The sequence below is a fragment of the Paenibacillus sp. JT31N17 genome, from assembly GCF_056269255.1.
This window is the reverse complement of record NZ_JBWDNP010000001.1, coordinates 1,499,459-1,557,129: the sequence shown is the minus strand read 5'-3', so window position 1 is coordinate 1,557,129 and position 57,671 is coordinate 1,499,459. Positions and strand designations below refer to the sequence as shown.

46 protein-coding genes and 1 pseudogene (2 of these 47 running past the window's edge) are annotated in these 57,671 nt (G+C 46.5%); 44 read left to right on the top strand and 3 right to left on the bottom strand.

Annotated elements, in window-relative coordinates; genetic code table 11:
* The 7 genes from AC0YOB_RS06510 to AC0YOB_RS06480 all read left to right on the top strand — a co-directional run.
* Positions 1 to 64: the 3' end of a Type 1 glutamine amidotransferase-like domain-containing protein gene (locus AC0YOB_RS06510; protein WP_475792072.1), read on the top strand. Its footprint begins 599 nt before the window's first position; the window shows 64 of its 663 coding nt (coding positions 600–663); the start codon falls outside the window, past its left edge; it ends in the stop codon at positions 62 to 64.
* 300 nt (positions 65 to 364) lie between these two features.
* Positions 365 to 727: an S-layer homology domain-containing protein gene (locus AC0YOB_RS06505; RefSeq protein WP_475792071.1), complete on the top strand. Its 363-nt coding sequence runs from the start codon at positions 365 to 367 to the stop codon at positions 725 to 727.
* A 272-nt stretch (positions 728 to 999) separates the two neighbouring features.
* Positions 1,000 to 1,950 carry an ABC transporter permease gene (locus tag AC0YOB_RS06500; RefSeq protein ID WP_475792070.1) on the top strand — a complete coding sequence of 317 codons (951 nt, stop codon included), beginning with the start codon at positions 1,000 to 1,002 and terminating at the stop codon, positions 1,948 to 1,950.
* Positions 1,944 to 2,840 (top strand): carbohydrate ABC transporter permease, encoded by an 897-nt coding sequence (locus tag AC0YOB_RS06495; RefSeq protein ID WP_475792069.1) that lies wholly within the window; start codon positions 1,944 to 1,946, stop codon positions 2,838 to 2,840. Before AC0YOB_RS06500 ends, AC0YOB_RS06495 begins: the two co-directional genes overlap by 7 nt.
* Before the next feature lie 131 nt (positions 2,841 to 2,971).
* Complete coding sequence (locus AC0YOB_RS06490; protein ID WP_475792068.1) at positions 2,972 to 4,552, top strand: extracellular solute-binding protein; 1,581 nt, start codon at positions 2,972 to 2,974, stop codon at positions 4,550 to 4,552.
* 119 nt (positions 4,553 to 4,671) lie between these two features.
* Positions 4,672 to 6,114, top strand: coding sequence for a response regulator (locus tag AC0YOB_RS06485; RefSeq protein ID WP_475792067.1), 1,443 nt, complete (start codon positions 4,672 to 4,674; stop codon positions 6,112 to 6,114).
* Positions 6,115 to 6,134: 20 nt separating this feature from the next.
* Complete coding sequence (locus AC0YOB_RS06480) at positions 6,135 to 7,928, top strand: sensor histidine kinase (protein WP_475792066.1); 1,794 nt, start codon at positions 6,135 to 6,137, stop codon at positions 7,926 to 7,928.
* A gap of 12 nt (positions 7,929 to 7,940) precedes the next feature.
* On the opposite strand, the gene AC0YOB_RS06475 is transcribed toward AC0YOB_RS06480, so the two are convergent.
* Entirely contained in the window at positions 7,941 to 8,138 is a 198-nt protein-coding gene (locus tag AC0YOB_RS06475) for a hypothetical protein (RefSeq protein ID WP_475792065.1), read from the bottom strand.
* A 571-nt stretch (positions 8,139 to 8,709) separates the two neighbouring features.
* Between AC0YOB_RS06475 and AC0YOB_RS06470 the strand changes: the two genes are divergently transcribed.
* The 37 genes from AC0YOB_RS06470 (at position 8,710) to AC0YOB_RS06290 (ending at position 55,768) form a co-directional block, all read left to right on the top strand.
* Positions 8,710 to 9,531: a response regulator transcription factor gene (locus AC0YOB_RS06470; RefSeq protein WP_475792064.1), complete on the top strand. Its 822-nt coding sequence runs from the start codon at positions 8,710 to 8,712 to the stop codon at positions 9,529 to 9,531.
* Positions 9,528 to 11,321, top strand: a complete 1,794-nt coding sequence (locus AC0YOB_RS06465; RefSeq protein WP_475792063.1) for a sensor histidine kinase — start codon at positions 9,528 to 9,530, stop codon at positions 11,319 to 11,321. The genes AC0YOB_RS06470 and AC0YOB_RS06465 overlap by 4 nt, the downstream gene beginning before the upstream one ends.
* 77 nt (positions 11,322 to 11,398) lie before the next feature.
* On the top strand, positions 11,399 to 12,712 hold the full coding sequence (locus AC0YOB_RS06460) for an ABC transporter substrate-binding protein (RefSeq protein ID WP_475792062.1): 1,314 nt from the start codon (positions 11,399 to 11,401) through the stop codon (positions 12,710 to 12,712).
* A gap of 73 nt (positions 12,713 to 12,785) precedes the next feature.
* Positions 12,786 to 13,757 carry an ABC transporter permease gene (locus AC0YOB_RS06455; RefSeq protein ID WP_475792061.1) on the top strand — a complete coding sequence of 324 codons (972 nt, stop codon included), beginning with the start codon at positions 12,786 to 12,788 and terminating at the stop codon, positions 13,755 to 13,757.
* 12 nt (positions 13,758 to 13,769) lie between these two features.
* Positions 13,770 to 14,666, top strand: a complete 897-nt coding sequence (locus AC0YOB_RS06450; protein ID WP_475792060.1) for a carbohydrate ABC transporter permease — start codon at positions 13,770 to 13,772, stop codon at positions 14,664 to 14,666.
* Between the two features lie 100 nt (positions 14,667 to 14,766).
* On the top strand, positions 14,767 to 16,422 hold the full coding sequence (locus tag AC0YOB_RS06445; RefSeq protein ID WP_475792059.1) for an extracellular solute-binding protein: 1,656 nt from the start codon (positions 14,767 to 14,769) through the stop codon (positions 16,420 to 16,422).
* 91 nt (positions 16,423 to 16,513) lie between these two features.
* Positions 16,514 to 17,470: a sugar phosphate isomerase/epimerase family protein gene (locus AC0YOB_RS06440; RefSeq protein WP_475792058.1), complete on the top strand. Its 957-nt coding sequence runs from the start codon at positions 16,514 to 16,516 to the stop codon at positions 17,468 to 17,470.
* The gene (locus AC0YOB_RS06435; RefSeq protein WP_475792057.1) at positions 17,463 to 18,338 is read left to right on the top strand and encodes a sugar phosphate isomerase/epimerase family protein; all 876 of its coding nucleotides are present in this window, start codon (positions 17,463 to 17,465) and stop codon (positions 18,336 to 18,338) included. The genes AC0YOB_RS06440 and AC0YOB_RS06435 overlap by 8 nt, the downstream gene beginning before the upstream one ends.
* Before the next feature lie 29 nt (positions 18,339 to 18,367).
* A complete protein-coding gene (locus tag AC0YOB_RS06430) occupies positions 18,368 to 19,300 on the top strand; it encodes an NAD-dependent epimerase/dehydratase family protein (RefSeq protein ID WP_475792056.1) in 933 nt (310 codons plus the stop codon).
* Positions 19,301 to 19,896: 596 nt separating this feature from the next.
* Positions 19,897 to 22,155, top strand: a complete 2,259-nt coding sequence (locus tag AC0YOB_RS06425; protein WP_475792055.1) for a helix-turn-helix domain-containing protein — start codon at positions 19,897 to 19,899, stop codon at positions 22,153 to 22,155.
* Between the two features lie 228 nt (positions 22,156 to 22,383).
* On the top strand, positions 22,384 to 23,316 hold the full coding sequence (locus tag AC0YOB_RS06420) for an ABC transporter permease (protein ID WP_475792054.1): 933 nt from the start codon (positions 22,384 to 22,386) through the stop codon (positions 23,314 to 23,316).
* A gap of 22 nt (positions 23,317 to 23,338) precedes the next feature.
* Entirely contained in the window at positions 23,339 to 24,214 is an 876-nt protein-coding gene (locus tag AC0YOB_RS06415) for a carbohydrate ABC transporter permease (RefSeq protein ID WP_475770676.1), read from the top strand.
* Between the two features lie 105 nt (positions 24,215 to 24,319).
* Positions 24,320 to 25,963, top strand: a complete 1,644-nt coding sequence (locus tag AC0YOB_RS06410; protein ID WP_475792053.1) for an extracellular solute-binding protein — start codon at positions 24,320 to 24,322, stop codon at positions 25,961 to 25,963.
* A 27-nt stretch (positions 25,964 to 25,990) separates the two neighbouring features.
* Positions 25,991 to 27,280 carry a hypothetical protein gene (locus tag AC0YOB_RS06405; protein WP_475792052.1) on the top strand — a complete coding sequence of 430 codons (1,290 nt, stop codon included), beginning with the start codon at positions 25,991 to 25,993 and terminating at the stop codon, positions 27,278 to 27,280.
* Positions 27,281 to 27,291: 11 nt separating this feature from the next.
* The gene (locus AC0YOB_RS06400) at positions 27,292 to 28,311 is read left to right on the top strand and encodes an Ldh family oxidoreductase (RefSeq protein ID WP_475792051.1); all 1,020 of its coding nucleotides are present in this window, start codon (positions 27,292 to 27,294) and stop codon (positions 28,309 to 28,311) included.
* Positions 28,312 to 28,745: 434 nt separating this feature from the next.
* On the top strand, positions 28,746 to 29,957 hold the full coding sequence (locus AC0YOB_RS06395; RefSeq protein WP_475792050.1) for an ROK family transcriptional regulator: 1,212 nt from the start codon (positions 28,746 to 28,748) through the stop codon (positions 29,955 to 29,957).
* The gene (locus AC0YOB_RS06390) at positions 29,944 to 31,074 is read left to right on the top strand and encodes an extracellular solute-binding protein (protein ID WP_475792049.1); all 1,131 of its coding nucleotides are present in this window, start codon (positions 29,944 to 29,946) and stop codon (positions 31,072 to 31,074) included. Before AC0YOB_RS06395 ends, AC0YOB_RS06390 begins: the two co-directional genes overlap by 14 nt.
* A 61-nt stretch (positions 31,075 to 31,135) precedes the next feature.
* Complete coding sequence (locus AC0YOB_RS06385) at positions 31,136 to 32,218, top strand: ABC transporter ATP-binding protein (protein WP_475792048.1); 1,083 nt, start codon at positions 31,136 to 31,138, stop codon at positions 32,216 to 32,218.
* Positions 32,219 to 32,233: 15 nt separating this feature from the next.
* Positions 32,234 to 33,964, top strand: a complete 1,731-nt coding sequence (locus AC0YOB_RS06380; protein WP_475792047.1) for an ABC transporter permease — start codon at positions 32,234 to 32,236, stop codon at positions 33,962 to 33,964.
* 113 nt (positions 33,965 to 34,077) lie between these two features.
* Positions 34,078 to 36,603 (top strand): NEW3 domain-containing protein, encoded by a 2,526-nt coding sequence (locus tag AC0YOB_RS06375; protein WP_475792046.1) that lies wholly within the window; start codon positions 34,078 to 34,080, stop codon positions 36,601 to 36,603.
* A 62-nt stretch (positions 36,604 to 36,665) separates the two neighbouring features.
* Positions 36,666 to 37,427: a creatininase family protein gene (locus AC0YOB_RS06370; protein WP_475792045.1), complete on the top strand. Its 762-nt coding sequence runs from the start codon at positions 36,666 to 36,668 to the stop codon at positions 37,425 to 37,427.
* 4 nt (positions 37,428 to 37,431) lie between these two features.
* Positions 37,432 to 38,940: an argininosuccinate lyase gene (gene argH / locus AC0YOB_RS06365; protein WP_475792044.1), complete on the top strand. Its 1,509-nt coding sequence runs from the start codon at positions 37,432 to 37,434 to the stop codon at positions 38,938 to 38,940.
* A complete protein-coding gene (locus AC0YOB_RS06360) occupies positions 38,940 to 39,926 on the top strand; it encodes an N-acetylglucosamine kinase (RefSeq protein WP_475792043.1) in 987 nt (328 codons plus the stop codon). The genes argH and AC0YOB_RS06360 overlap by 1 nt, the downstream gene beginning before the upstream one ends.
* Positions 39,927 to 39,954: 28 nt before the next feature.
* Positions 39,955 to 40,701, top strand: coding sequence for a PIG-L deacetylase family protein (locus AC0YOB_RS06355; RefSeq protein ID WP_475792042.1), 747 nt, complete (start codon positions 39,955 to 39,957; stop codon positions 40,699 to 40,701).
* A 303-nt stretch (positions 40,702 to 41,004) separates the two neighbouring features.
* Positions 41,005 to 42,867 (top strand): sensor histidine kinase, encoded by a 1,863-nt coding sequence (locus tag AC0YOB_RS06350; protein WP_475792041.1) that lies wholly within the window; start codon positions 41,005 to 41,007, stop codon positions 42,865 to 42,867.
* Complete coding sequence (locus AC0YOB_RS06345; RefSeq protein ID WP_475792040.1) at positions 42,842 to 44,470, top strand: response regulator transcription factor; 1,629 nt, start codon at positions 42,842 to 42,844, stop codon at positions 44,468 to 44,470. Before AC0YOB_RS06350 ends, AC0YOB_RS06345 begins: the two co-directional genes overlap by 26 nt.
* A 144-nt stretch (positions 44,471 to 44,614) precedes the next feature.
* A complete protein-coding gene (locus tag AC0YOB_RS06340) occupies positions 44,615 to 45,931 on the top strand; it encodes an ABC transporter substrate-binding protein (protein ID WP_475792039.1) in 1,317 nt (438 codons plus the stop codon).
* Between the two features lie 89 nt (positions 45,932 to 46,020).
* Complete coding sequence (locus tag AC0YOB_RS06335; protein WP_475770883.1) at positions 46,021 to 46,956, top strand: carbohydrate ABC transporter permease; 936 nt, start codon at positions 46,021 to 46,023, stop codon at positions 46,954 to 46,956.
* Between the two features lie 29 nt (positions 46,957 to 46,985).
* Positions 46,986 to 47,804 carry a carbohydrate ABC transporter permease gene (locus tag AC0YOB_RS06330; RefSeq protein ID WP_475770662.1) on the top strand — a complete coding sequence of 273 codons (819 nt, stop codon included), beginning with the start codon at positions 46,986 to 46,988 and terminating at the stop codon, positions 47,802 to 47,804.
* A gap of 54 nt (positions 47,805 to 47,858) precedes the next feature.
* A complete protein-coding gene (locus tag AC0YOB_RS06325; RefSeq protein WP_475792325.1) occupies positions 47,859 to 49,388 on the top strand; it encodes an alpha-N-arabinofuranosidase in 1,530 nt (509 codons plus the stop codon).
* Between the two features lie 14 nt (positions 49,389 to 49,402).
* Positions 49,403 to 49,666, top strand: coding sequence for a DUF6171 family protein (locus AC0YOB_RS06320; protein ID WP_475792038.1), 264 nt, complete (start codon positions 49,403 to 49,405; stop codon positions 49,664 to 49,666).
* A 651-nt stretch (positions 49,667 to 50,317) separates the two neighbouring features.
* Positions 50,318 to 50,569, top strand: coding sequence for an S-layer homology domain-containing protein (locus AC0YOB_RS06315; protein ID WP_475792037.1), 252 nt, complete (start codon positions 50,318 to 50,320; stop codon positions 50,567 to 50,569).
* A gap of 413 nt (positions 50,570 to 50,982) precedes the next feature.
* On the top strand, positions 50,983 to 51,633 hold the full coding sequence (locus tag AC0YOB_RS06310; RefSeq protein ID WP_475792036.1) for a peroxiredoxin-like family protein: 651 nt from the start codon (positions 50,983 to 50,985) through the stop codon (positions 51,631 to 51,633).
* A gap of 248 nt (positions 51,634 to 51,881) precedes the next feature.
* Complete coding sequence (locus tag AC0YOB_RS06305) at positions 51,882 to 52,049, top strand: hypothetical protein (protein ID WP_475792035.1); 168 nt, start codon at positions 51,882 to 51,884, stop codon at positions 52,047 to 52,049.
* 232 nt (positions 52,050 to 52,281) lie between these two features.
* A complete protein-coding gene (locus AC0YOB_RS06300; protein ID WP_475792034.1) occupies positions 52,282 to 53,508 on the top strand; it encodes an MFS transporter in 1,227 nt (408 codons plus the stop codon).
* Positions 53,509 to 53,941: 433 nt separating this feature from the next.
* Entirely contained in the window at positions 53,942 to 54,631 is a 690-nt protein-coding gene (locus AC0YOB_RS06295; RefSeq protein ID WP_475792033.1) for a Crp/Fnr family transcriptional regulator, read from the top strand.
* A 393-nt stretch (positions 54,632 to 55,024) separates the two neighbouring features.
* Entirely contained in the window at positions 55,025 to 55,768 is a 744-nt protein-coding gene (locus tag AC0YOB_RS06290; protein ID WP_475792032.1) for an SDR family NAD(P)-dependent oxidoreductase, read from the top strand.
* A gap of 92 nt (positions 55,769 to 55,860) precedes the next feature.
* On the opposite strand, the pseudogene AC0YOB_RS06285 reads toward AC0YOB_RS06290, so the two are convergent.
* Together AC0YOB_RS06285 and pdxR are read right to left on the bottom strand one after the other, a co-directional pair.
* Positions 55,861 to 56,079, bottom strand: a pseudogene (locus AC0YOB_RS06285) (transposase domain-containing protein); the annotation flags it as partial.
* A 498-nt stretch (positions 56,080 to 56,577) separates the two neighbouring features.
* Positions 56,578 to 57,671 carry the 3' portion of a MocR-like pyridoxine biosynthesis transcription factor PdxR gene (pdxR, locus tag AC0YOB_RS06280; RefSeq protein ID WP_475792031.1) on the bottom strand. It continues 325 nt past the right edge of the window, so only the last 1,094 of its 1,419 coding nucleotides appear in the window; the start codon falls outside the window, past its right edge; its stop codon occupies positions 56,578 to 56,580.

Below are 57,671 nucleotides of genomic sequence, written 5' to 3'. Positions count from 1 at the left end.
CAAAGTGATCGACGGATCGGTCGAAGTTGTCTCCGAAGGGCATTGGAAACTGTTTTCGCCCTGATATTACTCCGCTGTTAACATATAATTGGTGGAACCCTAGTGGTGCTTATTACGGTCGGTTTAGAGGTGCGTTTAGTCGAAAGTGAATGTTGATTACTTTATTAAGCTAAAGGGTACGATAGCGTAGAGTAGCGTTCAGCTGCTCCTTTTTCTTTTGAAGCAACGGGCAGGATAATTTGGAAAAACCTAGTATAGCTTTGGTAATCGCTCAACTAGACGATTTGCTGTTGTACTATGAGGATTCGGGTGTTGGCATGCCTCTGATTCTGTTGCACGCGGCACGGTAGTTCTTGATTCAGAAATGGGAGGCTGGCCGCACGTCGCTCCATTATTAGCGCACCATTATCGTGTGCTCTCGCTTGAACACCGCGGATACGGCCGAACCAATAATCCTTCGCCGAGTCTCTTTACGACAGCTGCCATTACCCGGGAGCAGTTGATCACTCTCCTGCACCGGTACGCCGGGCAACCTGCTGCGAATGGCAACAGCAGGAGCTTTGCGGACAGCAGTGAAATTTCCGATTGGGCAAGGGAAGCCATGGGTTGGGCTGTGGAGACAGGTATCCTGAACGGCAAGCCAGGGAACCTTCTGGAGCCAACCAGTGCTGTATCCCGGGTTGAAGTGTCCGCCATACTTTCGTGCTTTATAGCTTGGCGCAGCTAAGTCGAAATAGAGGAGTCTAAAGCCCGCAAATAGCCTTGATAAATCAAGGTTCTTTGCGGGTTTTTCGTTTTGTTCAAACGCCGCAAGCTTTCCCGGCGATGAATTGATTGTCTTATATTTCGGCAAGGCGGGTTGTCATGCAGAATATGGAAAATTTCTCCCGCCATTTTAAGTTATTACAAAATTCATTTAAATGAGTACATTTTTTAAATCTCTCCGATAGATATAATGAAACATGAGAGCGCCTTAATACAACCGGAGGGATGAGAGAAATGAAAGCGGTTTTAGACAAATCTCGAGAGTACGCTTCGATAAAGAGGAAAAACAATTTTCTGCACAACATCAAAAGAGACGCACTGTTATACGCTCTCTTGCTGCTGCCCTTTGCGTATATCCTAATCTTCAAGTATGCCCCCATCTATGGCGTGATTATGGCATTCCAGGATTACAACATTTTTGCAGGAATTAAGGGGAGTGAATGGGTAGGACTGGATGTGTTCCAATTTATTTTCCAGCAGGACAGCTTCTACCGTGCGCTCAAGAATACGCTGGCCCTGAATGTTCTGGACTTGATCGCGGGATTCCCTGCGCCCATTGTGCTGGCGATATTGCTCAATGAAGTGAGACTGGCAAAATTCAAGAAACTAACACAGACCGTGTTGTATCTGCCTCACTTTTTGTCCTGGGTTATTATAGGCGGTATGGTCTATCTGATGTTCTCTAACAGCGGCATGGTCAACACTTTCCTGTCGAGCCTCGGATTTGAGAAGCTTCAGTTTCTGTCGCAGAAAACACCTTGGTTGATCACTTATATCTCCGTTGGCGTATGGCACAATATCGGATGGGGAACTATCATCTATCTGGCGGCAATGACTGGAATCAATAAGGAATTATATGAAGCCTCCGATATTGATGGCTGTTCAAGGCTTCGCAAAATATGGCATATTACACTGCCCGGCATTAAGGCAACTATCAATATTTTGCTGATTCTCCAAATTGGTAGAATGGTGACTATCGGGTTCGATCGTCCCTTTGTTATGGGGAATTCACTGGTTAGCGAATACTCCGATGTTATCAGTACTTTCGTATACAGAGTTGGGATTAGTTCGGGGGATTTCTCCCAGGCAACAGCGGTAGGATTGTTCCAATCCGTAGTTGGCTTGATCCTGCTGGTTGCTGCTAACTATATCGCGAAAAAATTGGGTGAGGATGGGATATGGTGAGTATGGCACGCAGTATGGGCAAAAAGAAAAAAATGAGTGCAGCAGATATCGTGATTATCGCATTTATTGTGGCATTGTCCTTCACATGTATTGTTCCGTTCCTGTATATGATTGCGCTTTCTTTAAGCTCCAACGAAGCGATCATTTCCCAAAAAGTAGGGCTATGGCCGGTTGGTTTCACCGTAGAAACATACAAAACCATCTTAAGCGATGTGGAGATGCTCTATACGCTTGGATACAGTATTGTGCTTACGATTTTCTACACCGTGGTGTGTATGTTCCTTACCGTTTGCGCAGCGTATCCGTTAACGAAGAAGCGGCTGATGGGAAGAAGCTTTATTTTGTCAGCGTTGGTCTTCACCATGTATTTCAGCGGCGGTTTGATTCCCTCCTACATGCTGGTTAAAAACCTAGGTATGATGAATACGGTGTGGAGTTTGGTTTTACCGGGCGCCATGAGCGTGTTTAACCTGATTATCCTGAAGACCTTCTTCACTAATCTTCCGGAGAGTCTGGAGGAATCGGCTGCTATTGACGGGTGTTCGGATCTAGGCATTCTCATCAAGATTGTGCTTCCCCTCTCGTTGCCTTCGATCGCCACATTAAGCCTCTTCTATGCGGTGGACAGATGGAACGGATTCCAGGATGCGTTGTTCTACATCACGGATAAAAATCTGTATCCTATGCAGATGAAGCTTTACCAGATCATTTCGGCCAATCAGCAGCTGGATAGCCAACAAGGAGGAGAAGGAAGTGCCGGCGCCTACATTGTACCTGAGTCTCTGAAAGCGGCTAGCGTTATGTTTACAACCATCCCGATTTTGTTGATCTATCCCAAACTGCAGAAGTATTTCGTAGATGGCGTGATGACGGGAGCTATCAAGGGCTGATGGGGAAATAGATCACGATGAGGGGGGTGATTCCCAGGGTGGTGGATTGTGGATGTCAAGATGCAAGGGATTTAAAGCAGTGATGATTTCATTACATACAACTGAAAGGGTGGTTTAAAGTGTATACGGGCATGAAGAAGAAAGCAGCAATTCTGTTTAGTACAGCGCTTCTGGCCAGTGTTGTGGCAGGCTGTGGAAATGACGACAACAATTCACCGGCAGCGTCAACCGCTGAATCAGGAGCAACTTCCGGTCCTGCTGTAACCTTGACTGTGGAAGTGTTTGACAGAGGTATTCAGGGACAGCCGGACTTGAACAACAACACGTGGACCAAATATGTCAATGAAAAATTCGGCAAGCCCAATAACGCTATTGTAAAATTTGTTTCTGTACCCCGTTCCCAGGAAGTCGACAAGCTAAATGTGTTGATGGCTGCCAACGAAGCTCCTGATATTTCCTTCACCTACGATGGGACCACTGTAACCCGCTTTGCCAAAAACAAAGGTCTCTATACACTGGACGAATTGTTGGAGAAGGATGGCCAGCAATTGAAGTCTTATCTAGGCGACACCGTCCTTTCCTACGGGAAATATGAGGGCAAACAAGTCTCCATCCCGGCCAAACGGACTCTGCTTGCCTGGAACGGCATGTTTATCCGCAAGGATTGGCTGGATAAGCTGGGAATGCCTGTTCCGACGAACAAGGATGAATTGTATGCAACGCTGGTTGCCTTCCGCGACAAGAACCCCGGTGATGTGAACGGTGTCATTCCCTGGGCAACAGCTTCTGCCGGCATGAACTACACCTTCGGCAACCTGGTTCAATCCTTCTGGGGGCCGATGTCGGAGGAGGAATTCGTTACTGCTCCCAACTGGCTGAAGCCCGGCCATAAGGATGCATTCAAATGGCTGAACAAGCTGTATGCTGAAAAGCTGATCAGTCCCGACTTTGCTCTGGACAAAACAGCCAAGCAAGCGGATGCCGATTTAACTAACGGCAAGGTCGGCTTCTATGCTGCCAACTGGGATTATCCACTGGTGCAAAAAATTCGTGATCCGCTGAAGCAAAATGCACCGGATGCCAACTTTGTTCCTATAGATACCTTCAAGAACCAAGAGGGGAAATACCTGAAAGAGATGTACAATGAGAACGGGCTTTTCTCCTTCATCCCGAAAAGCAGCAAAAATGCGGAGCTGGCCATGAAGTATCTGAACTGGATGGCTGACCCGGATGTGCTGTTCTTCCTGCAGTTCGGCGAAGAAGGTGTCAACCACAAGATGGTTAACGATATCCCACAAGGGATTGCGCAAACCGGCGAAAATATGCAGATGAGCAATCTGAATCTGGATTATACTCTTGTTGTAAACGGCGCAGAGCTGGGCGACACCGAAAAGAATGTCAAAACGTATGCATCAGCTTTAGCAACCGGGGATCAAAGCTATGAGCAATTGGCTGTTGATTCATACAAGATCAATACGACAGACGGCTATACCGGCTTCTACTATGGCGTCACGAACGAAGCTAATATCAAGTACGGCAAAACGTTGGGTGATATGAATAAGCAAATGATTGACAGGCTGATTGTTGCTAAGCCGGCAGAGTTCGATTCCTTGTATGACAAGCTGGTGAAAGAATATATGGATGCCGGCGGTAAGGCTGTTCAGGATGAAAATGTGAAGCACTACAGAGAAATCAAAGCGAGCAGCAAGTAATTCATAGTACACGGATAAGCCATCGATTGCACTGCAGCGTGGTTTATCCGTATTTTGATTGCTATTCCCGGATAGCTTTGATATTATTCGGAGAAATTCATATGTTCAGGAGGAGACCCATGTACAAGGTCATGATTGTAGATGATGAGTCGTGGGCGGTTAAAGGAATCCGCAACGCCTTTGACTGGGATAAATATGGCTTTGAAATTACAGGACAATTTACAAGCGCTTACAAAGCGTGGGATGCCATAAAAGCGGATAAACCGGATTTGGTATTTACTGATATCCGTATGCCGGACATTTCCGGACTGGATCTAATGAAGAGGGCCAAGGCACATGGTTTGGACATTGAGTTTGTCGTCATAAGCGGATATGCAGAATTTGAATATGCTCAGGAAGCACTGCGCTACGGCGCGTTGAATTATTTCCTGAAGCCCTTGGATGTTGATATGGCCGATTCGTTCATTGCGAAGCTGGCCATGCATTTCTCCGAGAGAAGCGCAGCACGCAATCACCTCCTTCTGGATGCGCTTACCTCGTCGGATCAGGATGGGATAAAGCGTTTCCTTCCGCTTTCCGATAGCGCGGCTGTATGCTATTACCAGGTGCTTGCGATCCATTTCGAAGGCGAAAACAAGAATTTCAGAAAGCTGCTGTCTTTGGAAGGAAAGCCTGTTAATGCTGTGGAAGTTGAAGCAGGAACCAGAAAAAGGTTGGTTGTTCTGATGACGGAGCATAAAACTTGGTTGGAAGGACATTGGAACGAATTGGTTGTGAATAATACTGGCATTCATGCTGTAGGCATCAGCAGCATCTCCAGCCAGCTTGCACATATGAGCAAGCTGATTAAAGAGGCTGACCTTTCAGCCTCTCAGATTTTTCTGGACGAAGCTGCAGGCACCGTTCATTACGAGCCGAAGCTTTATCTGGTGAAACCATGTATCGATGAGATCTGTCGTATCATTCAGGGGAATCAACTTGACGACATGGATGTGTACATAAATGGGCTGCAGGAATACTTCAGGAATCATCGCCTGGGCATGTCTGAGGTTGTCTACTTATGGAATCAGGCAGTCGGGATACTTGTAAACGCATATTCAGAGGAATTGAAGGATATGGAACTGGAATTCCTGAATTATTCCGAAATCAAGGAACGATTTGAACATTTTGAGTCTCTGTGCAGTTATTTGCATGACGTCCTCGAATCCATCAGGCAAGGGAACAGCCGCCCTTTACATGAAGGGGACATCTTGTCCTGCTTTAACCGGATGGTAGCCTATATCGACGGTCACTATGAACAGAAATTGTATTTGAAGGATTTGTCCGCCCAATTCTTCATTAATCAGGTGTATTGCTGTCAATTATTCAAAAAAAATCTGGGTAAAACCTTCTCCGAATATGTGTCGGAGCTCAGGATCAAGAAAGCCCGTGAGCTCCTGAAGCACACTGATCTGTCCATTGAGGACATTGCCGTTAAGACCGGGTATGTGGAATATTATTATTTCAATAAAGTATTCAAGAAGCATTGCGGGATAACGCCTACCAAATTCAGAAAAAGTTGATAGGAACGGAGCGGCAGGCCATGAAGGCTAGCAAACTGAAATTGAAACATCAGATATGGCTGATCTTTTTTTTCGCTATCATTATTTTCACAGTCATGGAAATTTATTTTTTTTATAGTTTCTCTAATTTAACCCAGCATAGGGCAGCCAATTTCGGTAACCAGATGATTGAGCAAACACGCGGCAAGATTGATTCTGTGTTTAATGATATCAGGGTCAGCACCGGCATTGCGGTCAATAGCAAACTGATTCAGGAATTCGCCGTAGTGGATGATGATTACAAAAGGGCGTTTGATAGCGGTAATTATGCACTGGATCTCATGGAATATATGAGATCCTTTAATTCGTATGTGGACGGAATTGTGATCAATGACATTCGGGGAAAGAGTCTGACGTCAGCAAGCGGCGATATTTTTTTTCTCGATCGTTATGAAGCCTTTATCAGGACGTATAAGGATGATCCTTCGCTACGGGATAAGGGGAAGTTCACCACCATTTTAAATGACGACAGAGCAAAAACGGAACATTTTTTTTATATAGCGCCGATTGTGGAATCCCTTGGGGGAATCCATTTCTCCCAAATTACCGGTTACTGCACAGTGATGGTCAATATGGAAAAGCTGCAGGGGCTTGTGGAAAATACGGAATTAACGCCCAACTCCACCCTGTACATTCTAAATAGCCGGGATGAGATCATTGCGTCTACGAATTCCAATGCCCGAGGCACATTGTTCAGGGATGTTCTGTCTATGGATAAGGACACCCTGCTTAACGGCGTGAAAACAACCATTGACGGGGAAGATATTCTTGTCCAGGTCAAGGGTTTGGAGCAGGCGGGCGGGTGGCGGGTTGTTAGTATGATTCCGGTGAATGAACTGACTGCGGACATGAACTCCATGCGGAAGGTCAGCATTATCGTGGGGATTGGGATTATTCTAAGCATGATCATGATGGGCATTTTTTTTATGAATAATCTGATGGGTCCGGTAATGGGACTTGTTATGGATATGAAGAAGGTGGGGAGGCGGGACATGGGCTTCCGTATTAAAGTCCGGTCTACCAATGAGGTAGGCTCGCTGGCCCGTGACATCAACCGGATGATGGATGAAATGGAGGAAATGGCAAGGGATATGTTCAATACCCAGGCCAGATTATACGAATCCGAGCTGAGCCAGAAGCAGGCGGAGTTTTCTGCCCTGCAGAGCCAGATCAACCCCCATTTCCTCTATAATACGCTGAATTGTATCAGCAGCATCGGATTGGAATACGGAGTCAGAGAGATAGCGCAAATTACGTCATGCATGTCTAAAATTTTCCGTTACAGCATAAAAAAAGATGAACTTGTACAGATCAGGGAAGAACTGGACTGTATTCAGGCTTATATGAAGATTATCTCCATTCGGTACGAAAATAAATTCTCCATGAACATTGATGTCGAAGAGGGGCTGTTGGAGATGAAAACCCCCAAGATGATTCTCCAGCCCATTGTGGAGAATTCCGTCTACCACGGGCTGGAGCGGATGGACCAAGGAGGACGGCTCCAAATTACCGGGAGCATGGATGCTAATGGGGATGTGTGCTTCTGTATTATGGATACCGGGAAGGGAATGGAGCCGGAGGAGCTGGCCGCCCTCCAGGCTAAGCTGGACATGGAGTATCCAAAACGTGCGCAAGACGGCCAATCGGAGAAAAGCATCGGACTAACCAATATCCATAACAGGCTGCGGCTGCTGTTCGGAGAGGGTTATGGGATCACCATAGAAAGCCGGATCGGCCACGGGACGACAGTGACCGTGAAGATTCCGAAGCTGTAACACCACCAACGCCTACCGTATGTAGAAAAGGCATGCGGCTTTCGTATAATACGTGCCGTTGATTTTGACAGCCTCAGCAGTGATTTCCTCGATCGGACCGCCGTATTCAGTGATTTCGCCGTCCTTGTATTTGACGAGAACGGGCACCTGAGCCAGCTTGGCACGCTTGAGCTCGGATTCGGGATTTAGTTGGGTACCATTGCTAAACATAACTCACACCTCCACTTGACAACATTCGTTAATATAAAGGATTTTCCTACCTAAAAAAAGAAAAAATATTAGCGAACGTATTGGCATCAATATTAATCAGATGGCTGCTATAGCAGAACCAGTTCTCACAGATCGCTGGTTCCTATCTGGAATGTAACTCGCATTCGTATTACCGAGACGCTCGCAAACGAGCGTCTTTTTGTGAAAGGAAAGGAATATACGGGATCAAACCACGACCCTTGTCCTGATTCGGTAGAGTATTTCGGTTAAAATCATTAAGTTCGCGAAACGATACGTCACGGGCCAGTCCAGCGCCATATTATCCCTTTTGTGAGAGATGTGACCCTAGCCGGAACATATTCCGGCTAGATTTTATGCCGACTCGACACTAGATGCGGCGGTGGCAGCAATAAATAAGTTCGCTCCGGGTTGAATACATATTGAGCTCCGAAGTACTATGAGGGTACGCAGTAGAAATTTTTGTAAATAAACCTCCATGTAGTGAAAGCGCTTACTTTGGTAGACTGCCAGGTTTATTCCCGATTTTTTCTTGCGATAAGGAGGCGATGGTATGGTAAGCATTATTATTGCGGATGACGAACCGATCACTAGAAAAGGGTTAATGATTCTCCCCTGGGAGGAGGAAGGATTCGTTTTGGCGGGTGTAGCCGATAACGGGCTTAAGGCGCTCGAGTTCATTCGCGCCAAGAAATCAGATATTTTACTGACGGATATCCGAATGCCCGGAATGGACGGACTTGAATTAATTGAAAGGACAAGGCAGGATTTTCCGCAGCTGAAGGTCATTTTTATTACGGCGTATCATCAGCTCGATTACGCTTTAAAGGCAATTCAACTGGGGGCTTCCGGTTTCGTCTTGAAGCCGACCGACCCCGATGAGATTATGAACGTATGCCGGAAAGCCAAGCAACATATCGAGAGCGAACGGAAACAGAAAAAAGACAGCGAGTATATGCGAGACCGGTTGAAGGAATATCAATTTATGCTGGAAGGCAGGTTGACGGAGAATAGCGCTTCGGCGAGTGCCAACCATGTCATCAGGAACATCCTGCATGAGCTGGAAACCTGTTATATGGAAGATCTTACCCTCCAGCTATTTTCCCGGCGCTATCACTTCCACCCCGATTATTTGACTCGTTTGTTTAAAAAGGAAACAGGCGAAAACTTCGTAAACGTGCTGGCTCGAATCCGCATGCAGAAGGCGGTCGACTTGCTCGCAGATTCATCAACCCGAGTATATGAAATTGCGGAACGAGTCGGTTTCCACGACTCAAGATATTTTGGTCAAATGTTCAAGAAGCGTTATGGCGTAACGCCAAATGAATTCCGCAAACGGCTGTCGGCCGGCCAGACTGAAATGGAGGAATCATGATGCGTGGTACCGTCCTGTCGGCAAGGCTAAAGAAAATGAGCACCGATTTGAGCATCCACAACAAGCTTTTCATCGCCTTTCTGCTTCTTAATTTCATTCCTCTTGCCATCATTGGCGCGCTTACCTACCAAAAATCCAACTCGCTTATTCAGAAAAAGACAAACGAATACACGGTTGATCTGCTGAGTGAAATCAGCAAAAACATCGAGCTGAATTTGCGGGAGATCGACCGGCTGTATTACGCCATCTTTACGAATCCGGAAATACGCCAGGTGCTGGAGCAAGCAAATTCGGGTCAATTGTCAACGGTCGATTATTTGACGCTTTCCAATCAGGTGAGTCAAATTTTATATGCGACAATTATTGATCGCGAAGACATCGAGGCTGTGCATATTTTCTCCCTGAACGGAAATGTGTTTCAAACGGGGGACAAGCCTTTTTCAGTCCGTCTCACTATGAAGGATTGGGATCGGATTATGAACAACAAGGGCAATCTGATTTGGCTTAATCTGGAACAAGAACCGCTGCTAATTGAAGGCGGAAGCTCGATATACGATGTCGACAACTTGAAGAAGATTGGATATTTTCTCCTCGATTATAAGAGAATTGCCCTGTACGAGTATTACAGGCACATTAACGGCGATCTGTTCATTTTGGATGGAACCGGACGAATCATCTCTCAAGGTGATAAGCCGAATACGGGCATTCGGCCAAGCGTGTCGCATATTAACCGTATTGTCGACGGGGGGAGTCAAGGCAGCTTTAGCGAGGCGGTCGACGGCCGCAGGCAGATCGTCGTCTATCAACAGATTAAAGATATGGGCTGGAAACTGGTCAGCGTCATTCCCGCCGAAACTTACTCCATCCAGTCAATCACGTTAAAAAATTGGATGATCGTTATTTTTCTGTCCGTATTCGTACTGGCGGCCATTCTCGCCTATTGTACATCGAACAGCATGACCAAACCGATCCGGCAGCTGTCGGATACGATGAAGCACATTGAATTAGGCCGGCTCGATGTCAGCTTTCAATACAATTCCCGCAATGAAATCGGCATCTTAAGCCGAAACTTTAACCGGATGATTGCTCGAATAAACTACCTCATCAAACAGGTTTACCAGGAAGATTTGTTAAAGCAGCGTTCCCAATTAAAGGTTCTCATGCTGCAAATCAATCCTCATTTTCTGTTCAATACGCTCGAAACGATCAATTGGCTGGCGCGCATACAGGGTATTCCTGATGTCGGCAAGCTCACCAAGGCTCTGGGCGACTTGATGCGTGAGGCGATTAAGGGGAAAGATATGGTGACGCTTGATCAGGAAATCAAAAATGTAAACAAGTATGTTTATATTCAGAAATACCGTTATGCCGATAAATTCAACATTAACATCGAGATGGAACCGGGCACGCTTGGTGTTGTCGTTCCCCGTTTCATTCTGCAGCCTCTGATTGAAAATGCATTCATACACGGATTGGAGTTGAAGCTGGGCAATGGCTCGGTCAAAGTCCGCAGCTTTTTTTCGGGAGATGATCTCATGCTTACGGTAACCGATGACGGACTGGGTGTGGAATCGTCCCGATTATTGGAAATTCAGAGGGCATTGGCCAAAAACCCCGAGGATGTCCATTCGGGAATCGGACTGCTCAATGTTCATCAGCGCATTCAGTTCCATTACGGGAAGACCTATGGTCTATCCATCCAAAGCGCCTCCGGCATGGGAACTTTCGTTCAATTGAAGCTGCCGAGCAGGGCTGCCCGCGAAGAAAATCGGTCGGAATCTTCAACCTAATGGTCAGAAATGCCGCATGGTTCCCAGATTGATTTACAATTACCATACATGTAAGGAGGACAATGATGAGACTCGGAATGATTCGATTGTTAGCGCTGGTCCTGATGCTTGTACCGTTCATTTTATTATCCGCATGTATGAATCCGCTTTCTCGGTCCGCAAGCGAATCCGACGGCATTCATTCAGAAGAGGAAAAGGTAAAGATGAGCTTGTATGACTGGCTTCAGGAAGGTCAAACGACGACAAACCTGTACAGCAAAGCGGTAAGCGAATTCAATGCACGGCCGGACTTGAACGCGTCCGTGACGATTCGCCATATTCCAGGTACTCCGTACTATACGAAGCTGAAGGCAAAGCTTGCTGCGAACGATGGGCCCGATATTTTTATGAGTCACGCTGACGGCATACTGCAGATGTATGCGGCTGCCGAGCGGCTCCTTCCGCTCAACAATGCGCTTGCGGAGGACCCCGAATGGAAAGAGAGCTTTACGCCCGGCGTATTCGACCTGTTGTCCTACCGGGAACAGATTTATGCCATTCCTACTTCCTTTGCCGCTGTTGCGTTATTCTACAACACGGAAATATTCAAGCGGTACAACCTGAGCCCGCCGCGTACCTACGATGATTTATTGCATATCGTTCGCGTGCTGTCAGTACACCATGTTACGCCTTTCGCTTTTGGCGCGAAGACGCCATGGACTGCAGCTCTGTTCAGCGAGATGGTCGAGAACCGGATTGGAGGCGATGAACCGTACAACGCATTGAAGAACGGAGAGGGGAGTTGGGTCCACCCTTCGTTTATCAAGACGGGATACGTTATGCAGGAATTGCGCGATAGGGGAGCTTTTCCGAAAGAATTTCTGGAGCTGGACAACGACGCCGTGAATCTCATGTTCAGGCAAGGTCAGGCGGCCATGCTTGTTACGGGTAGTTGGGTAATCAGCCAAATGATTGCGGAAGACTCCGAGGTGAAGCATTCAATCGGTGTTGTCAAGTTCCCGACCTTTGCAAATGGAAAGGGAGATGCCGACATCTGGCTCGGGCAAACGTCTGTCAATTTTGCCATCAGTGCCGAAGCCAAGGATAAAAAATCGGCAATCGAGTTGCTCAAAACGTTTACCAGTGAAAAATATCAGCAGATGATCGCAGAAGAAGGAGATATCCCGGTCATCAAGCAAGGGCTTGATTCCGACCGGACACCATCCCTGACGAAAGAGCTGCAGAAAGAGATGAATACCATGAAAAAGATGTTCATCTTTTACGATGTCGGATTGGGACTCGTGATCGGAGGCGAGTACAACAAGACGATACAACAGATTCTGGCTGGAAAATCGCCGGAGGAAGCGTTCGCAAGCTTAGAGACGTTCACTCGTCTTAATCGGGACAATTAGCCGTTTTCGTTGAAAATGCAGAGGTCTATGCCTATGAAATGGCGGTTTTTCAATAACGCTTAGGAGGGGAAATATGCCGTCAAAGGTAGCTCCCGTAGACTTACAGTATTCCGACCGTCCGGCGGCTATCAGCCACAGGAGACGCTGGAAGCAGATTAAACTCGATTACCAGCTCTATTTGATCATCTTTCTGCCGTTTGCATGGCTGATTATTTTTCAGTACGGTCCCATGTACGGCTTGCAGCTGGGGTTCAAGGATTTTCGCATTATGGAGGGAATCTGGGGCAGCCCCTGGGTAGGTCTCAAGCATTTTACCCGGTTTTTCGAATCGTACCAGTTCGTTCGGACCGTCGGAAACACGCTGCTGCTCAGCTTGTACGAGCTGATTGCGGGCTTTCCGCTCCCGATAATATTGGCGCTCGCCCTGAATGCCACCATGCGGAAGAAATTCAAAATGACAGTCCAGTTCATTACGTATATGCCTTATTTTATATCAACAGTCGTCATGGTCGGCATTATTCTGCAGTTTCTGAACCCCCGAATTGGCATCGTCAATATTGCGTTCGGTCACTTTGGGGTTGAACCGATCAATTTCATGGGCGAGCCTTCCATGTTCAAGTCCATCTATGTATGGTCCGGCATATGGCAGAATGCTGGCTGGGGAACGATTATTTATTTGGCAGCGCTCTCCGGCATCAGCCCGGAAATCCACGAGGCGGCCACCATCGACGGAGCTAGCCGGCTGCAGCGTATCTGGCACGTGGACTTGCCCGGGATTGCGCCGACAATAGTTACGCTGCTGATCCTGCATATGGGACAGATGATGGGCATCGGATTTGAGAAAATTTATTTGATGCAAAATCCTTTAAACCTGGCTTCCTCCGAAGTCATCTCAACCTATGTGTACTCTGTCAGCCTTGCTTCTTCGGCTCCGAATTATTCTTACGCTACGGCGATCGGCTTCTTTAATTCCTTCGTCAATTTAGTCTTGATTATGACGGTAAACCAGATTGCCAAAAAAGTTGGCGAAACCAGTCTGTGGTAAGGAGGACAAGCGATGAAGGAATCGAAACCGGCGCTGATCAGATCAGACAAACTCTTTTATTTCTTCAATGATTTGCTGCTGCTTTTTGCTCTGTTAATCGTCCTGTATCCGCTTATTTATATATTCAGCGCTTCATTCAGCGGCAGGGAAGCTGTCATTACCGGTAAAGTCTTTCTGTGGCCGGTCGATTTCTCGCTGGAAGGTTATGCGGCAGTCTTCCGGGATCCGAGAATCGTTCTTGGCTATGGAAATACGGTGTTTTACACGGTCGCCGGTACGCTTATCAACATCACGCTCACTATCATGGCCGCCTACCCGCTGTCCAGGAAGACCATGGTTGGGCGTAATGTCATCATGTATATCTTTGCTTTCACGATGCTGTTTAACGGCGGCTTAATTCCGAACTATCTGCTGATCAAGAACCTGCACATAATCGACACGAGGTGGGCCATGCTGCTGCCGACCGCGCTAAGCGTATTCAACGTAATTATCGCCAGGACGTTCTATACGGCAACAATCAGCTCCGAGCTGTACGAAGCGGCGGCAATCGACGGCTGCTCGCATGTGAAGTTTATCTGGAATATCGTGATGCCGCTCTCCAAGGCGATGACTGCGGTGCTGGTGCTGTTTTACGGAGTTTTTCACTGGAATTCGTATTTCAATGCCTTCATTTATTTAAAGAGCGATCATCTGTTTCCGCTGCAAATCGTTCTGCGAGATATTCTGGTTCAGAACGATATCGATCCGACCACGATTACAGACCCCGAATCGATGATGCGGAAGCAAGGCTTAGCCGATCTGGTGAAATTCTCCATTATTATTGTCGCCAGTCTGCCGGTATGGCTCGTCTATCCCTTCATTCAAAAGCATTTCGTAAAGGGCGTGATGATCGGGTCGATCAAAGGCTAATTGATTCGTTCCTCCTGTATGCCAGCAGGATTTTCGATCCTTGAGGACAGGACCGAGTTGATAATATTAAAAATAAAAGCATGTTGAAGGGAGAATGAACGTGAGCAAAAGGGTCACCGGTTTACTGGTTTTGCTGCTTGCAGTCTTAACGTTTATAAGCGCTTGCTCAGATGCGGGATCAGGATCGTCTCCGCAATCCGGCAATAACAGCGGCGCCAATGAGAGCAATGCCGAGGACAGCGGCTCCAACAAGTCGACGAGTCTTACGGTTACTACGCCACGCTGGCCTAACACATTATCGTACGAGTACGGTGAGAACGACCTGACCACGTGGGAACAGGATCAGACGCAGGTCCAAATTAAATGGAACCTGTATCCGGATGCCGACAAGATTCAAAAGCTGAATCTCGAGCTTTCTTCCGGGGGCGATCTGGGCGACATAATCATGGGGGACTTTGGCGCCGACAATTCTTTTTTGGCGACATACGGCTCGCAAGGTGCTCTCCTTCCGATCGAGGAATTGATTGATCAGTACGCCCCTAACATCAAAGAGCAATTCGAGCAGTATCCGGATTTGAAAAAATCGGTAACCGCGCCGGACGGACATATCTACGGACTTCGGGAACTCGGGACTTGCTACAACTGCGACCGGGCGATGCGCTTCTGGATCAACTCGGATTTCCTGAAGAAGCTGAATATGCAGATGCCTACGACGACCGACGGGCTGGAACAGTACCTTAAGGCGGTCAAGGAGAAGGACCCGAACGGCAACGGGAAAGCGGATGAAATCGGCATCACCGGGTCACCGAAGAGCTGGTATTCCAGTATCCATCAGTTCATCCTGCATGCGTTTACCTATTTTGACAGCGATGGCCTTAACGTCACGAACGAAAAAATCGTGGCCGCTTACGTGACGCCGGAGTGGAGGGAAGGCCTCCGATATCTGAACAAGATCTATACGGAAGGACTTATTGATCCTGCGGCCTTTACCAATGACGAAAATCAAATGAAGCAAACCGTGGAATTGAACGGCGGAGAGACAGTCGGCGCAGTAGCCGGGGGCGGGCAGCACGTGTTCGCGGCGAACGACTCGACGAGATTGCGCTATCAAATCGTACTGCCGCTCAAAGGGCCAAGCGGCTTCCAGAACGCATACCGCAATGATTACGGCACGATCGGTTCATACAAGTTTATGATTCCTGCCTCGGCGAAAGATAAGGTAGCGGCGATTAAATGGATTGATTTCCAGTATACGGCGGATGCGAGCGCCAGAGGCCGGTACGGCACACCAGGCGTCAATTGGGATAAGCCGAAGTCGGGCACGGTTGCGGCGAACGGCGGTGAAGCGCAATTCGAGATTATCGGCAAGGACATCTGGCAGGACCCGCAAAAAGCGCACTGGCACGGTGCCAACAGCATCTGGCAGCGCTGGGGTTCAGATGCGCGCTCGAAGCTGCCGGAAGGCCAATTCGATCTGGAGACGTCGCTGTTTGACGCAGCGAAAGCCTATGACCCGTATGCAGAAAAAGTTTCTGTACCGAAGTTCTTCTTTAATCCCGATACCGCTCAAAAGTACAATCAGCTTTACCAGGACTTGAAAAAGTACTATGAAGCGGCTACGGCTGATTTTATTGTCGGCAACCGCGATATCGACAAAGATTGGGAAACGTACCTGGCTGAACTGAAAAATATCGGACTGGACGAATATCTGCACATTCAACAAACCGAATACGACAAGAATTGGAAAGGGGAATGATTGTCATCAGCACTATGGCTTTGGGATGGCGGTGCGTTGGTTCACCCTGCCGGAGCGAAATTATAAATGGATAGGAAGGGATGCGAAAGGTATGACTGATCTGCTGCAAACGGACCGTTATGCGAGCGCGAAGCTCCGCTCGATGAAAATAGGCGTTCAAGGCAGCTTTTACCCGGCGCCAGAGGGAATGCGGAAGGATGACATTACGGAATGGCAAATCCGCCAGCTGGCCGCTATGGGGTGTACGGTGCACCAGGTCGGTTTCGGACATCTACCGGACGACAGTGACAAGCTGCTCGAAATCAAGACGCTGGCGAGCGAGCTGGGGATTGAACTTGAGCTTGCAGCTCCCGGAGCCTTCGGCGTAAGCGGACTCTTTGAGGATGTCGAGGCGAAGTCGCGGTTTCTGAAAGCAATCGAGACGGCCAGCTTTCTCGAGATGCCGGTCGTGCGAACCGGTTACGGCAGGCTGAATGTCAAGACGAGCCGCTTCAACAGGAGCCTCGGTATTCGCGATCATCTGGATTTCCTTGTGCCCGCTTTGCGCGAGGCGGGGAAGATGGCTGCGAACGAAGGCCTGGCACTGGCCGTGGAGAATCATTGCGATTTTACCGGGCGCGAGATGGTCTATCTGTTCGACAGGGTGGATCTGCCGAACGTAGGCGCCGCGCTTGATACGGCTAACGGGTTTACGGTGTTTTGCGATCCGAATGACGACATTGAAGCGCTGGCGCCCTATACGTTTACGACCCATATGAAGGATATGGTCATTGTGGATATGCCGGTACGCGGATATATTCCGATGATTGCGCAGGGGTGCGGTCTTGGGGACGGCCATGTCGATTTATCACTGGCCGTCGACCTTCTCGCCCGGAAAAGTCCCCGCGCCGAAGGCTTGCACTTGTTGATCGAACCGGGCTGGATGGTCTGGGACCCTGCCCGGGACCGGTTGGAGCAGGAGTACGACTATTTTGAACGAGGTATCCGGTATATGAAAGATTTAGTTGAAAAGAAAGCGAAGGATGCGGAGGCGAGCCAGGATGATTAATATCCGGATCGGCCACACGGCCATTACCTGGGATAACGATGAGATAGAGCAGGCAGCTGATGCCATTGGATCGTGCGGCTACTGGGGAACGGAAACATTCGGATGGGTGCTGGAGGATTGGGAGAAGAAAGGCCAAAATCTGCCGGAGGTGTTCAGACGCAGTAAGCTGCAATTGACATCCTTGTACTGCCATTTGGATCTTGTCGATCCGGGCAAACGTGAGGACGGCATACAGCAGGTCATGGATTGGGTCGAACTGTACAAGAAATTTGAAGGTCCTGCGGTTGTTATCGGCGGCACGGGGCTGCAGCGCGGCGGCTTTGCCATCTCCGAACATTTGCCTTCTATCATTACGACTTTAAACGAGCTGGCGAAGCGGATATCGGATCAAGGGTTGATTTGCTGCTTCCATCCGCATACCGGAACGCCCGTTGAGACGGAAGAGGAGATACACAGGGTGATGGACGCGGTGGATTCGAGTGTTGTCAAATTTGCGCCGGATCTCGGTCAAATCGCCAAAGGAGGCTCCGATCCGATCAAATTTGTCAAGGAGTACTATGAGCTGATCCGCATGGTGCACATTAAGGATTATATCGGAGGGCCGGTTAAGCGGGATGCTCAGGGGCGGGAAATCGATAAAACCGGATTTCTCGGGTATACGCCGCTTGGCATGGGGGTTGTCGATATCCGGGGCATATTCGGATATTTGGAAGAACGCGATTACGCCTATTATGCCTTGGTCGAACTGGACGGCAATCAGTGGAGCGCAACCCGGAGGGGCAATCCGATGCTGCCGCAACTTGAAGCAATTCAAATTAGCAAACGTTATTTGGAAGAGCTCGGATATAACAACTTTCGAACCGTGTAAGGATTTGAAAGGAGAAAGGATACGTAATCATGACGACAAATCGAAAAGTATTGGTAACCGGAGGGGCCGGACGATTGGCCAGATATGCTATGGATTATTTGATGGAGCGAAATTATCAAGTGACGGCATTTGATGTGGTTTCTCCCGATCCGGAAAACTTTCCGAAGGACGTCCGGTTTATTAAAGGAAACCTGACCTCGCTCGAAGATAATATGCGCGCGATTCATCTGTCGGATGCAGATTCAATTGTACATCTTGGAGCAATAACCCACGATACGACCCTGCAGCCCGGACGCACCCGAATACAGCGAATGCCGGAAGACGAGACGATGCGGGTCAACACGATGGGTACCTATTATCTCATGGATGCGGCACGCAGATTCCATGTGAAGACTGTCGTAGCCGCCTCCACCTACTATGTGCTGGGACTTGGTTTTCGAATCAGCAGCATGCCTTTTCAGGTCGACTATTTGCCCATTGACGAAGAACATCCGCTGCGGCCGGAGGATTCCTACAGCCTGTCCAAGCTGATCAATGAGGATACTTTAAGGACATTTGGATTGGCCTACGGCATACGTACCGTGGCATTCCGCCTGAATGGTGTAGATTACCCGTCCCAGCGCCATAAGTATCAATACGATATAACACCTGAAGCTCGTCCGAATCATGTGGGCGGTCCGATCGGCACTACGCATCAATATATCGATCCGCGCGATGCGGCTCAGGCGTTCACAATGGCTCTGGAAGCAACGAATCTCGATTTATTTGAAGTTTTCTATCTGCATACGGATAGCAGACACAGGGAGGATACACGAACGGTCACTGAACGCCACTGGCCCGATCTGAGAGAGATGGCCGTCAATTTGGAAGGGACGGAAGGCTTAATTACGTGCCGGAAACTACGCGAGAAGCTGGGTTATGAGCCGCAATATTCCTGGAGGAGTCCGCGGGACGATTTTTGAATTGTCGAATGATTAAGTAAAAGTGTAGCTCTTGAGGCACACAGAATGAGAAGTATTTCCGTGAAAACGTAAAATCCGTCGACATGACGCTCTCCGTCGGGGAAATCTCCAGATTAAGCGAGATAAGCGCTCAGATGCTGAGAAACTTCGCAGAATAAGCTTCAAAGGAAAAATCCATGCCGGGCTGCCGAATGGCGGCTTGGCACGGACTTTTTTTTGCCGCTCAGAAGCGGTGCGGAACCGCGAGAAATTTTTTACCTGTATACGAACTGGCATTCTCGTCATATAATCAACTAGAACAAATGTTCTTATTTATTAATTTATAAATTTTGAAGAAACGGAATATTCGCGTCATCCCTGAGGAACAAGAGAACATGGTCATTTATCATAAGTGACACATTAAAAGTCACGTAGATCGTGGCTTTTTTGTTGTCTGGAGACAAGATCATATCCCTTAACCCATTGTAAAACAAAGCCTCCAGCTGATCTGGAAAATTAGGGAATTGGAAGAAAAATCAGCAGGTATAAAGCGATGATATCGCGAATTGTAGGATGAAAGCGCACTCAATGAATAATCGATTGGGGGAGTTTCTACTATGATTGCAATGATTCGAAACAATTGGTTTTATCGGCAATTATTTACTTATATTCCCATTTTTATGATTATGTCGTCGACGCTTATCTTTTTTATTTTTTTGTCTACCAGTCAAATTATTAAGGGCGATGTTACGAAAGCGGACAGCGTCTACCTCCAGCACGCGATTCAATCGATCGATTACGCACTGGAAAATATCGATCAGCAGATGGTCAAAGAAATTTTGATGAATATGAATTTGCAAAATTTCGCAAGTGGATCCGCCCTTGAAAATTCTCCGCTCATCGATTACAAGTTATCGGGCGATTTGCGCGAACTCATGCTGGTCAACCCGTTAATCGACTCCGTCTATTTTTACCGTCAAACGGACCGGACCATCTTAACGACCAACCAATTGATATCGATCGACAATTTTACCGACCGGGACTTTCTTCTTCAACTCAAGGGCGATCCCCAGCAGTATTTATGGTCTGGCATCAGGAGCTACCGGGAGTTTCCAAACAAGCCGGAGTCCGTGCGGGTCGTTTCCTTGGTAAGAAAGCTCCTTTCTGGGGAGCAGGGCTATCTGGTCGTCAACGTAAAGACGGATTCGATCAAAAACAACATTGATAATATGTCGACATCAAAGGTCACGTTTATCGATATTTTCGATCAAACCGGCAGGTTGCTGTGGGGCAATCCGGACGAGCAGGGCGATCAGCATGAGCAAACGACGGGAACGGAGCTGCAGCGGTCCAAATCGAACTATACCCACTGGACCTATCACAGCGGACTGATGGGTGACAATGCGTATGGGGTAGCATCATCGGTGATATCGTATTTCTGGATTGCCGGTGGCCTGTTTATTGCGCTGCTTGGAGGTTTGCTGATTTTTTATGTCATTCGCTGGAACTACAAGCCGATTGAAACGATTCTGGCGCGTGCCCGCTCGTATTCGGCGCCTGGAAGTGTCGGGGCCGAGGCGAAGGCGGATAATAACGATGTCCGATTTATTGGAGTGGTGTTTGACGATCTCGTCAAACAGTCCACCAGCTTTTTAAAGCGGCATGAAGAAAATCTAATTTATCGGAAAATACATTTTTTTCGCAAATTGATGAGCGAGCATCAAAAAATAAATGTGGCCGAATGGGACTTTGAAGTGGGAACCTTGGGACTCAACAATGAATTCGAGCAATTGAATGTCGTTGTCATCGAAATTGATCAATATTTTGCTTTCAAAAACAAGTATTCGAACAAAGACCATTCTTTGTTGAAATTTATACTCGGCAATGTCGTCATGGAAATAGCCCAGGATCACTCGATCAATATTTGGTCCGAGTGGCTGGAAAAGCATCAGCTTAGCGTGCTGTTTCAAATTACCGAGAAAAATGTGAACACACAGGAAATCATTTTTGACATCTGCGAGCAAATGCGGACATGGGTCGGGCAAAATCTGAAATTCACAGTAACGATCGGAATCGGCAGCTCGACTAAACAAATATCGATGGTTCCGCATTCGTATCAGGAGTCGCTGGACAGCATCAAATACAAGACAGCACTCGGCAGCAACCGGATTATCGGGCATTGGGAAATTGTGGCGAAGGAGTACGGGGAAAGCTTTCGTCATTTACATTTCATTCGTTCCATGTCGCAGCATCTCCGCCTGGGTGAGCAGGAATGGGAGGTTCAATTCCGGCAGTTCATGGATGAGCTCAGGAAAGGTTTTTTTTCAAGAGACGAAATCCTCTCCCAACTGAACTATTTAATTTATTATTTGTACAAGGATCTGATGGAGCTGCCTGCTGAATTTCAAGATATATGGAAGCATACGGCATTGCCGCAACTGAATAAGCTGATCGACCGCTTCGATACGGTTGATGAGGTAGAGGACGAGTTTTTTGACATCCTGGCGGAGGCTAGGAAGCGGATGAATGTGCTGCGCGAGGTGAAGCATAATCATTCCCAGATGCAGGAAGTGAAGATGTATATCGAGCGGCATTTTGCCAATCAGGACATTTCGCTGAACAGCTTGAGCGATGAGTTCGGAATCAGCCCGAAGTATCTCAGCAGATTGTTCAAGGATGAATTTGGGGTGAAATTCGTCGATTATTTGGTGTCCATTCGCATGGAGCATGCGAAACGAATGTTAAGCGAAACGACTCAATCCATCCACGAGATCGCAGCGAGGGTAGGCTATACGCATTCTCTTTCCTTCATTCGCGTATTTAAAAAAATTGTTGGGCTTACGCCGGGCGATTACCGCAAGGTTACGGTTAATTGAAAGGCCGGTGAATAAAGAGCAGAGCGAATAGAATCGTCTTGGAGAAGCTCCTAGCTTTCTGACAACAGCGATTGGAAAGAGGATCTGTTCGCGCAGCGGGCTGCCCATATACGGGCGGCTTTTTATATGGATTTGTACCAATAGTATACGTTGAGAATCATGTATGTTGACCGGAACAGCGTCCGGATTTACTCTGAGAGTAACAATTGAAGGGAAAGGAGGTTGAATATGACAACTCAAACGCAATCCAGATCCGCATGGATGCAGGGACGCAAAAAATTGAGGCAAAACCAGGCACTGCTTCTTCTATTCCTACCACCTGCGTTGTACTTCATTATTTTCAAATATACGCCTATGGTCGGATTGATCATCGCGTTTAAGGAGTACAACTTTGTGGACGGGATATTCGGGAGCCCCTGGGTGGGCTTAAGCAACTTTAAAACCTTGTTCAGCTCGGTCCAAACGTTGGATATTATTCGCAACACCTTGATACTGAGCGTTTTAAGTGTATTCGTCGGCTTTCCGTTTCCGATTGTACTGGCGATTTTATTAAGTGAGGCTCGCAGGCTTTGGTTCCGGAAATCGGTGCAAACCCTGGTATTTTTGCCGCATTTTATTTCATGGGTCGTGATTGGAGGGATGATCTTAAGCATTTTTTCGCAGGAATCCGGCATTGTGAATTATTGGATCAATCATTGGACCGGAAGCGCCTATCCGTTTCTTTACAAGGAATATCCGTGGATCGCGATATTTGTCGGTTCCGGCATATGGAAAACGGCAGGGTGGACGGCGATCATTTATATGGCGGCGCTTACAACGATCGATCCCAGCTTATACGAATCGGCCAGTCTGGATGGAGCGGGCAAACTGAGAAAAATATGGCATATTACGCTGCCGGGGATCGGCCCGACGATTGTGCTTATGTTTATTCTTTCCATGGGACAGATCATGGAGGTCGGTTTTGACCAAATATTCGTGCTGCAAAATCCAGTCGTCTCCAATATTTCAGAGGTGATCAGCACGTATGTTTATAAGATTGGTCTACTCGGCATGCAGTTCAGTCTGACCACGGCCATTGGACTATTTGAGGCGGTCATCAGCTTAATTATGGTGTTAACGGCAAATCAAATAGCCAGAAAATTCGGCAGGGGACTATGGTAAATTCAATCGGAGGTGAGAGACATTGAGAGAAAGCGCAGGAGAAAAATGGTTTTATGCCGTTAATTATACGCTGCTGGGTCTCGCCGGATTAAGCTGCATCCTTCCGTTTTTGCATTTGTTCGCATTATCCTTCAGCGACGCCACGGCGATAGCGTCAGGTTATGTCATCTTTTGGCCCATCGACTGGACGACTGCGGGCTATGCCACCTTGATTGACGGAACCAGCATTGTAAAAGCTTTTCTGAACAGTGTGACCATTACGGTTGTAGGCGTCCTGTTAAGCATGGTATTTACCATTATGGCTGCTTATCCGCTGTCCCGGCCGAATTTTTATTACCGGCGTTTCTTCACATTGGCGATCGTCTTTACGATGATTTTTACCGGCGGCCTGGTGCCCACCTTTCTCGTCATTAAAAGCCTGGGGCTGGTCAATTCTTACGGCGCGATCTGGGCTTCCGGCCTGATCAGCGGGTTTAATATGCTTGTGATGAAGAGCTTTTTTGAAAGCATCCCGGTCGAGATGGAAGAGGCCGCCCGGATCGACGGCTGCAACGAAATGTGGCTTCTCTTTAAAGTGATCCTGCCGTTATCGGTTCCCGTATTGGCCGCATTGACTCTATTTTATGGAGTTAGCTATTGGAATGCGTTCATGAGCGTCCTGATTTATATTAACGACACCTTGAAATTGAATTTGACAGTCATGGTGCAGCAAATGGTTCGCAGTCAATCGTTGATGCAGGAGTTGAACATGCTGCAGCCGGAAGATATGAAGGCGATGACGCCGGACTCGATCAAAGCGGCCGCCGTTTTGATCATGGTTGCCCCGATGCTGATCGTTTATCCGTTTATTCAAAAATATTTCATCAAAGGCATTATGCTCGGCGCGATTAAAGGATAAGACCAACTGTTCAAAGGAGGTGATCGTCATGTAAAACGGGGATGCCCGAACGGAGGCACAAACTGTTCAGCAGGCAAGTACATCCTTTATTGGAGGGGATTTTCAATGAACAAGCTGTTTTCATTACAACGGCTGCATATCGTTGCACTTGGCATTTTGGCTGGCATGCTCGTCGTTTCGGGATGCTCTCTGGGGGGCGGCGCGGCATCCGACGTCACGGATAAGACGGAAAAAGCGGACGCGCAGCCCCAGAAGAAACCGAAAATAACGGTCGGCGTATACGATCGGGGAGCTGTCCCCGCAGCGGAAGGAACCTTGGAAAACAATCGCTGGACCAAATGGATTAACGAAAACGGTCCTGTCGAGGTCACGTTCGTTCCTATTCCCCGCTGGGAATCCGTGCAAAAATTCAATACGCTGTTTGCGGCCGGAAACGCGCCCGATCTGATTATGGAATATTTGGCCGATTATAAGAACGAATTATATTCCAAAAAGCTGGTTATGCCTCTTGACGATCTAATCGAAAAGCACAGCACTATATATAAGGATTTACTAAAAAAATACCCGACGCTCGATAAATTGGGAAGAAAGCCGGACGGCAAGCTTTATGAGGTCGGCACGGTATCGACTCAGGTGACGCCAAATCACGCCTATTATATACGGGTCGATTGGCTGAAGAAGCTGAATCTGGAAGTGCCGAAAACGACGGAGGAGCTGTATAAAGTCGCCAAAGCCTTCACCGACCTGGACCCGGACGGCAATGGAAAGAACGACACGTACGGCATGAGCTTAAGCTTCGTCAGCGGGCAGGTTCTTGACAACATGTTTCAAAATGTCGGATGGGTCGTTGAAAACGGGCAGCTGATCCGGGATTGGGACAGACTCAAAGCGGCAACGGAATTTAAAAAGCGGCTTTACGACGAAGGCATCGTTGATAAAGATTTCCTGGTAGATACGGCCGGCGCCAAAGGAGAGCAGGACTGGGTAACGGGGAAATTGGGCATTTGGGGAGCCAATAACGGGACCACGAAGCTGGGCTATCAGTCGTATGTGACGCTGAAGAAAAATAATCCCAATGCGGAAATTACTCCGATCGAGCTGCCAAAGAGTCCGTTCGGCCAGTTTAGCTCCTGGATCGGCGTTCCCGCCCGGACGCTCGGCATGATCAACGCGTCAGCCAAGGACCCGGTTGCGGTCATAAAATTTATCGATTTTATGAACTCCGAGCCTTATATACATGCGCTTAACTACGGGCTTGAAGGCGTCCAGTCCAAGACCGGGCCTGACGGCTGCCCAAAATTCATCAACGACGACCTTGCCAAGCAGGTCGCGTATGCCTCGGATTTTAATATGATCAGTTCTTCCAGTCTTTATTTTGACAAATGCATCGATTTTAAAAATACGCTTGATCCGAGTAAGCCGATCGATAAAGATTTTATCAACTTTATCGATATTGCCCAGAAAGAATATGTATCGAAGGACCGGCCCGAGCCCGGCTTTACGCATCGCTCGACCCTGCCGGCCACGCCTACGGATATCCAATTGATTGAAACGAATACAGGCAAGGAAATCTCGGATATTTTGGCCAAAGCGATCGTGTCGGGACCTTCGTTTACCGTTGACGATGCGATTGAGCAAGCTAAGGCTACCTGGAAAAATGCGGGCGGCGAAAAGGCCGAGAAGTGGTATAAGGACTGGTATGCAGCCAACAAGGATACGGCATTTTTAACCAAAGATCTTTACCAATAAATTGAACATAGAGAAGGAGAATGAAACATGTATATCAAAGAAGTGGCATCAAGCTTGTATCCGTGGGATTTGGCGGATGAAGGCGTTGAAACCTGCGTTGACAATGTGATGGAGCACAGCCTGGTAAACAGCGTCTATTTGGTGGGAATCATGCATAAGGAAAAAAGGCCCTTAACCAGCCTGTTCTACACCCACAACCCGAAGCGGAAGTTTTATTTGCCTGAAGACAGCCGAGTCTACTACAGAATGGATGAGAGCAATTTTAAAAACACGCCGCTTAAACCGCTGTATTCGACAAGAGATTTTCTGAAGGATAAGGATTGGCTCGACGAGTTAACCGTATACGGAAGAAAAAAGAATCTGAAAACGGGAGCGGAAATTTCCCACAGCTTTTTTGATTGCGAAGTAGCGAAGGCCGAGTTCCCGGATGTGCTGCAAAAAAATATACACGGCAATATCATTGAAGATCATTTTTGCTGCAATAACGATCATGTCAGAGAATATATGAAAGCCATTTACTACGATACCGTAAAAAATCATGACATTGACTTTATTCAAACCTGCATGAGGCTGTTTGCGACCGGTGAACCCGTAAAAGCGCCGTGGTTTATGGAGAATGATCCCGAGAACAAGGTCGGAGCCCTGCTCGGCGTAGTGAAAGGCGGATGCTTCTGCAGCCATTGCAGAGAAAAAGCGATCTCGATGGGCTATGACTGGGACAAAATCATTAGCGATCTTCAATATTTAGAGCATCTGGTTCATGCCTCAGCTTCAAGAAATCTGGAGACAGTGATGGATAATCATGTACTGATGGGAAGCGATTTGCTTGAAACAGGGCTGCTGCTGGAATATCCATCCTTGTATCAGTTCCTGGAATTCAGGATGAAGTCGGTGACCAGCCTGCTCAAGGATGTTCATGCGTCCATTAAGGCTGCCAATCCGAATACCGATTTCCGCTACAACAATTACGTGAAATATCCCGAGCTGGTCGGCTTGGATTATATAGCGGTGAAGGATTATCTGGATTCGGTCAGAGATTCGGATTATACCGAGCAGTTAGGCGCTCCCGACCGATTTAAACGAAAAAAAAATACGATTCTGAAAATACGCCGGGGAATCGGATACGACAAGGACCTGATCGCAGCTTTTGCGCCAAGACCTAACGCAACGCCGGAACTGGTGCGCGAAAGCATCAAAATCTTAAGTACATTGGGCGTTGACGGCTTGTCGCTGGGGCATTACGACGGGGCGACCTTCGCACTTCTGGATGCGGTTAAGCAGGGGATACAGGAAGCCGGAATCGAAATCAGAAGATAGGAGGGGCCTGAATGCGAGTACAACTATCCGAACTGGAACGGGTGATCGGCCAATTGCTGCAGGCGGCTGGCTTAAATCCGGACAATGCGGCTGTGGCTACCGGGGTCTTCATGCGGGCAACGCTGAGAGGCGTGGGCCACCACGACGTGTACGATCTTCCCGGCAGAATCGAGAGCCTGACCACGGGGAAGATCAAAGCGAATCCCGATACCGCATTGATCCACAAATTCGCCGCATTGGAAAATTATGAAGGTGATAACGGCTTAGGAGAAATAGGCGGGATGTTTATCATGAACCGGGCCCGGCAGTTGGCGGACGAGCATGGGATAGGACTTTGCGCCATCCGCAATTCCAACCATCTGCTGTCCTCGGCGCCTTACTTGGAGCAAGCTGCTGCGGACGGGTATATCAGCTATATTATTACTCGCGGGGCGCCGACGATGGGCGCTCCCGCCCGAAAGGAAAAGGTCATCGGCACAAGTCCGATGGGCTACGCCGTTCCGACCAACCGCGAATATCCGATCATGTTCGACGCTTGCCTGGCCTATGCCTCCAACGGGGTATTGGCGGAGAAAGCGAAAGCAGGGGAGGAGGTGCCCGGCTATTGGGGGCTCGATGCCGACGGCAAGCCAACTAAGGATCCCGACGCCATTTCCAAGGGCACCCGGTTGCCGATGGGCAGCCACAAAGGCTTCGGGTTAACGTTATTTGGCGAAATTATTTCCGGCGTATTGTCAGAAGGTCAAATTATCGACGAGCCTCAGCCAGGCACCGGTTTGGTGGGCATGCCGTCCCATACCGCCATTTGCATTAACGCAGGCGGCTTGCTCGGACAGCAGCCGTTTCGAGACAAAACGACCGAGATGCTGGACCGAATGGAAGGAAGAGCCGCGAACCTGCAAATTCCGGGCCAGCAGTCTTACCTAAGAAAAGCCCGGCTGTTGCGTGAAGAGGCCATTGAGCTGAAAAGCAGTTTAGTAGACAAGCTGAACGAATGGTCACGGAAATTCGGCCTTAAGATTTTGGAGTAACGGTAAAAAGTCAATTTTGGCAGTTTGCCCCGCTCAGGACAGGAATGTGCTAGCGCAAAGAAAAAGGAACTTCGATTTGTTCAATTGATTAATATAAAATGACATGCCAAGAAAAGGTGGCATGTCATTTATTTTATCCGGGTGAATGTCCTTAAATTTGTGTCGTTTATGTCTGCACATTTAATCATTACATCATTTCGATCAGCAGCCAACATCAAGTTCTATTCAACCGACAACAAAACCTTTGATACACAAGGATACAGACGCAATCTGGACAGGACTATTTTAAGGTAAGAACAAGGCTCAGTCTGCAGGCCATGAAGCGCACTTTTAAATCGTTTTTTTTGAAGTTGTACTTAAATCGGAAAAATCATAATAAGATTCGTACTAGATAACTTTGTTAGTCATTTTAACTATCAAAGGGGGTGAACAAGGTGCTTGGTCGCAGTCAAACAGGAAACAGCAAGTATATGAAACAAATCAATCGGCAAGAGATTCTGCGTAAGCTCCGGGAGAATAAACGGGCTTCCAGAGCGGATTTGTCTAAGCTGACAGAACTAAGCCGGCCATGCGTATCTTCATTGGTCGATGAAATGATAAAGGAAGGACTTATCTATGAGGTCGGTATAGGTGAGTCCAAGGGCGGTAGAAAGCCGATCCTGCTCGAATATAATTTTCAGGCCTACGGTGTTGTCGGGGCTATTTTTGAGGGCAGTACATTGTATATGTCCATCGCTGATCTAAGTGGAGATTTGTTGGTTGATTACAGCTTTCGATTGCCGCAGCCTACAAACGGCGAAATGGCCATTCGTTATCTGGAATTGGGTCTCTCAACCTTGCTTGGTAAAAGTGGGTTTGAAAAATCCCGATTGCTGGGAATAGGCTTAGGTTTGCCCGGGATTACACAGCGTAACAACGGAACAGTGAGTTATGCGCCAAGCACAGGGTGGATGGGTTTGCCGGTTAAGCAGGAGATAGAAGAACGGTTAGGCATACCGGTTATGATCGATAATGACGTAAATTTGATGGCTTTAGGGGAGTTTCATAAGGGCGTCGGGAATGGCATTCTGAATCAAATATATATGTATGTGGGCACGGGAATTGGCGCAGGCATAATTATAGACGGCCAATTATACAGGGGTTCCCGAGAAGCATCCGGCGAGATCGGTTATATGATGGTGGGGCAGGTTGAGAAGCTTCGCCGGGGTGAATATGGGGTTTTCGAAAGAAATTACTCTGCACCCGTTATTTATGAAAAGGCAAAAAAAGTTTTGCCTTCCCTCGAAGCGGAGTCTGGCGTGATTCAACAGCTGATACAGCATGCTGAAGATGGCCATGAAGCGGCAAGCCGATTATTACATGATATTTACAGGCATTGGGCTTACGGAATCGCAAATATGGTGAGCATACTGGACCCGGAATTGTTGATTTTAAGCGGGGAGATGATTGAGATCGGAGATAGCGGTTTAGAGAAAATCCAAAACATGTTGACGGAGTGGGTTCCCTATGTGCCTCAAATCAAGCTGGCGACTCTTGATACCAGAGCGGGTATTATAGGGGCGATTCACAGTGTTTTGGAAGCTTTCCCTGTAGTGAAATCCAACAAAATACACCCTTCGGGAGGTTATACATATGACAACAAATAAAGGAAATGTATACAGATTGCTCTTGGGTATTTTTGTCGGAGCTATGATGGCCGTGGTTTCAGCTTGCGGAGGCTCCACGCCGGGCGGCGTAAATAATAGCGAGCCGCCCCCCTCGGCGCCCTCTGACATTCCGGCTGCTGCGGAGGCGCCTAAATCGGCAGAGAAGCAAAAGCTGGTCATCTATACGGCGAGAGATAAAAGTGTCGTCGATGAAATCATTCCAAAATTTAATGCGGAGCATCCGGAAGTAGAAGTCGAGGTATTAACGATGGGAGCGCAGCAAATTCTAGAGCGCGTCCGGGGAGAGAAAGCCAATCCTCAAGCCGATTTCTGGTGGGGCGGAACGCAATCCGCTTTGATGACTGCTGCCGATGAAGATCTCCTGGAAAGCTTCAAGCCCAGCTTCGCAGACAGCATACCGGCTTTGTACAAAGATGAAAAGGATCGCTGGTATGGCGAAATGCTGCTGCCAGAGGTGATCATGTATAATTCCAAAGCGCTTAAACCAGAAGACGCTCCCAAGGATTGGGATGACCTGCTTGATCCGAAATACAAGGACAAAGTCATCATCCGGGGTGTTCTTGCATCTGGAACGATGAGAACCATCTATTCCGCCATGATTTTTAAGGAAGGTGCTGCTGAACCTGAAAAAGGCTATGAATGGCTCAAGAAGCTGGATGCGAATACGAAAGAATATGCGCAGGATCCAACTAACCTTTACTTGAAATTAGCCCGAGAAGAAGGAACGTTATCGTTGTGGAACTTACAGGACATTATGATTCTGAAGAATTTGAAAAATCAGCCGTTTGATTTTATTTATCCGGCAAGCGGAGCGCCTATTCTTGTAGACGGAGTTGGCATGGTGAAGAATGCCAAAAACAAAGAGGCCGCTGAGAAATTTTATGAGTTCTTATTCGACTCCAAACTTCGAGTTGAATTGGCTGAAACATTATTCCAGATTCCTACTCGCACAGATATTAGCAAAGATACGCTTCCAGCTTGGCTAAACGGTATCGAGTTGAAGCCAATGAATATTGATTGGAAGGTAATGGCCGATAAAGAAATGGAATGGATGCAGTATTGGGATGAAAACATTAAAGGAAAAGGATCAAAGTAATTCCGCTTAGTGGCGGGATGCGCAGATCCTCTTCATGAACTTTGTAAGGGAGGCGCCGTACGTGATCGAAGTCGCTCTGGAACATGTAACCAAGCAGTTTGGAAAAGTGTCGGGCGTTCAGAACGTGAACATTCGAATTCAACCCGGCGAGTTCTTCACGTTCCTTGGTCCAAGCGGATGCGGTAAGACGACAACGCTCAGAATGATCGCAGGCTTTTACTATCCAACCTCCGGCCGCATTATATTCGGCAATCAGGATGTAACGACTTTGCCGCCCCATAAACGAAATACCGGGATGGTGTTTCAGAATTATGCCTTATTTCCTCATATGACGGTATTTGAGAATGTAGCCTTTGGCCTCCAGGTTAGAAAGCGGCCGAAAGACGAACGGCTCCAAAGAGTAGAACGCGCCCTACGGCAGGTACACTTGCAGGGATACGGCAATCGCCGTATTGATCAATTATCCGGTGGTCAACAACAGCGTGTTGCTCTTGCAAGAGCGCTGGTAATTGAGCCGAATATTTTGCTCCTGGATGAGCCCTTATCGAATTTGGATGCCAAATTGAGAGAAGAGACGCGTTTGGAGATAAAAAGACTGCAGCTTGAATCCGGTATTACAACCATTTATGTGACGCATGATCAAGCTGAGGCAATGGCGATGTCAGATCGGATTATGGTCATGCAAGGCGGCGTTGTGCAGCAGGTTGGAAAGCCGGATGAAATCTACAACCGGCCGCTCAACCGATTTGTCGCTTCCTTTATAGGTGAGTCTAACCTGTGGGAAGGAGTCGTGGAGCGAATCGAGGGTGACCAGTTCTATGTCCGGGTTTCGCCTGATCTGGTCCTGTGCGGGTTCATAAAGAATAGTGACTCTCGTAGCCATCTTGCAGTGGGAGCACAAGCCACCATTTCTATTCGTCCTGAGGCTATCCGGGAGGCTCAGCCAGAGTCTTATCATTCGGAGAACACATTCTTGGCAAAAGTAGTCATTTCCGAATTCACCGGTGTGAATGTCCATTACTTGACGGAGGCCGCGGATAGGACGTTTAAAGCGATGTTCGTCAACCAGGGACACCAAGTCCGTCAGCGTGATGATATGCTTGCGATACACATTCCCAAAGAAAGTATTTATCTCTTAGAATAAGTGGAGGATGAAACCATGTTGTTCAAAAATACAAGATCTCCTCAGCCTGACAACAGACATCGTTCCCTCACTGCATCCCCTTACTTCGTTTATATATTAATCGCTCCCTTGTTTCTGGTGCTGCTTGCCTATGTGCTTTTCCCGCTGTATCAAACTTTTATTCAGAGCATCCGCATGGAAAGCAGTCTTTCTTTGAAAAACTATGCGCGGTTTTTCAGCCTAGAGCATACCGCCAATTTGGAGGCGCTCTGGACGAGTGTTTATATTTCCGTTCTAAGTGTAATAACCTGCGCGATAGTAGGAGTAGCCATGGCCTTTCTATTGGAACGCTATGAGTTTCCCGGCAGGAAGGTGCTGATGATTCTCGCCATGGTGCCGATGGCACTGCCTCCGCTTGTAGGCGTGCTCTCATTCACTTTTCTATATGGAGAAAGCGGTATTATTCCCCGGACTCTCAAGCTGTGGTTAGAGATGGACCACGTACCATTTTCACTAAAAGGCGTTTGGGGCGTTCTCGTGGTTCACACCTTTACGATGTACACCTATTTCTATATGACCGCTTCAGCCGCGATCAAAGGGCTGGATCCGTCATTGGAGGAAGCGGCCGCAAGTCTTGGAGCAGGACGAATCTACATATGGCGGCGCATCATACTGCCTATGCTCACTCCAGCTATCGTCGCATCCTCCTTGCTTGTATTTATGATTGCCATGGCCTCCTATACGGCACCACTCATCTTTGGAATCGATAGAACGATGACGATGCAAATTTATTTGTCGCGCACCAACGGGAATTTGGATATGGCGGCTGCACAGTCTACCTTATTATCCATTGTTTCCGTCCTGTTTCTCATTATCATGCGCTGGTATCAAGGCTTGCGTAGCTACCAGAATTCGAGTAAAGGTGTCAGTGTACACCGGACAGAGGTCAAGAGTGCATGGGGAAAATACATAGCCATGTTACTCTCTGCGATAGGTGTCATCATTCTGCTCCTGCCCATACTGGTGCTGATTCTCATCTCCTTTTCTACCGATGGTACCTGGACGACACAAATACTGCCGCCTGAGTATACCTTCAGGCATTATGTGGAATTGTTCACCGACGGAAAGACATGGCGTCCTATTGCAAATAGTTTCAAAATGAGTTTTGTTGCTACGGTTGGCAATGTGATATTCGGGGTTGCTGCCGCCTATGCGATGGTTCGTCTCAAATTTAAAGGTAAAACATTGCTGGATGTATTCATCATGCTCCCGTGGGCTTTACCCGGGACAGTTGTAGGGATTAATCTGATTACGGCTTTCAGTACACCGTCAGCATTTAGTTTTGGGCAAGTTTTAGTGGGGACGTTCTGGATTCTGCCATTAGCCTACTTTGTTCGTCATTTACCGCTTGTATTCCGTTCAACGTCAGCTACGCTTATGCAGATGGATCCTTCCATCGAAGAGGCTGCCCGTAACTTGGGAGCGTCATGGTGGTATAGCTTCCGCCGTATCGTATTTCCCCTGTCACTTAGCGGGATTCTGGCGGGTACCTTATTAGCCTTCGTTACAGGCATCGGTGAATTCGTCTCGTCAATTCTCTTGTTTACATCAAGTACAGCTCCGATATCAGTGGAAATTTTCCAAAGAATGTATTCCTTTGAATTTGGAACCGCCTGCGCTTATGGCGTGCTGCAAATCATCCTCATCATTATCGTTCTCTTTCTCTCTAAAAAATTGACCGGCGACAAAGCGGGGACAGCTGTATAAAAGGTTGATCATTCCGCGGGGATCTTAAGGCTCACAACCGCTGCATGATAGAACAAGCCGGAAATTCACGGTTTCCGGCTCAGCACTCAGAGGAGAAACAAGGAGGAGACAAAGTGATGAAGCGTACATGGTTGAAGGTGTTCACCAGTATTACTAGTGTTGCTGTATTAGGAAGCATGCTGCTTCCTGGTATGGCGCAGCCTGCCAGCGCCGATAGAGGTGTTGTTGATCTCTGGAAATCCATTAAACCTCTTACCACGATTGCCAGCGCCATGAATACGGGAGCCCACCCGGACGACGAGCATAGTGCAATGCTTGCCTATCTTTCATTGGGAAGAGGCGTCAATACGTTAAGTGTTATTGCCAACCGCGGAGAAGGGGGCCAGAATGAGATTGGCAGTGAGCTCGGCAACGCACTGGGCATTATTCGTACACGCGAGCTGCAGGAAGCTTCCAAAATCACTAATGTCACCTTGGGCATGTTAAGCGAGCAGATCAATGACCCTATATTTGACTTCGGATTTTCCAAAAGTCCGGATGAGACGCTGCAAAAGTGGGGAGATTCCGTTGTCTATGAAAGACTTATTCGGAAAATAAGGGAGCTGCGTCCCGATGTTGTCATTCCCTCTTTTCTCAATGAAGAATCTACACACGGCCATCACCGCGCCATTAACGTAATAACGGTTCGTGCCTTTCAGGACGCTGCTAACCCTGAGGTGTTCCCGGAACATTTGAAAAAAGGGCTCCAGCCTTGGCAGATCAAGAAGTTGTATCTACCCGCCGATGAGAAGGACTATAATGTTGCCGTTCCTGTGGGGGATTATGACGAAATCTACGGCGCATCTTATGTTCAATTAGGCGAAGAATCCCGCTTCATGCATAAAAGTCAGGGGATGGGTAGACATGTAGAAGAAGGACCGGGCTACAACTATTATAAGTTAAATTCATCACCTAATTCGGGGAAAGAGCAGGATTTCTTTGACGGTATTGCCTTCTCCTTCGAGGATTTGGCAAATGAGGTGGAAGCAAAGGGCAAAGATCAGAAAGTGATCAAGGATTTACGCGCACTAAACGAGGATGCGGACGAAGTTATAAAAGCATATCCTGTTTTCACTGACGTAGCACGGGAAGTTCAGGAAATGAGAGCGGATGTCGAAACTGCCATTATGGATATTAAGGCTTCGACGCTGGACGCAAGCGTCAAGACGGATCTGCTGTATCGTCTTCAGGTGAAAGAAGATCAATTGAACAAAGCAGGTATGGAAGCAACGTCAATGGTGGTGAAGGTAAACCCGGAAACTAGTGAAATCGTTGCAGGCCAAACCGTTAAGATGACGGTTACTGCATACAATGGTGGCAGAAGCGACCTGGGCAATATTCAGCTGCAGCTGAATGTGCCAGAGGGCTGGACAACAAAAGCAGCTGGAACCACGAAGTTTGACCAATTAAACTACAATCAGACGGTAACCGCTACTTATGAAGTTCAAGTTCCGCTGAATGCAGCAGAATTTCAAGTCTATCAGCCCTCTGTCGTAAGTGCTGATGTCAGGTATCAGTTAGATGGCGTTTCGGGGAAAATACATGTTGCCCCATCCACGCAAGTGGCGGTACTGCCGGCATTTGCCCTGTCGTTAAGCCCTAACGCAACGGTGCTAAACACGTTGAAGATTGAAGAGTCTCTCCCGGTCAAGGTTACCGTTCACAACTACTCGCCAGGCGCAGCCAATACGGCCGTTGCCTTGAACGTGCCTAAGGGCTGGACGGTAACACCTGCATCCCAGGAAGTGATCTTCGTAGCTAAAGGTGAGACGAAGCCTCTAACGTTCCAGATCAAAGCGCCGGCCGGAACGGCCGTTGGCAAATATACCGTAACCGCGACGGCAACAAGTGGAAAGGTCACAAGCAAGGAGAATGTACAGGTAATCGAGTATTCTCATATTGGCAGAAATTACTTGATCCAGCCAGCCGAATTGAAGATTCAGGCTTTTGATTTGAAAGTGCCGGCAGATCTGAAAGTTGGATATGTATCCAGCGGGTTCGATAATATCGATCAATACTTAACGCAATTTGGTGTGAACGTTACACAGCTCGATGAGAAAGCGATCCAATCGGCTGACCTGTCTCAATACGATACGATTGTATTGGGTATTCGCGCATATGGTTTCCGTCCAGAGCTGCTGTCAAGCAATCAAAGACTGCTCTCTTATGTGGAGCATGGAGGAAATTTGGTCGTTCAGTATCATAAGCCGGAGGATAACTGGAAGCCTGACCTTGCCCCTTATCCAATTGAAATCGGCGAGCCATTAATTAAATGGCGCGTAACGGATGAAAACTCCAAGGTAACAATGCTAGCGCCTGAGCATCCGATCTTTACTACTCCTAATAAAATTACACAAGCGGATTGGAGCAATTGGGTTCAAGACCGTTCAGCCTATAATCCTTCCAAGTGGGGCAAAGAGTACACGCAGCTGATCTCGAACGGAGACCCGGGAGAGAAGGAATTCACCGGAACATTCTTAACTGCCAAATACGGAAAAGGAACCTACACCTATAGTTCACTTGTATGGTACCGTGAAATTCCTGAACTGGTTCCTGGCACGATTCGCCTCTTTGTGAACATGATCAGCTTGAAACAATAGCCTTAAGGACAGAGGGAGGCCCTGGAATGGGCCTCCTTCACCAAACGGGGGAATGATTAATAATGGATATTATCGATGTGCATGGTCGGGATATAGAGTCCATTCTTAAAGAGATTCATTTTGCGGTGCTACCGCTCGGATCTATCGAATATCACGGGCCTCATTCTCCACTGGGTACGGATGTCATTCTGGCGAATGAATTCGCCAAGGGTCTCCATCCTTCTTTAAAACCGCTTATTTATCCTGTTGTTTCTTACACCTCGTGTCCTGGCAAAACCCATCGTTTTCCGGGGACGATCTCAATTAGTCCCTCTGTCATAACCAATTATCTATATGAAATTATTGACTCGATCTGCCAACTGGGCATCCGGAATATATTGTTGTTAAATGCACATGACGGGAATATGGGTGTGTCGAGAACGGCAGCCGAAGCGATAACGGCTACCTATAAGGACGCAAATATTCTATTGGTCAACTGGTGGCAAATGGTGCCGGCACAAAGTGCGGAAGAAGCTGGAATTTTCACAGGCACACAGGGTAGAGGACATGGAGGTCCATATGAAATGTCAGTTGTCAAAGCATTTCGACAGGATTTGGTCCACGTAAGGGATTGCGATGAGCAATTAACGGCAAGTCCTTCAATATCGGATCTGCCTTATATATTGGTGGAAGGCAGTCCCGAAGGGTGGGATGGATATACGGGGCACATTCAACAGATATCCATACAAGCCGGAAATTGGATCATAGAGAAGGCAAGTGCCAATTTACATCAATTAATCGAAAATTGGCTGCACAAGCCGGTAAAAAATGACGGAGGTGAATAACAATATGGGAAATCGTGAGGATATTTTGACAAAAGAAGGTCAAGTATTCCCGGGCAAAACATATACCGAAGCCGTACTTGAACCATCTTATAATGAAGCCAAGCAGCATCTGTTGGAGGCCATGATGGCTGTCAATAAGGCTCATTTGATCATGCTGAAGGAGCAGCAATTAATAACACCAGAAGAGGCTTGCAAGATTGCGAAGTCTATCGTAAATCTTGATCTTGATGGTCTCCGCCATTCCAGTTATTCGGGCCAGTACGAGGACTTATTCTTTCAGGTGGAAAGTCAGCTTCATCAGCTTGCAGGCGATGTTGCAGGAAATTTGCATCTGGCCAAGAGCCGTAACGATATGGGCGTCACCATCTATCGCATAGTACTTCGGGAAAAGCTGCTCATCACGATGCAATCCGCGTTACAGTTGCGCGAGCAGCTTCTTCACTTCGCAGAAGAGCATGTCCAAACCGTGATGATTGGCTACACACACACCCAGCACGCGCAGCCTACGACTATGGCGCACTACATCATGGCTGTTGTGGACTCCCTTACTAGAGACCTGCGGCGGTTGACGGCCGCTTTTAATAATTGTAACCACAGCAGCATGGGAGCGGCTGCACTCACAACGACGGGCTTTTCTATCGATCGGCACCGTGTGAAAGAGCTTCTTGCTTTTGACGATCTTGTAGAAAATTCCTATGATGCTATTGGCGGGGCGGATTATCTGGGTGAGGTGGCAAACGCAATAAAACTTGCAGCGGTCAACCTGGGGAGGGTAGTTCAGGATTTGCTGCTCTGGTGTACACAGGAATTTGCTGTTATCAAGGTAGCCGCTCCTTATGTGCAGATCAGTTCCATTATGCCGCAGAAACGGAATCCTGTTTCTCTGGAACATATGCGTGCCTTACTTTCCAGCTGTGTGGGCAATGCGGACTCCGTCCTTACGATGATGCATAATACGCCATTCGGCGATATTGTCGATACCGAAGACGACATGCAGCCATATGCATGGAAGTCTCTTGAACTTATGGACAAGATCTATCGATTGCTAGCCGTTGTAGTGGGGACTATGGACGTCAATAAAGAAGTCCTTCGCAAACGGACAACAAGCAGTTTCGCTACCGTTACAGAGCTGGCGGATACCTTGGTTCGAACGGACAATCTCTCCTTTCGCACCTCCCACCATATCGTTAGTTCATTGGTAAAAAGAGCGATGTCGGAAGGTTTATCTCCTAATGAAATGACACGGGAACTAGTTAATGAAGTAGCTGGTGAAATCATAGGACGTGATCTAACAATCGATACAAACACCTTGAAGCAGTCCTTGGATCCAATGAATTTTATTCACATACGCTCTTTGCCGGGAGGACCAAATCCTCAAGAAATGAACCGCATGATTCAAGATCGTGGCCATCAGCAGCTGACTCTCGCTAAATGGCTTACCGAGTCGAATCATAAAAGTCATACCGCCCTGCAGTTTCTGGATGAAGTTATGATGGAGTGGGGTAACCCATAATGTCTTCACATCAAATTCCCCTCCTTGCCTTAGATGGAGGCGGCACAAAAAGCCTATGCAACTTCTTCGATGAGTATGGCCAAATTCTAGGTCAGGGCAGGTCTGGTTCCTGTAATTATCAGGGAGTCGGAAAGGAAGCTGCCGTGAGAGAGCTCATCCTTGCCATTCGCAATGCCTTGGAGGACTGCAAGTTCATGGGAGAATGGGTGATTGGTGAAGAGGAATTAGTAACGGATTGTGCTGCGCTCGGGTTAGCCGGCTTGGATACGGATTATGACCGCAGGATCATCGAAGAGATTGTCAAAGATGCCCTCCAGCATTTACGCATTAGTGCAAAACATTTGATCATCGAAAACGATGGCTTCGCTACGCTAATGGGAGCCACCAATGGTCAACCCGGAGTTCTTATGATTGCCGGGACTGGATCAATTGTCTATGGCATGAATGATCAAGGAGTGGTTGTCAGAGCAGGAGGGTGGGGTCATCGGGTTGGGGATGAGGGAAGCGGGTATTGGATCGGTAAACAAGCCATTATTCACATTTTGAGAACAAGTGATGGAAGGATGGCTCCGAACAAGTTGGCCCATTATATTTTTCCTTATTTGGGGCTCAAGGATCACGATGAATTGTTTAATTGGATTTATAGTACCAGCTTTTCGGTGGAAAAAGTAGGTGAGCTGTCCAGGATTGTCTCACAAGCGCATATACAAGGCGATCCATTGGCTTTTTCCATCATGAAGCAAGCTGCAAAGGAGTTATTTGCATGTGCTAAGGCAGTCCTCGATCAAATAAATTTATATACAAAGCCGTTTCAAATCATATTGCAAGGCGGGGTCTTACACAATAATGAGTTTGTGAGAGAATATGTAACAAATCAATTCATGAAACATGCACCCTTTGGTCAAATAGAAAGCGGAGCAAAGGAGCCTATTTATGGAATGATGGTTTTGGCCTTAGATCACTACTATCAAAGAAAGAATAAATGATGGACCATGAATCTCTGGGAGGAGTCAGATGAAAAAAAGGCTGTTGTTCGTTTTTGCCCATCCCGACGATGAGTCGTTCGCTTGCGCGGGAACAATGGCGAAATATCGAGAAGCCGGTCATGATATCTATCTGATATGCGCAACTTCCGGTTGCGGGGGAAAGTCCGGTGAGTACCTTGTAACCTGCAGGCAGGAACTTGCCTCAGTCCGGGAGCGGGAGCTGACTCACGCTTGCGACATTTTAGGCGTATCGAATTTGCATTTGCTCCGTTATCAGGATGGAAGTTTAGCGAATCAAGACATAATCGAGGTAGCCGCAAAGATCGAATCCTATATCCTGCAGCTGAAGCCGCATGTTATCGTCACGTTTCCTCCCAACGGAGTTACCGGACATCAGGATCACATTGCAATATCTCAGGCTACGGTACAAGCGATTCTTCAGTCCGAGAAGAAACTGAATCCAACCCAGTTGTGCTCCTTTTACTTTACATCCATTCCCCATTATTATGACTATTGTTCAGACTCAGCACCATCCAGCGCAGTTCCTATAACCGGGAAAGTGAACATTATTCAACATCGCGAAGCAAAAGGGAGGGCGCTTCAATCGCATAGAAGCCAAATTTACTCTGTTAATCGAGTTTATCCAGGCGTCATGCAAGGCGTCTTTCGAGTTATCGGTCAGTTTGAATATTATACGAAGGTAAGGGCAGACGGGAAGTTTACATATATACAGGAATCCTTCATAGGAATTCCGGAGGTGGAGCTTTGTTATTGAACATGTAAACATTATACGATGGGTATCACGCGCAAATGGATCATGTTCAAAATTAGAGGCAAATGCTATTGTAGCTCAGTCATCTCGAGCAGTGAAAATCACGTAAAATCCCTATACGGCCGGCTGCTGAAATTTCGGCTGCCGGCTTTATTTATTCTCGTAACTCATCGAAAGCGACTGATCAGGTAAGCATCTTGTCTGTTCCTTAACGAATTTTTATGCGCGAGTCTAAGCATGTACGGGTTTTTATATAATAATTATGAGAGTAGTGAAAAAGAGAGTACTAGAGGGTGAAATGCGAGAATGAAGATGGATCGCCTTATTAGACAGATAAAGATTCAAAACAGACTGGTCGTCTCCTTCGCTGTTCTATCATTGGTTCCACTACTAACCACCGGACTTTTTACGTACTATAAATCAAGTGAAGCCATGAAGACCAAGATAAGCACTTATTCGATCCAGGTGATGAATCAGGTGAGTGAAAATATTCAAAATGAACTTGTCCGAATTGAAAATGACAGCATTGATATTGCCTTCCTGGATATCGTTCAAAATACGCTGCTTTCCTTTCATACGCTCAACGAATGGGAAAAAAATGATATAGAGTTAAAAATGCATGATGTTCTGGTCAAAAGATTTACCTTTTACCGCAGCATTTCGGATGTGCTTCTGTATACAAGGAACAAAGAGAAAATCATTGCTTTTGGGGATTTTAATTTTAAATTTAAACTGCAGCCTGACTATTTGAACCGTATTCTTGAGGAGACGTTGTTCAATAACGGTATTCCCATATGGACAATTGAGGACAGGAATAATGAAGAAGCTTCTTGGAATTCGGACTATAGAATAAATAATTACGGTAAGTACGGTATCCTGCTAACGAGAAGCCTTAAATCACTGCGGCAGGGAATACCCCTTGGGTATATTATGATCAGAGTGAATGAGAAATATATTTTAAAAAAGTATCAGGATATAGACATTGGAGACGGTGCCGATGTTTTTATATTGGATGGAAAAGGTACGGTTATTTCCAGCCGGAGCCCTGAAATGCAAGTTGCCAAGACGTATCTTGACAGCTCTCTTATTGAGAAAATTAAACAAAATAAAAAGAAAGATATATATTCATTTAATAGTACAGTGTCGGGAAAACGGAATTTAATTGCCTATAACTATATACCAAGCGCCGACTGGTATGTAGTTAGTACGATACCGTTTTCCTATCTGAACGAGGAGTCCATTCGATTAGGTATTTATATCACTATTTTGGGAATTATATGTTTTCTACTAGCGCTCCTTCTTTCCCTTATCGTATCCAAAAGTATCTCAATGCCTTTAAAACAGCTGGTCAATTCCATGAATAACGTAAAAACAGGCGAATTTTTAGTTCAGATTGAGGACAATAGCAGTGATGAGCTAGGGGTAGTAACGACCAAATTCAATACTATGGTGAGGGAACTTCAATTCCTTATTGATGAAGTCAAAAGAAAAGAAAATTTGAAAAGGCTTGCAGAGCTGAAAACCCTTCAGGCGCAAATAAACCCGCATTTTCTTTCTAATACTCTGAATACCATAAGGTGGCTTGCTAAAAAACAGAAGGCGGACAATATAGCAAGCATTATTACCTCACTTATCGAACTGCTGCACGCAAGCATGGGAAAAGGAAGTGAACTAATCAGCTTAAGGGAAGAGATCGAATATGTAAAAAGCTACTTAAATATAATGACATACAGATATTATGATAAGTTCAAGGTTCATTTTGAGATGGAGGAAGGCGTTCTAGACTGCCAAATATTAAAGTTTATATTGCAGCCGATTGTGGAAAATTCACTGCTGCACGGGCTTGAGCCTGCGGAGGGGCAGGGCTTGATCATCATCAAAGGCTACAGGGTGGAGAACGAATTGAAAATATCTATCACCGATAACGGGGTCGGGGTCGCTAGCGAGGTTATGAACCATTTATTGCGGGGGAACCTGCCAATTAAGGAAAGAAGCCTGAGCGGTATTGGCATTCGTAATGTTGATGAAAGAATCAAGCTGTATTTCGGGGAGCAATTCGGGATTTCCATCCAAAGCGCTTCGAACCTGTTTACTACTGTAGAGATTACCATTCCTGCCGCAGGAGAGAAGGAGGTCGACCAATATGCTGAAGGTACTTATAGTGGATGATAATGCCTTTTCACGGACAGACTTGAAAACTATGATCGACTGGGAATGCAATGGATTTTATATTTCGGGGGAAGCCAATAACGGAACAAACGCAATCCATTTACTACAGCATGAACTGCCTGATATCGTTATCACTGACATGAACATGCCTGTAGCGAATGGCATAGAACTGATCGAACATATAGAAAAACACTGTCCGCAAGTCAGGATTATTGCTATAAGCGCATTCGACGATTTCGATTATGTTAGGCAGAGTATGAAAAAGGGGGCCATCGACTATGTGCTGAAGCACCGGCTGGATGCTGTCGTTTTGCTGGATATACTTGAGGCAGCCAGAGGCTCCATAATGCATTATAAAAATGAACGCGACAGACAGAGTGAGTTTAACAAAGAGCTTATAAATGGGAGGGTGGTTCTGCGTCATGAGTTTTTTCACAAGCTCATTGAGGGAAGCCTGTCAGATATCCATGAGATTAAGAAAAAATTAGACTCCCTGGAGATAAGAATCGATACGCAGAGCTTGGCTGTAACTGTTATTGAGATTGATGACTTTCGCATAATTGAAGAAAAGTTCTCCCCCAAAGAAATAGATATTTTGTTGAAAACCTGTATGGATATATCTAAGGAGATACTCGCCGATTGGGAGAAATCAGTCATTTTCCAGGAAATAAAAGGGAGATTTATTGTGATTTTCTCTTTAGGCAAGAACATCAGCATGATGTATATATATAATAAGCTTTATACTATTTTAAACAGAATAAGGTCGGAGATTACCAGATATTTGAACATAACGGCATGTTTTGGTGTAAGTAATGATTGCAAGGGAATACTCGATCTACATCAAGCGTATAGCGAAGCAAATTCCAGATTGAAGGACAAGTATTATAAGGGGAAAAACGAAATTTTTTTCGAAAATGCAAGCGAAAAGCATGAGGAGGGCTTCTTTTGCCTGGATATCAAGGATGAAAAGGCTATATATACGGCTCTTAGAAATTTGGAATACGAGAGCACGGAGAGACTGATTGAGAAAACCTTTAATAAAATCGTAACTTTACGATTAAGCAGTAAATCAACTCAAATAATATGTGTGGAACTAATCAATATTGTCAATAAAGTTTCCAAAGATACCGGTATTGAGATGTCTAAGCTTTATGCCAGTGAGGATAATCCCTACAATATGATCCAGAAATATGAGACCCTCGAGGAAATTAAGAACTGGGTTCTGAGTCTTAACCGTAAATTGATTGCTATGCTGGAGCGGATAAAAATAGACAACCGACTAAGCAGAATTACTAAGAAGGCTGTCGAATTCATTCATCGTAATTTCGGAAAGGATCTTTCTTTAATCGATGCGGCCGACTTCGCAGGGGTAAGCAGCTCTTATCTCAGCAGGCTTTTTAAAGAGGAGTGCCGGATGGGCTTTGCCGAATACTTGAACCATGTCAGGGTCGAAAATGCCAAACTACATATAGAAAATGGTGAACTAAAGCTAAAAGAAATTGTAAGTCAGGTGGGTTTTAACAATTATAACTACTTTTTTAAGGTATTTAAAGAGGTATCGGGCATGACGCCTCTTGAATATGAGCTTGCCTACCGCAGGTAACGGAGCCAGTCCAATGCCATGCCACATCAAAAAGTTAGAGTAGAGTACAAATAATTGGAGTTCGAAATAGGTGGATGGGTTTTTATAATTAGATATAGGCGGGTAGCCATATTCGCTGCATTCATTTATATGAGGGGGAAGCATATGAAAAGGGTTTCCATTATTGCCGTATCTATTCTGTTCTTACTTTCATCCATTTTGTCAGCGTGCAGCGACAGCGGCGGAGAGGAACAATCATCCCAAAGTGGAACTAATCAATCTCAGAAACCGACTAAGTTGTCATTGTGGACATTTCAGGAGCAGCACAAAAGATACTATGAAAAGACGGTTGAACTTTGGAATAAAAGCAATCCCAACGAGCCTGTTGAATTAACCATTGATACTTACCCCAACGCAGAAATGCACAACAAGCTTTTGATTGCCTTGCAATCGGGAGTTGGCGCACCGGATATTGCCGATATAAACATCAATTTCTTCCAAAACTTTCTGAAAGGTGATATTCAATTATTAGAATTGAATAACATCATCGAACCCGAGTTAGATAAGTTCATTCAATCCCGATTCGATATTTACAGTAAAGATGGAAAATATTATGGTATTGACTTCCATGTAGGAGCTACAGTGGTTTATTACAACAAGGAAATTTTGGATAAAGCCGGTGTGAGTGCGGATAACATTAAGACCTGGAGTGATTATATCGAAGCGGGGAAAAAGGTTTTGGCAGCCACAGGTAAGCCCATGACGGCTTTCGAGGTTACCGACCAGAGGCCGTTCTGGCCAATGATTGTTCAGCAGGACTCTGACTATCTTGATAAAGACGGCGGGGTTATTCTTGACAACGCAATCAATATAAAGACTCTGCAATCTATGCAGGATATGATCTATAAGGATAAAATTGCCATCCCCATGCCAGGAGGCGCTACAGGCTCCGAGGAATTTTTTACCTATATGAATAAAGGCGGAATGGCTTCACTGATTATGCCAATGTGGTATATGAGCAGGTTTTTAGACTATATGCCGGATTTAAAAGGTAAAATTGTTGTCCGTCCGATGCCAATCTGGGAGGAAGGCAACGCGAGGTCTGCCGGAATGGGGGGGACGGGTACAGCTGTTACCAAGCAGAGCAAGAATCAGGAAATTGCCGTTAAATTCCTCGCTTATGCCAAACTCTCCAAAGAGTCGAATATAAGGATATGGCAGGAACTGAAGTTTGACCCAATAAGATGGGACGTGTGGGATTCTCCAGAGCTTCAGAATCCTGATGCGTACTTCAGTAATGAAAAAGTATTCAATGTGCTTATCAACATGAAAGAAGAGATTAAATCGCCTAATATGGGAGAATTGAGCTCCGCTTCCCAGGATATTGTAAAGTCGAATGTCTTGTTCAAGTCGCTGAAAGAACAGAGCCAAACCCCGGAACAGGCATTAAAGACTGCCGCCGATGAGCTGCGCAAGCAGTAAAAATAATGAAACCGGTTAAATGCATGTGAAGCTAAAAGTCTCTATTTGCAGCTGAGTTACAGAAAGGAGGTGGAAGTTTGTTAAGAGGTATGAACAATTCGGGTTTCAGCCAAAGAATGATGAAGAAACGGTTCAATTTTAGAAGCATTTTTTATTCGGGAAAATGGACACCGTACATTTTTGTCTCACCTTTTATTCTGTCTTTTCTCATATTTTTTTTATATCCTACGATCTCAACCTTCAAGATGAGCTTTCAGGAGGTGCTGGGGCTCAATAATGCAAGGTTTATAGGATTTGATAACTATTCGAGACTGTTCAATGAGCATTTTTATAACGCCTTACTAACGACTACTATTTATACAATTTTATCGATTATAGTGTTGATTCCGATCCCCATAGTATTTGCCGTGCTGCTGAATTCACAGCTGACAAAGGGCAAAACGTTGTTCAAATCTGTTATCTTTTTGCCGGCTTTGACTTCGGTTATTGTTGCAGGCGTTTCCTTCAGGTTAATGTTTGGCGAGCTTGATACTGCCTTAATTAACTCTCTGTTGATCAAATTGGGGTTTTCTCCACAAAAATGGATGTTGAACTATAGTACCGGGATGATGCTGATGGTGATCTTGACCGTTTGGCGACATGCAGGGATCAATATGGTGTACTATCTTGCCGGCCTTCAGAGCATCCCGAAGGAATTGTACGAGTCTGCGGAAATAGACGGAGCCAGTGCATTTACCAGGTTATATACAATCACTTTACCGCTTTTGAAACCTATTATCATCTATACTTTGACAATTGGTATTTTTGAAGGATACAGGATGTTCGGGGAAAGCTTTGTATTCTGGAATGAAGGAATGCCGGGGGATATTGGACTTACCATTGTAAGGTATATTTACCAGCAGGCTTTCCAGCGCAATGATATGGGTATGGGATCGGCTATAGGAATTACACTGCTTATGATTGTGCTTACCATTAACCTGGTGCAGTTGAAGTGGTTCGGACTCTTCAAAAAGGATGGCGACTGAGTGTGAATAGTAAACTTAGAAGGAAGTGCATGACCTTATTGAATACTGTTTTCTTCATGATCGTCAGCTTTATCATTTTGTTTCCGCTATATTACATGCTTATGGCTTCGTTCAAGAGTTCCACGGAGCTGTTCAGAAACGGGATGGATTTCAGAATTATACCGAGCTTGATGAGTCTTGATAACTATAAGCTGCTTTTCACCGGCAAAGGCGATACTTATTTGTACTGGTACAGGAACAGCCTTCTTATTACCGCCTTTCATACCGTGAGCTCACTGTTTCTTTCTTCATTAGTGGGCTATGGTCTGGGAGCCTATTACTTTAAGGGAAGGAACATTATTTTTACCTTGGTGCTGTTTGTCATGATGGTACCGCTTGAAATTCTTATTCTTCCTTTATACAAGCTGATTGTCGGTATGGGCATCATCAATACGTATTATGGAGTGATTCTTCCCTTTATGGTGTCGCCCATGGCGATATTTTTCTTCCGACAGTATGTGGGGGGGATTTCCAAGGATTTTATGGATGCCGGGAGGGTGGATGGCTGCACCGAATTCGGTATATTTTTTAGAATTATGGCGCCTCTAATGCAGCCAGCCTTTGGAGCTATGGGGATACTACTTGCCATGCAGAACTGGAACAGTTTCATATGGCCTTTGATCGTGCTGCGCACAAACACCATGTTTACGATCCCGATAGGTCTTGCCTCCCTAATGTCGCCTTACGGGAACAATTACGACATGTTGATATCAGGAGCTGTCCTGGCCATTATACCAATTATTATCTTATTTCTGTTGAATCAAAAGGCTTTTATTTCAGGATTGGCAGCTGGTGGAGTTAAAGGTTAAGACGTATACTTGATTATTTTAATCTTGAAGTTTAGAACTCAGGAGGCTGATAAAATGAATACGTTAAAAATCAACACGAACACAGGAGTCCACAAGGTAGACAGGAACATTTACGGACATTTTGTCGAACATTTGGGACGATGTATTTATGAGGGTGTTTGGGTAGGAGAGGATTCCGATATTCCCAATATTCGAGGAATGAGAAGCGATGTTGTTCATGCACTGAAAGAGATGAATATTCCTATCCTGCGATGGCCGGGAGGATGCTTCGCCGATGAATACCATTGGAAGGATGGCATAGGGCCCAAGGAAGAAAGAGCGCATATGATTAATACGCATTGGGGTGGCGTGGTAGAGAATAATCATTTTGGAACCCACGAATTCTATGATTTGTGCGAATTGCTGGATACCGAGCCTTACATTTGCGGAAATGTAGGAAGTGGAACGGTTCATGAGATGCAGCAATGGGTCGAATATATGACCTTTGATGGTGAATCGCCAATGGCAGACCTGCGGAAAGCTAATGGTAGAAAGAAGCCGTGGAAGCTAACCTATTTCGGAGTAGGAAATGAAAACTGGGGCTGCGGTGGTAGAATGCGAGCGGAGTATTATGCTGATCTATACAAACAATACAGCTTATATGTTCGGGATTATGGAGACAATTCCATCTATAAAATCGCTGCCGGTCCCCGTGGGGACAATTATCACTGGACAGAAGTTCTGATGAGGGAAGCGGGCCTCTTTATGGATGGGCTGGCGCTCCACTATTATACGAGAGTAAGAGACCACAGCATCGTCATAGAGGGGGAGGACGGAAACAAGATTTACGTAAAAGACTCTGAAGCGGTGCGAGGCCAGGCGGTTGACTTCGATGAGAGCGAATGGTTTGGCATTATGAAAGCCGCTTACTACACGGAAGAGCTTGTTGAGAAACACTCGGCGATTATGGACAAATATGACCCCGACAAGAAGGTAGCATTGATCGTAGATGAATGGGGAACCTGGTTTGATGTCGAACCGGGAACCAATCCGGGCTTTCTGTTTCAGCAAAATACATTGAGGGATGCTGTTTCTGCAGGGATCAGCCTGAATATATTCAACAATCACTGTGACCGTGTAAGAATGGCTAACATTGCACAAACGATTAATGTCTTGCAAGCCGTTATTTTGACGGAAGGCGATCAGATGATACTTACGCCAACTTATCATGTTTTCGAAATGTTCAAGGTGCACCAGGATGCCATATTGCAGCCGATTGAGCTTAATTCAAGTAGATACAATTTTGGAGAGGAGGATGTTCCTCAGCTTAGTGTATCGGCTTCTATCGATACTGTCGGCAGGCTGAATATCACCCTGTGCAATACAGACCCTCATAATAACGCTCAAGTCGAATGCGATACCGGAGGATTTGCAGCCAAGCAAGTATCTGGCAGGATATTAACGTCGTCCTCAATGAACAGTCATAATACATTCGATCAACCGGAACAGGTCAAGCCCGCGGTGTTTAACAAAATGCAGCTGAATGAAGGAGGGTTGAATGCTGATATTCCGCCTATGTCCGTTGTTGTACTGACGTTGGTTTGACTGGAGGGGACGAAATGACAACACAAAATCCATGCAGAAACTGCTCCGAAAATATTGAAGTAACTCAGGATAAAATAGAGGAAATACTGCGCCAACTGGTACAAGCGAGACATATTCTGTTTGTGGATGAGGAAACAAGTAATAGAAGGCTTTCTCTATGTATGAGCTGCACTGCTTATGCACACGGAGGCACTTGTAAATATTGTGGTTGTCTCGTGCAAATCAGAACGAAAATTGATGGGAGACACTGCCCCTATCCTTTGCAGCCCAAATGGTAAATTACCTCCAAATGCATTTTGTGCGGAGTTTTCATTGAAACGTAGGTGCGATGAAAATAGAGTGGCATCTGACGCTACAATATCCGAAGTTACTGTTATCCAGGCATGAAGTGATTGCAATAGCGCATATATACACTAAATAGGAAAAGCGAATTGCGAATGAGTGCAGTTCGCTTTTCTGTATTTCAGGGCAGCAGTCAGCTTACCTGATATAGAAAAGAAAAAGATGTTCAGCCGAAATTTCAAAAGGAAGAATTCTTCAAGCAAGCAAAAAGAATGACCGAGTTTATTATTCGATTTACTGACATATGTATAAAATACTGTGTAAACTACATTTACTTATTCGACAGGAAGCGCTAGTATTGGTGCGGGTTTTTATGGGTTGTGACACAATACGAATGCAAAGCTCGGAGTAGTGGAAACTCTGTCTTTTTTCGTCGTTCTTGAACTATAATGTGGATGTGGAGTTGTGACACAAAGCATAGAAATTCATGAGTTTGAAGCAGCATTTCCGAGATGATCGGTAACAATTTGTTTCAATTGTTCACTGCTTATTTGACTCGGGTCATATTCAATTCCAACTTTATATAATTTTCTTTGGGGTCGGCAGCGAATGCGTTTGCTCCTAACGACAAAATTTCAAGGGAACAAATGGCGGTTATCCTCGTAAGACTGTCCGATTTGCCCGGATACACCTTGGAGGACAGCGCGCAGCCGGTTCATTTCAAGGACGAAGCCAACATTTCCGCCTACGCGCGCGAAGCCGTGAAAAAGGCGCAGCAAGCCGAGATTATCAGCGGCATGCCCAATAATCAGTTTGCGCCAGCGAAGAGCGCAACTAGAGGCGAAGCAGCTAAGATGCTAGCGACCTTGCTCAAAGCCATGGAAAAGAAAAATCAGTAAGATCGCTGCAAAGTTCATGCGATGATGAAACAAAACGATCGCTTTCCGGCACTTTGGGTTCCGGGGAGTGATCGTTTTTGGCTTTTACAAGTCGACTAATCTATATAGACGGAACTAAAGAAGTATCCAATGCTTAAAGGAAAGATCGTTTATCTTTAAGAGGCGGAGTGCATAACGGTAATCGGGATCGGCTGACGAGCATGACAAAGCCGAATGGCAGCAACGTGACATATACCCTCGATAACTTTCAGCCGTTTACAAGTCTATCCAAGCACGGGTATTCTTGGCCGCAATGTGCAGTTTATTTGTGGAAGTGGATAAATATGATGGAGTAAAGTAATCTACCTCACAGAACTCCGCTTTAATTTGGATTTATAATCATGCTATCACATTATATTGGAGGTTTCAGAACGATGAGCAACCAAAATTTAACCGAACAATTGGAAGCGGCCACACAGCAGTTTAAGGCCAATTCACCGATTGAAGCGCAGATCAAGATCGGTCAAATGATTGAAGAACTTCAGAAATCAGGGATCGCTTCCGGGAAGCAACCAGGCGAAAAGGCATTGGACTTTAAATTAACAAACGCATTAGGCCGGGATGTAATCTTATTCGAGGAGCTCGCGAAAGGGCCGGTTGTGCTGGTTTTCTATCGCGGCGGATGGTGTCCTTTTTGCAATATGCAATTAAAGGCTTATCAGCAGATATTGCCGGATATCCAAGCGATAGGAGCGCAGCTTATAACGATTAGCCCGCAAAAGCCGGATCATTCATTATCTCTGCAGGAAAAGGAAGAATTGGAATTTCAAGTCCTTAGCGATCCGAATGGCTTGGTAACGGCCAAATATAATCTACTCTTCGATGTTCCGCTGGGCGTAAGGGAACTCATGGAAGGTAGCGGACTCGATCTTGCGGAGTACAATAATACCTCGAAATGGATTTTACCGGTTCCGGCAACATTCATGATCGATGAGAACGCCATTATCCGCTCTTCCTATGTCAATCCGAATTTCATGCAGCGTCAAAGCCCGGAGGACATTTTGCGAGAGCTAAGAAAGCTGTAACGATTTTTGCATCATTCATTTGTGAGCAGAATTATTAATTATGGTAAGAACCAAGTCTGAAGAAGCGAAGCTTTAAGTTGGATAGCACATGTATAATTATCTTGCCGTACGATAAGACGTGACATATCCATATTTGCTGGTGATACGGGAGTAGCTTATTCGGCTGGTTTCAGCGACAATCGGAGCGGATGCACGAGCAGGGCTTATTCCCTGCTTCCGAAAAATTACTTCGTCATTGGGTGGGTGCTATGAAGTTCCGATTCACGGCTGCCATCTCCGGAACAGCGAGCGATTTTGCTTCATTTAATTCCGGTTACGGCGTCAGGATGCCGATCGAAATTGTCAACGATTACCGGTTCACCGCGCGTACAACTTGTAAGGCTGGTATGAAGAAGCAGCGCGATTTTATGAAATAGTCGAACAATTGGATCAAACCATCTTGCATTTCATACCGGAGCAAAGCATTGTCGAAAAGCTTGTTCAGGGACCGTTAGCGGACGCGACTAGCCATCATATCGGCCAATTGACGCTGCTCCGCCCGGAGAGATTCTCACTTATTGGCAAAGTAAAGATAAAGGACCGGTACGGCGAATGCCATCCTGTCCTCAGCAATAAAATTATCATCCAATAAAAAAGAGGTCGTTCTCTATGAAAAAAATGATATGGGTCATCCTCATGATGTCCACTGGAACTTCATTTACGTCTCCTTTATTTCCGCTGTATCAGGAGCAATACCGATTAAGCAGTCTGCAAATCACCATTTTATTCGCAGTGTATGCGATTTTCCTGCTGCCCCCTTTGCTCATCGTCGGCTCCAAAGGAAGCGGTTGGGGCCTGAAGCGGGTTCTTCGCATCAGCATCCTGTTGTCGATCCTGGCTACCTTTCTCTTTATGGCAAGTCAGCAGGCCTGGCTCGTTTACGGGGCGAGAATGCTGGAAGGTATCGCATATGGAAGCTTTACGGGCACCGCAGTCGCGTTTTTGTTAAAGCAAACGCCCAAAGAGAAAGCGGGCAAAGCGATTCTGTTATCGGGTATAGCTGTTTCCGTTGGTTTCGGTCTAGGACCTGCTTTTGCCGGTTTGATCATCGAGTATCTCCATCTGATGCCGCTGCGTACGCCCTTTTGGCTTTTGACCGTTCTGTTACTGAGCGCTTGGGTCGTCCTGGAAACATTGCAGGACGATGATTTTAAAGCTAAGAAGGAACGCAGTCGAACTGCGTCGGCATCGATTTCACTCGGGGTGTCTACCCAAATTAAACCTCATTTCTGGTCGTTCAGTGCGTTGCCCTTTTTCACGCTGTTTACCTTGAACGGAACCGTTCTCTCCTTGATTCCTTCGTTTGTGAAAAACGTGATTCACACTTCCAACCTTGCTGTGTCCGGTCTCCTGATTCTACTGCTTATGGGGGGCGGCACGATGATGCAAATGCTGCCCTGGTTCAAACAACCAGTCGTACGGCTTCGGATCGGTATTGCTTTATTGGCTTGCGGAGCCTGGCTTGTCGTTTTCTCCGGGACGTCGGAAAGTATTAGCCTAATGTGGATCGGGATGCTCGTTCAGGCGCTGGGCAGCGGTTGGACATTCCAAATCAGCCTGCGACTGGCCGGCGAGCTTCCGAATGCAATGGAGCGACCGAAGGTGATAACGACTTTCTACTTTGCGGGTTACATCGGATTTATTGTTCCCATCGTGGGAGTCGGTCTCCTAAGCTACTTATTTGACTTGTACGTATCTCTGATCGTCCTGAATGTTCTCGCTTCACTGGTGGTTCTCTACATGTTGGGTTATTCCGTAAGGTTTGCGCGGTACTATGCCGCCAGAAACGAAACGGAAGCTCTGGCGGAAGGTCTTCCATCCAAGGCGGGTTCGTAGGCACTTCAATGATGACGGATGAGCAGGCAGTTTAATCTCGTTGCCGCTGGGAAAAGGTCATTCGATTGACCAGATCAACACCTTGAATGGGGGATCGGACATGAAACAAGTTATTCAACATTTGCTGAGTCTCATATCGACACGGATCGGCTGGCGCTTGCTCTTTTTGTCTCGTTCCTGTTTACCGTAATCTAGATAACAGGTTACCATTACGCGACACAACGCATCGGCCCGCTGCAGTCGCCATTGTCAATCTGAGAGCGGCTGACGGAGAGCCCGGAACCGAAGGGGGCGCCGAACGATATCGTCGTTCAGGTTCATGCGTCGTGATTCACCCCAGGCGAACTGACGTGGCCCGGAACCTGGACCGATCGCCGGCCACGAAGTGGCCGGAGTGGCAGTCATAAAGGTCATTAAGAGGAGTGATATTCTAATGAACAAGTTATGGTGTTTATCGCAAATTAGCATAATTGAAGAAATGACAAACGAAGATATGATTGAGATTAATCTATTGGAAACCATCAATCATTTTAATTGGTTCCCGAAAAACACATTGGTCCAAATCCCGGAGAAAGTTCGCGAGGGACTTTTTTTTGTCAAAGAAGGTAAGCTTAGACTCTATATACTAAACGAAAACGGTAAGCAATTTACACTTGATATCTTAGTAAGGGGGAATTTATTCGGAGAGCTAAAATCGTTCTCGGTCGGGACAAAGAGGGTTTATATTGAAACGATGGAATCATCGCTTATCTGCTCCTTATCTGAGTCTCAGTTCAAGAAACTGATGATCCGTCGGCCGCAGCTTGCGCTAAAATTAATGAAGGTTCTAAGCGACCGATTGGAAGAACTAGATGATCAGTTGGAGCAGCATGCGATCCATGGCCTTCGAAATCGCGTTCTTCATCTATTTTCTACTTTGAGTGTCAAATTTGGCGTCATTCGAGAAGGTTATGTGCTGATTGACCTGGCGCTTTCGCAACAAGAGATTGCCAATATACTCGGTGCTTCTCGGGAGGCTGTCAGCGGCGTGATGAACGAGCTTGTCAAAGAGGGCACCATCAAAACATCACGCATGTCTGTACAATTGGCAAAAACTATGCTCGAAGACGAGTTTCATGAATGACTTCAAGGAAGTACCCTGGGCGGTATATGGTAAAGTGCCCGTTTGTATTATATTATGCACATTTAAGAGCCGTTTCAAAAAACGGTTCTTTCGCTGCCTCTCTCTATATCCCTCTGAGTGCGTCCCTCCTCAAATTCTTCATTGTACCTTTGCCGTTTCCCCACAGTGGATACCTCACCATAAATCGTTACATGTATTATCATATCCTTTTGAGGATATCCAGCAACCCACAACGGCGATCATGGCTCCCCCCTTCTGGAAGCTGTGCCGTGGTCGCGCCACCTTTCAAAATATGATGGAGAACTGTAATCTACCTCACAGAACTCCGATTTAATTTGGATTTATAATCAAACTATCACTTGATACGAATACTAGATTAAAGGAGACTGGGAGATGGAATTTCAAGGAAAAGTCGTAATGATTACAGGCGGAAGCAGCGGTATAGGAAAAGCAGTGGCAATTGAACTGGTGAAACGAGGAGCAAATGTAATTATTAATGGCCGCCGCGAACAAATGCTGATAGAGGCTGCAAGTGAAATTGATCCGACAGGTGCAAACGTCGCTTATGTTGCCGGCGACATTTCAGACACTCAAATCGCAGACCGCTTAATCGGCGAAGGGCTTTCTCGCTTTGGCCGGATCGACACACTGGTGAACAATGCTGGTATTTTTATTGCGAAATCATTCACGGACTTCACTAAAGAGGATTTTACATCGATGTTGTCAATCAATTTGGCAGGATTTTTCCATGTTACGCAGCGTGCGGTGACTGAGATGATGAAAGTGGGTTCCGGCCATATCGTAAACATCACAGGAAGTGGGGTTGTCGTACATCCACACAAGTCTTTGCCATCTGTACTTGCCGCACTGACCAAAGGAGGTTTGAACTCAGCAACAAAATCGCTAGCGATTGAGTATGCGGATAAGGGTATTCGTGTGAACGCCGTCGCGCCTGGGGTAACTAACACACCTATGCATGCGGTTGAGACACATGGCTTTCTGTCTAAATTGCACCCTGTAGGCCGAATAGGAGAGGTTCAAGATATTGTTGACGCAATTCTGTATCTGGAGTCCGCACATTTCGTGACAGGAGAGATTCTTTATGTCGACGGCGGTCAAAATGCTGGCAACTGGTAAGCCACATAAGCGTCACATAACCTCAAACTTGCCCATGCCTATCCTATAACACGACAAGTGATCGGAAGCGAAGATGACCATGGCAAATAATGCTAGAGCGCCTCTGGATTTTGTGAATCTGGAAGCTGAGGAAGCTGCTCGAACAGGTACTATAAATATGGAAACGGAAGCAGTCCGTTTTTCTTCGCCGTCTCGATGACACTGTAGATTGCCGCACTTGCATTCGCGCCGCGAGGCGTGTTCGCAAATAACCAGTTCTTTCTCCCGATCACGAACGGCTTGATGGATCGCTCACATCGGGCGCTGTCGACTTCAGGTGGGCGCGAGCCTACCGATTTCGGGCCTGACCGCGACTCAAGTTCTTCTTTATAGTACAGCGTCCCTAATAGATGGGCATCAGCAGTATTCGTCTTCACCTGTCGCAAATTGGTTTTATTGGCGTTATGTCAGATTAAAGGATTAATGACGACGTATCCCTATCTGCGATTGGTGCTCGGCTCGTCGGGATTCGCTACGTACAAACGCTGTACGTGGAAGACCATGATTTTCAACCGGAGCGCGCGAAAGAGATCGTACGGCAACAATGGAACAACCCGTCAAGCTTACCGTGGCCATGTAATGCACCGGACGCGAAAGATCCTCCTCGAAGGTTTTTTTTTGCCCGCTCCATTAGGCGTCCCCATCGAGCCCCGCTATCTCGTCTTGTTTACAAAAAAGCAAAAAAGAAGTAATAACTTATAACTTCTTTACCTTCTCAATAAATGATTCCCAATTCCCTGAATTCAAAAACCCAATCCCCCAATAGCAATTTACGACATATGTCTTAAGACACTCGCAATCGCCTTGGTTCCCTCCAAAATGTTGATTTCTTCCACATTGCCAAATCCCATAATGAGTCGATCTTCGTACCTTCCTTTAACGATGGTGTACCTTTCTGCTGGATATACTTTAATATGAAGTTCCTCAAGTTGAGCGGCTACTTGGGAGTCGCATAGGCTTCCTGCCATTTCCGCAACCAAATGCAGACCTGCGGCATCCCCGGATATTTTCACTCTGCTGCCGAAAACGTTGGACAGACCGGCGATGAGACATTTTCGTCTTTTGCTGTAAATGCGCTTCATACGGGCGATGTGGTGTTCCAGGTGGCGTTCGGAGATAAATCTCGCCAATGTGATTTGCGGCAAGATCGGACAGTGCATGTCTGTCAGCTTCTTTAAACGCAGAAGCGGAGTTAGCAGCTCATGCGGAACGACCATATAACCGATACGCAACGCAGGAAACAAGTTTTTACTGAAAGTCCCGACATAGACGATACGTTCCGAGTCGAGCTCTCGTAGGGCATGTATCGGCATTCCTGTATAACGGAATTCGCTGTCGTAATCATCTTCGATAATGTAACATCCGGTTTGTCGGGCGTAATCGATAAGCTGAATGCGCCGCCCAATGGAAAGAATGCTGCCTAAAGGAAATTGATGTGATGGAGTGACGAACACGCATTTGGGGTGCCGATGAGTCGGCATGTCGTCAATGCGCAGGCCATGTTCATCTACGGGAACCGGTATAAGATCAGCGCCTGTCGATGCAAAAATATGTTGAATGAAGGTGGCGCTAGGATCTTCTATGGCTACTGCGTCACCCGGTTTCAATAAAAGCCGGGACAGCAAGGCTATGGCTTGAGTCGCTCCGGCGGTTACGATCACCTGTGAAGGCAGGCACCGAATCCCCTTGGTATGCAGCAAAAGCCGACAAATATTCGTGCGAAGCTGCCAATGTCCTGCAGGATCATCGTCATAGCCAAATTCTCCTACATGAGTAGTTGCATATGCGGCAACGGCGGTTTCTTTCCATTTCTTGAAAGGGATGTGCTCCAAAGCCGGAAAACTAGGGCGAAAATCAATGCCTT

What these genes read in the sequence shown, in the direction of transcription:
- AC0YOB_RS06300 (WP_475792034.1), top strand. Translation starts at nt 52,282, where the DNA reads ATGAAAAAAATGATATGGGTCATCCTCATGATGTCCACTGGAACTTCA.
- AC0YOB_RS06315 (WP_475792037.1), top strand. Translation starts at nt 50,318, where the DNA reads ATGGCGGTTATCCTCGTAAGACTGTCCGATTTGCCCGGATACACCTTG.
- AC0YOB_RS06320 (WP_475792038.1), top strand. Translation starts at nt 49,403, where the DNA reads ATGACAACACAAAATCCATGCAGAAACTGCTCCGAAAATATTGAAGTA.
- AC0YOB_RS06495 (WP_475792069.1), top strand. Translation starts at nt 1,944, where the DNA reads ATGGTGAGTATGGCACGCAGTATGGGCAAAAAGAAAAAAATGAGTGCA.
- AC0YOB_RS06465 (WP_475792063.1), top strand. Translation starts at nt 9,528, where the DNA reads ATGATGCGTGGTACCGTCCTGTCGGCAAGGCTAAAGAAAATGAGCACC.
- AC0YOB_RS06305 (WP_475792035.1), top strand. Translation starts at nt 51,882, where the DNA reads ATGAAGTTCCGATTCACGGCTGCCATCTCCGGAACAGCGAGCGATTTT.
- AC0YOB_RS06460 (WP_475792062.1), top strand. Translation starts at nt 11,399, where the DNA reads ATGATTCGATTGTTAGCGCTGGTCCTGATGCTTGTACCGTTCATTTTA.
- AC0YOB_RS06290 (WP_475792032.1), top strand. Translation starts at nt 55,025, where the DNA reads ATGGAATTTCAAGGAAAAGTCGTAATGATTACAGGCGGAAGCAGCGGT.
- AC0YOB_RS06370 (WP_475792045.1), top strand. Translation starts at nt 36,666, where the DNA reads ATGGATATTATCGATGTGCATGGTCGGGATATAGAGTCCATTCTTAAA.
- AC0YOB_RS06405 (WP_475792052.1), top strand. Translation starts at nt 25,991, where the DNA reads ATGTATATCAAAGAAGTGGCATCAAGCTTGTATCCGTGGGATTTGGCG.
- AC0YOB_RS06455 (WP_475792061.1), top strand. Translation starts at nt 12,786, where the DNA reads ATGCCGTCAAAGGTAGCTCCCGTAGACTTACAGTATTCCGACCGTCCG.
- AC0YOB_RS06340 (WP_475792039.1), top strand. Translation starts at nt 44,615, where the DNA reads ATGAAAAGGGTTTCCATTATTGCCGTATCTATTCTGTTCTTACTTTCA.
- AC0YOB_RS06430 (WP_475792056.1), top strand. Translation starts at nt 18,368, where the DNA reads ATGACGACAAATCGAAAAGTATTGGTAACCGGAGGGGCCGGACGATTG.
- AC0YOB_RS06480 (WP_475792066.1), top strand. Translation starts at nt 6,135, where the DNA reads ATGAAGGCTAGCAAACTGAAATTGAAACATCAGATATGGCTGATCTTT.
- AC0YOB_RS06485 (WP_475792067.1), top strand. Translation starts at nt 4,672, where the DNA reads ATGTACAAGGTCATGATTGTAGATGATGAGTCGTGGGCGGTTAAAGGA.
- AC0YOB_RS06400 (WP_475792051.1), top strand. Translation starts at nt 27,292, where the DNA reads ATGCGAGTACAACTATCCGAACTGGAACGGGTGATCGGCCAATTGCTG.
- AC0YOB_RS06350 (WP_475792041.1), top strand. Translation starts at nt 41,005, where the DNA reads ATGAAGATGGATCGCCTTATTAGACAGATAAAGATTCAAAACAGACTG.
- AC0YOB_RS06360 (WP_475792043.1), top strand. Translation starts at nt 38,940, where the DNA reads ATGTCTTCACATCAAATTCCCCTCCTTGCCTTAGATGGAGGCGGCACA.
- AC0YOB_RS06435 (WP_475792057.1), top strand. Translation starts at nt 17,463, where the DNA reads ATGATTAATATCCGGATCGGCCACACGGCCATTACCTGGGATAACGAT.
- AC0YOB_RS06380 (WP_475792047.1), top strand. Translation starts at nt 32,234, where the DNA reads ATGTTGTTCAAAAATACAAGATCTCCTCAGCCTGACAACAGACATCGT.
- AC0YOB_RS06475 (WP_475792065.1), bottom strand. Translation starts at nt 8,138, where the DNA reads ATGTTTAGCAATGGTACCCAACTAAATCCCGAATCCGAGCTCAAGCGT.
- AC0YOB_RS06330 (WP_475770662.1), top strand. Translation starts at nt 46,986, where the DNA reads ATGACCTTATTGAATACTGTTTTCTTCATGATCGTCAGCTTTATCATT.
- AC0YOB_RS06325 (WP_475792325.1), top strand. Translation starts at nt 47,859, where the DNA reads ATGAATACGTTAAAAATCAACACGAACACAGGAGTCCACAAGGTAGAC.
- AC0YOB_RS06470 (WP_475792064.1), top strand. Translation starts at nt 8,710, where the DNA reads ATGGTAAGCATTATTATTGCGGATGACGAACCGATCACTAGAAAAGGG.
- AC0YOB_RS06425 (WP_475792055.1), top strand. Translation starts at nt 19,897, where the DNA reads ATGATTGCAATGATTCGAAACAATTGGTTTTATCGGCAATTATTTACT.
- AC0YOB_RS06420 (WP_475792054.1), top strand. Translation starts at nt 22,384, where the DNA reads ATGACAACTCAAACGCAATCCAGATCCGCATGGATGCAGGGACGCAAA.
- argH (WP_475792044.1), top strand. Translation starts at nt 37,432, where the DNA reads ATGGGAAATCGTGAGGATATTTTGACAAAAGAAGGTCAAGTATTCCCG.
- AC0YOB_RS06390 (WP_475792049.1), top strand. Translation starts at nt 29,944, where the DNA reads ATGACAACAAATAAAGGAAATGTATACAGATTGCTCTTGGGTATTTTT.
- AC0YOB_RS06310 (WP_475792036.1), top strand. Translation starts at nt 50,983, where the DNA reads ATGAGCAACCAAAATTTAACCGAACAATTGGAAGCGGCCACACAGCAG.
- AC0YOB_RS06490 (WP_475792068.1), top strand. Translation starts at nt 2,972, where the DNA reads ATGAAGAAGAAAGCAGCAATTCTGTTTAGTACAGCGCTTCTGGCCAGT.
- AC0YOB_RS06505 (WP_475792071.1), top strand. Translation starts at nt 365, where the DNA reads ATGGGAGGCTGGCCGCACGTCGCTCCATTATTAGCGCACCATTATCGT.
- AC0YOB_RS06345 (WP_475792040.1), top strand. Translation starts at nt 42,842, where the DNA reads ATGCTGAAGGTACTTATAGTGGATGATAATGCCTTTTCACGGACAGAC.
- AC0YOB_RS06440 (WP_475792058.1), top strand. Translation starts at nt 16,514, where the DNA reads ATGACTGATCTGCTGCAAACGGACCGTTATGCGAGCGCGAAGCTCCGC.
- AC0YOB_RS06335 (WP_475770883.1), top strand. Translation starts at nt 46,021, where the DNA reads ATGAACAATTCGGGTTTCAGCCAAAGAATGATGAAGAAACGGTTCAAT.
- AC0YOB_RS06450 (WP_475792060.1), top strand. Translation starts at nt 13,770, where the DNA reads ATGAAGGAATCGAAACCGGCGCTGATCAGATCAGACAAACTCTTTTAT.
- AC0YOB_RS06295 (WP_475792033.1), top strand. Translation starts at nt 53,942, where the DNA reads ATGAACAAGTTATGGTGTTTATCGCAAATTAGCATAATTGAAGAAATG.
- AC0YOB_RS06355 (WP_475792042.1), top strand. Translation starts at nt 39,955, where the DNA reads ATGAAAAAAAGGCTGTTGTTCGTTTTTGCCCATCCCGACGATGAGTCG.
- AC0YOB_RS06410 (WP_475792053.1), top strand. Translation starts at nt 24,320, where the DNA reads ATGAACAAGCTGTTTTCATTACAACGGCTGCATATCGTTGCACTTGGC.
- AC0YOB_RS06500 (WP_475792070.1), top strand. Translation starts at nt 1,000, where the DNA reads ATGAAAGCGGTTTTAGACAAATCTCGAGAGTACGCTTCGATAAAGAGG.